Genomic DNA, 56,739 nt, shown 5'->3' with positions numbered 1-56,739 from the left:
CGACCAGCAGCGGGCAGGCCGCACCCGCCGCGCTCACGCGGGCACCCCCTCGAGGTGGGCGAGGGGGCCGGGTCCCAGGCGTTCGCGCAGCCGCCCGAACCCCGGGGCGCGCCGCAGGCCCCGGTCGGTGCGCACCAGGGCCGGCACGACGACGGCGCGCTCGCCCTCGGCGTCGACCACGGCGACCTGCGCGACCCCGCGGACCCCCGCGCTCCGCTCGACGTGCACGACGACGTCGACCCCGGCGCGCAGCTGGGCGTCCACGACGGCCGGGGCGACACCGGCCGTCGCCGCGAGGGCGTGCAGGCGCACGGGCACGTCGGCGGCGGTGTTGGCGTGCAGGGTGCCCGCTCCCCCGGCGTGGCCGGTGTTCAGGGCCGCGAGCAGGTCGCGCACCTCCGCGCCGCGGCACTCCCCGACCACGAGGCGGTCCGGGCGCATCCGCAGGGCCTGCCGGACGAGGTCGTCCAGGCCGACCGCGCCGCGCCCCTCGACGTTGCCGTGGCGCGCCTCCAGGCGCACGACGTGCGGGTGCTCGGGGCGCAGCTCCCCCGCGTCCTCGACCAGGACGATCCGCTCGTGGGCCGGGACGAGGCCCAGCAGGGCCTGCAGCACCGTCGTCTTGCCGCTGCCGGTGCCGCCGCTGACGAGCAGGGACAGCCGCTGGGCCACGACCGCCCGCAGCACCGGTCCCAGCCCCGCCGGGACCGCGCCGGAGCCTTCCAGCTCCGCGAACCCCAGGCGCCGCACGGCGGGCACGCGCAGGCTCAGGTGCGTGCCGTCGGGGGCCAGCGGCGGCAGGACCGCGTGCAGGCGCGTCCCGTCGGGCAGCCGGGCGTCGACGTAGGGGCTGGCCTCGTCCAGGCGGCGCCCGGCCCCCGCGGCCAGCCGCACGGCCAGGGGCCGCACCTCGTCCTCACCGGCCAGGGACACCTCGGCGCGCCGCAGCCCCGCCCCGTCGTCGACCCAGACCGCGCCGCCGCCGTTGACGAGCACGTCGGTGGTGCCGGGCACCTCCAGCAGCGGCTGCAACCGGCCCGCCCCCAGGAGCGCGGCGCCGACCCCGTCCAGCAGGGCCAGCAGGTCGGTGGCGCCGAGCACGACCCCCTCGGCGCGGGCGGCCGCCGCCACGGCGGGCGGGTCGGGGGCGGTGCCGGTGCGCGCCAGGCGCTCGCGCACGGCCTCGACGACGCCCGCGAACCCCTCCTCGTGCCGGCCCACCGGGAGAGCGCTCACCGCAGGGCCCCCGCGGCGGGCCCGGTGGCGCGCGCGGCCCGGTCCCGCGCCAGGGCGAGGGCGAGGACGCGCAGGCTGCTGCGCCGTCCCCCCGGCACGCCCTCCCCCAGCTCCAGGGCCGCGTCCAGGTCGCGGTCCGGTCGCACGACCCCGGCCAGCGGGGCGCCGGCGGCGTCGGCGACGTCCTCGGCGTCCAGGCCCGCGCCGACGTCGCGGACCACCAGCCGGGCCGTGCCCGTCCCGGCCGCCCGCAGCTCGTCGAGCACGACGCACGCGGCCGCCGCTCCCCGGGTGGTGCCGGGGGCCACGACGAGCAGGTCGTCGCACGCCCCCAGGACGGGCCCGAGCCCACCCAGGCCGCCGCGGGGCAGGTCCACGACCGTGGCCGCGAAGGTGCGGCGGGCCGCCTCCAGCACCGTCCAGACCGCGACCGGGTCCGGGCCGGGCCCGCCGCGACGGTCGGCGGGCAGGACGTGCAGGCCGGCCCCGAGGTGGACCGCGGAGCGGAGCACGTGCGGGCCGAGGCGTCCCGTGACGCCGGTGAGGTCGCCCCAGCGCAGGCCCGGCAGGGCGTCACCGCCGACGAGCAGGTCGAGCCCGCCCGAGCGCGGGTCGGCGTCCAGCAGGAAGCAGCCGCCGAGGGTGTCGGCGAGGGCGCGGGCCAGCCCGGCCGCCAGGACGCTGGCTCCGGCACCCCCGGTCCCGCCGACGACCCCGAGCACCGGCCCGGGCCGGCCGCGGCCGTCGGCCACGTCGGACAGCCGTTCCAGCAGCCAGTCCTGGGCCTCGGGCAGCACGACGGCGTGGTCGGCCTCCAGCCCGGCCGCGGCCTGCCACCACGACGGGTCCAGCGGACCGCGGCCGACGACCACGAGCGGCACCCCGGGCCGCCGCAGCGCGCGCAGCCGGCCGGGGTCGGCGTCGGCGCCGGCCAGGACCAGCGCGGCGTCCCCGGCGGCTCCGCCGACCGGGGCCCCGGGGTCGTCGCGGTGCAGGTCGGCGCCGGCGGCCACGGCCAGCCGCACGAGGGCGGCGGCCAGCTCCTCCTCACCGGTCACGAGCACGGCCGTGCCCGGCGGCGGGGCGGGCCGGGCCGGCGGGGTCCCGCGGCGGCCGCGCTCACCGCCCCCGTGCACCGGGCCGCGGGGTCGGTCGGGGCGCCGGGCGGGGTGGGGGACGGGCCGGCGGGTGGGGTCGTGGACGGGCACGGGTGGCTCCTCGCGTGGGTGGGGAGGACCACCGTGCGGGCCGCGGGCACCGGGGTCCGGCGGCGGGAGCCGGGCTGTGGACACCGGGGCCCCGGAGCGGGGCTGTGGAGACCGGGACGACACGGTCGCGCCTGACAGCGGACACCTGTGGAGCGGGCACCTGTGGCCGGACGGCGTGGACCGGACGTGAGACCGGTGACCCGAGGAGGGGGGTGATGGGGAGACGGCCCCCGCTGGGGGGGAGCGGGGGCCGTCCACGGTTCCGGCTCGGGGGGGATGAGCCGGACCGCCTGTAGCCCACAGGGCGTACCGCAACATCCTCACCCCTGGCGGGGGCCCTTGGCAATTCCTCCACGCCGACCGGTGGAGATTTCACGGCCGTCCGGCAGACCCCCGCTTCAGTCCCCCGTCTCAGTCCCCCGTCTCAGTCCCCCGCCTCAGTCCCCCGCCTCGTCGCCGGCCGCGGCGAGGCGGGAGAGGAAGTCGGCGGCGACCGGGGCCGCGACGGCACCCCCGGAGGTCCCCCCGGCGACGAAGACGGCGAAGGCCAGACCGCCCTGGTAGCCGATCGTCCAGGCGTGGGTGGCCGGCGGCACGGCGGTGCCGTGCTCGGCGGTCCCGGTCTTGGCGTGCACCGGCTCACCGGGCACCCCGGCCAGGGCCGTGGCGGTCCCGCCCGTGACGACGTCGCGCATCAGCTCCCCGATCGTGGCGAGCAGAGCCGGTTCGGCCGCGTCGGCGGGGTCCGAGGGCGCCTCGGGGGCGGGGTAGAGGACGACCTGGGGACGGCGCAGCTCACCGGCCGCCACCGAGGCCGCCGCGGTCGCCATCGCCAGCGGGGACACGAGCGTGCGCCCCTGCCCGAAGCTGGCCGCGGCCAGGTCGACGGCGGACTGCGCCGGCGGCACCGTGCCCGCGAACGCGTCGACCCCGGTGGCCCACGGCGCCCCGACCCCCAGCGCCGCGGCGGCGGCGGGCAGGTCGTCGTCACCCAGGCGCGGGCTCAGGCTCGCGAACGCGGTGTTGCACGAGCGCGCGAAGTCGGTGCGGAAGGGCACGTCGCCGAACGCCTCGTCCTCGAAGTTCGAGAACGAGCGGCCCTCGACGGTGTACGTCGGCGGGCACGGCACCTCCTCGGAGACGTCGAGCCCGTGCCGCAGCAGGGCCAGGGTCGTGACCACCTTGAAGGTCGACCCCGGGGGGAACCGTCCGGTCAGGGCGAGGTCCCCCCCGTCGGCGGGGGCGTTCGCGGCGGCGACGACGGCCCCGGTGGCGACGTCCACGGCGACGAGCGCGGCCTGGTCGGGACGGGCGGCGAGGGTGTCGTCGGCCGCGCGCTGCACCGCGGCGTCCAGGCCGGTGGTGACCGGCAGGCCGGGCGCGGGCGCGACGCGGAACAGTTCCGCCGACCCGGCGTCGGGCTCGCCCGTGGCCTGGACGGCGATCCCGACGCGGCCGGCGAGCCGGTCGTCGCAGGTCCGCTGCAGCCCGGACAACCCCGCGAGGTCCCCAGCCCGGTACCGGCCCCCGGAGTCCTGCACCACCTCCGCGGTCACCTGCCCGACCGTGCCGAGCAGCGCCCGGGCGAAACCCCGGGTCGGGGCCAGCGGCTGGGTGGACTCGGCGAAGACGGCGCCGGGGATCGGCTGCAGGACGTCGCGCTGGGCGTCGTAGTCGCTGCGGCGCAACGTGATGACGTCGACGAAGGCGTCGGGTGCGGCCTGCTGGACGCGGGCGGCCAGCGCCGCGGCGTCGACGCCGAGGGCGGCCCCGAGCGCGTTCGCCGTGGCGACGGGGTCGCCGGTGCGCGAGGGCTGCACCCCGACCCGCACCACGGGGGTGGCGGTGACCAGGGGCGAACCGTCGCGGCCGAGGACGTCGGCGCGCGCGGGCACCGTGCGGTCGACCTGGAACGCCGAACCCCCCGCGAGGGCGGGGTGGACGAGGGCCGGTTCCCACAGCGGTCGCCAGGTGTCCTGCTCCCGGGCGAACCGGGCGGTCGTCGCGTAGGCGAACCTCGCCCCGGCGGGGGCGCCGTGGGAGGCCGCGAGGTCGAAGACCACCTCCAGGGCGGCCGTGGCCGAGCGCGGGTCGTCCTCGGCGACGGCGACCGAGGTCACCGACACGGCGGGCGGGGGCTGGGCGAGGTCACCGGTGAGCCGGGCGTACTCGGCGCCGACGTCCGCGGGCGGCTGACCGCCGGCGGTGGCCCGGAACCGGACCCGGTCGAGGTCGCCGGCGGACCACGCCGCGGCCAGCGCGTCGGCCGCGGCCCCGAGCCCGTCCGCGGGGTCGTGGCGCCCGGAGACCAGCCACCAGGTGCCGGCGCCGGCCCCGGCGACGAGGGCCGCCGACCCGGCGACCACGACGGCCCGGCGCCGCAGGTGCGCGGGGGGCCGTCCCGGCCCGGTCGGCTGCGCGCGGGCGGGGGTCGGCTCGGGGTCGGACGCGTCGTCGGTCATCGCCGGTGATGCTGCCACGTCACGGGCTGCTAGCCTGCTGGGCGTTGGAGGCGTCGCATAGTGGCCTAGTGCGCCCGCCTGCTAAGCGGGTTGGGGGCTAACACCCCCTCGCGGGTTCAAATCCCGCCGCCTCCGCCAGGGTCGAGGGCCCCGGTCGCAGCACGCGACCGGGGCCCTCGCTCGTTCCCGGGCCGCCCCGGCACCGCCGGGTCCATCGCCGCAGGGCGACGTCATCCGTTGCGCGGCAGCCGATTGGTGAGCGCGGCCGAAGCCCGCTACAGTAGGTCCAGTCAGCACGCCACGGCGCGCTGGACGCGCCCGTAGCTCAACGGATAGAGCATCTGACTACGGATCAGAAGGTTAGGGGTTCGAATCCCTTCGGGCGCACAGGTCGAGACGAGAGGCCCCCGGGACGTCCCGGGGGCCTCTCGTCGTTCCGGGCGTGTCCCGTCCTCATCGGTCCGGGTGCCGCGGACCTCCCCCGCCACCGGCCACTCCCCTTCCCCGTCCCGCCCCGGGCCCGGTCGGGACAGCGCGCGGCCGGCGACGCGCCGGAACCCCGCCCCGGGAGAACCGGCCGTCCGTGACGGGCGCCCGGGAAGGCGGGTACCCGTGAAGGCAGGCACCGGGAAGGCGGGCACCCGAGAAGACGGGCGGCGAGGAAGACGGGCGGCGAGGAAGACGGGCAGCGGGGAATCGGCCGCGGCCGCATTCCCGGCGCGGCCCCCGCGGACGGCCGGCGGGAACCTGCCCCCACCCCCGGCGCGAACCCGGGAACACCCCCGCAGAACCCACCCGGAACCACCTCGCGGGGAACACCCGGCACGGTGGCGGTCGCACCGGGAGTGCGGTTCTGACCGGCCCGGACCGCCCCGGAGTTCGGCCGGACCCATTCCGGACAACTCCTGCGCGGACGTCCGCGGGAGGGGCCGGGCGGGTACTGCGAGAACCCCCACCGCGCCCCCGGGAACTGCGGTGACAATCACTCGTTCGATGCGCGAACTCCCGCGGAACTGTGGTTTCATTGCAGACGTCTCAAATCATCCAGCCACTTCCCCCGGGAGCCCAGCATGGCAAGTCACGACGTCGCACTGAAGGTGGCCACCGAACTGCCCGTCGGTGCCGTCGACCTCGAGATCCCCGTCAAGCGGAACGGTCGCAAGATCGGCACCTTCACGGTGAACGCGAACGGTGTCTCGTGGAACCCGGCGACCGCCAAGGCCGCCACCACCGTGGCGTGGGAGGACCTCCCCTCCGCGCTGGCCGGGTCCGCGTCCGCGGCGCCCGCCCCCGCCGCGGCGAAGAAGGCCGCCCCGGCCAAGAAGGCGACGGCGAAGAAGACGACCGCGAAGAAGGCCGCCCCGGCCCCCGCGCCGGTCGAGGAAACCCCGGTGCCCGTGGCCGAGACCCCGGCCGCCACCCCGGCCAAGAAGGCGGCGAGCAAGTCGGCCGCGAAGTCGGCGGCGAAGTCGGCCCCGGCGCCGGCCACCACGAAGAAGGCCGCCGCCAAGAAGTCGGCCCCGGCCTCGGCCGCCACGTCCGTCGACGCCCGCGCCGTGCGCGAGTGGGCCGCCGCGAACGGGATCGCCGTCGCGCCGCGCGGCCCGATCTCCTCCAGCATCATCGACCAGTACAAGGCTGCTCAGTGAGCTGAGTCCTGCTGGACGCGACAGGGGGCGGGATCCTTCGGGATCCCGCCCCCTGTCGCACGTCCGGCCCCGGGGCCGCCTCAGCGGAACCGGGACGGCACCACCCCACGGACCAGACGTCCCACCCGCGACCTCCGTCGCCGCGGGGCGTCCACCGCGCCCACCTGCCCGAACAACTGCTCGCAGATGCGCACGTACACCTGGTCGGGCATCGGCAACCGGTCCACGTCGCTCAGCGCCTGGTCCTGACCGGCCGATTCCATGACGAGTTCGCCGTAACCGAGGAAGCGCCCGAGCAGCGACCGGTTGTAACTCATGTCGGTCACCTTCGACAGCGGCATCATCGCCACCTGCCGCTTCACCACGCCGTACGCCAGCAGCAACCGCTTGTCGGTGGCGATGAACCAGTCCCCCCGCCACTGCAGCCACTTCCAGACGGCCCGGCCCAGCAGGGCCAGCCAGCCCACGAACGTCACGTTCGGCAGGTGGGGCACGTCCCCGGCGTGGACGACCAGCCAGAGCCAGCCCGCGAACCCCACGACGCAGGTCAGCACCGGTTCGGCGAGCACGACGAGGTGGCGGCGCAGGCAGACCAGGCGCTTCTCGGTGCCCAGGACGTAGCGCCGGACGCGCCGGGGAGGCCGTTCCCACAACGGGTCTCCGGCCCGGCCGACCCCGGGGGCCGCGCCGGGGCCCTCGTCGTCGGCGTCCGCACCGGCCTCGTCGGTGCCGTCGTCGGTGCCGTCGTCGAAGTCGTCGTCCTCGTCCAGGGCGTCCCCGGCCGGCAGGGGGTCGTCGTCGAGCCCGGGCAGGCGCCCCGCCGCGTCCTCGCGCCCGCCCACCACGCGCCACGCACCGCCGCCGCGGGACCTGCGCAACCGGGTGCCGGAGGACATGAGGAGTTCGCGGTCCGGCCCGTCGGGGTCCGGCCCGTCGCGGTGCCGGTCGGGTGTCAGCTCAGCAACCCGTCGAAGAAGTCGACGATGCTGGTGACGGCCGTGCCCAGCCATTCCCCGACGTTGCGGACGAAGTCCGCCGCCTGGTCGGGTGCGCGGTAGACCGCGTACAACGCGAAGACGACCAGGACCCACCACAGAACTCGGCGCCACTTCACGGGCCGGCTCCCTTCCGGCGTTCCCCAGAACGCCCTGCTGCTCACCGATCGAGGACACGACTGCGCTGATCGGGGGACATCCTGCCGGAAAGGGTGCCGCAGCACGAAGCCCCGCGCCGCAGGACTCGGCACGGGGCTCCACGGGGCTCAACGGGGCCCTGGAGGTCGGTCGCAGAACTCAGACGACGCCGTACAACCGGTCCCCCGCGTCCCCGAGGCCGGGGACGATGTAGCCGTTCTCGTCGAGGCGTTCGTCGACGGCGGCCGTGACGACCGTCACCTGGGCGTGCTCGTCGAACGCGGTGCGCACGACCTTCAGCCCCTCCGGGGCGGCCAGCAGGCACAGCGCCGTCACGTCCTGCGCGCCGCGGTCCAGCAGGTAGGTGATGGAGGCGACGAGGGTTCCCCCCGTCGCCAGCATCGGGTCCAGCACGAAGCAGTGCCGGCCCGTGAGGTCGTCGGGGAGCCGGTTCGCGTACGTGGTGGCCTGCAGCGTCTCCTCGTCCCGGATCATCCCCAGGAACCCGACCTCAGCCGTCGGCAGCAACCGCACCATCCCGTCGAGCATCCCCAGGCCCGCCCGCAGGATCGGCACCACGATGGGTTTCGGGGACCGGATGCGCACCCCCGTCGTCGGGCCCACCGGGGTGGTGATCGGGTGCGGTTCCACCGCGACGTCGCGGGTGGCCTCGTAGGCCAGCAGCGTCACCAGTTCGTCGGCGAGGCGGCGGAACGTGGGGGAATCGGTGCCGCGGTCCCGCAGAGCGGTCAGCTTGTGGGCGACGAGGGGGTGGTCGATGACGGACAGGCGCATGGGGCCCCAAAGTACGCGGCCCGGGCCCGGACCGACGAGCCGCAGGCGCCCGGCCGGGGCGGGCACCACCCGGGCGGTGGCCGCCGGCCACCTCCTCCTGCCACGATGGGGCCGTGGCCTACTTCACCGCGGTCCTCGCCCCCGACGGCCCGGCCGGAGACCCCGACTGGCGGTCGGTCGACATCGACCTCGAGGCGGGTTCCCCCGACGAGCTCGGCGACGCGCTGCGCGGCGCCGTCGACGACGACCGCCCCGTGCTGGCCGTCCTGGAACGCGAGGACGAGTGGTTCGCCCTCGTGCGCACCGACGGCGCCCTGGACGTGAAGGTGTTCGTCTCCGACGCGGTCGCGGCGGCCGAGAGCGCCTACGCCCCGCTGTTCGCCGAACTCCCCTCGGCGACGGGACGGCCGGCACCCGCGACGGACGGTCCCGAGGGCGGCACCGACTCCGACTCCGACTCCGACACCGCCGCCGACACCGAACCCGACCCCGACGGGACCGCCGACGGGACCGCCTCCCGGTCCGGGTCCGGGATCGCCGAGGACGTCTGGGCCGGTGACCCCGACCTGCTGTCCGATCTCGGCTGCCCCGCCGACACCCTCGTGCGGCTGGCCACCTCCAGCGCGGACCCGGCCGAGGCGACGGTGCGCATCGGCGAACTCCTCGGGTGCGCCGACGTGCTGGAGTCGTTGCGCTGAGCGGACCGGCCGTCCCGCCGCGGTGGACGTCCTGGGTCGGCACGGCCCTGCAGGAGGCGCGCGGCTGCCTGGACACCGGTGACGTCCCGGTGGGCGCGGTCGTCGTGGACGCCGACGGGCAGGTGCTCGGCCGGGGCCGCAACGAGCGCGAGGCGGCCGCCGACCCCACCGCCCACGCCGAGGTCCTCGCCCTGCGCGCCGCCGCCCGGGCCCGGGGCGAGTGGCGGCTGTCGGGCTGCACCCTCGTCGTCACGCTGGAGCCGTGCGTCATGTGCGCCGGCGCGACCGTGCTGTCGCGGGTGGACCGGCTCGTGTTCGGGGCCTGGGACCCCCGGTTCGGGGCGGCGGGGTCGCTGCGCGACGTCGTGCGCGACCCGCGGCTGAACCACGTCGTGGAGGTCGCCGGCGGGGTGCGCGAGGCCGAGTGCCGGGCGCTGCTCGACGACTTCTTCGCCCGGCGGCGGGCGTGACCGACCACCCGTCACGGCGTGTAGGGTGGTCCCGCGACGCGGTCGCCGGTGCCCGGCACCAGCGGCCCGCGGAGTGCACCAGGTGATGTGTCCGAGCGGCCTAAGGAGCACGCCTCGAAAGCGTGTGAGGGGGCAACTCCTCCGTGGGTTCAAATCCCACCGTCACCGCACCGGCCGGAGGGCCCCGGGACCACGAGTCCCGGGGCCCTTCGTCGTTCCCGTGCCGTTCCCATGTCGTTCCCGCCGGTCTCAGCAGGTGGGCGAGCCCGGCGGCAGCGGCGTGACGAGCGCGTCCTCGCCGAGCATCTGCTGGTAGCCGTCCCCCAGGCTGACGGCGACGGCGCGCACCGCGGGGTCCTCCACGAGCTGGACCTGCGGGAAGCGGGCCCCGAGGGTGGCGGCCTGCGGGAACGCCTCCGGGGGGTAGGTCACGACGGCGGTCGCGGGACCCACCGCCTCCGGCGCGTTGTCGACGGTGGTCACGACGAAGCCGCGGGTGCGCAGCTCCCCGGCCACCGCCGCGGCCAGGCCCCGGCGGTCGGTGCCGTTCAGGACGTCCACGCTGACCTGCCCGGGGGCGACCAGTTCCGGCGGCGCGACGGGCGTGCAGCTCGGGGTCGGCGCGGCGGACGGCCCGGCCGCGCCCCCGGGCTGCCACCGGCCGCTCCACACCAGGTAGGCGCCGCCGCCGACGGCGAGCACCAGGACGACGACGACGGCGAACACGATGCGCTGGCGCAGCAGCCGGGCGTGCCGGCGCCGGGTCAGCCGCGCGTGGGACTCCGCGTCGAGGTCGTCGTCCACCTCGGGCAGGACCGGGTCGCCCCGCCCCTGGTCCAGGTCCTCGTCCGGGCCCTGCTCGTCACGTCCGCGTGCCACTGCTCCCCCTCGTCCCCCCGGTCTGCGCGCCCCTCACGTGCACCCCGCGCGTCCTGCGCACCGGTCTCAGTCCGGCAGCGTCAGGACCCGGGCGTGCAGGACCTGGCGCTGGTGCAGCGCGGCCCGCACGGCGCGGTGCAGGCCGTCCTCGAGGTAGAGGCGGCCGCGCCAGGAGACGACGTGGGCGAACAGGTCGCCGAAGAAGGTGGAGTCCTCCGCGAGGAGCGCGTCGAGGTCCAGCGTCCGCTTCGTCGTGGTGAGCTCGTCCAGCCGCACCTGCCGCGGCGGCACGTCGGACCACTGCGTGACCGTCTCGTACCCGTGGTCGGGGTACGGGCGTCCTTCGCCGACGGCCTGGAAGATCACGGTGCAGGAGTCTAGGGGCCGGGGGTCCGAGGGCTGCGGCACCGCGCCGGGGAACCCCCCGCGAACCAGCGAGGCCCGCCCCCGGAACGTTCCGGGAGCGGGCCTCGTGCGGCGGAGGATGCGGGATTTGAACCCGCGAGGGCGTTAACCCAACACGCTTTCCAAGCGTGCGCCATAGGCCACTAGGCGAATCCTCCAGTGCCTCCAGCGTAGCGCGCCGTGACGGGTGCTCGTGACAGGGCCCGTCCCCGGGTCCGGTCCGGGCGGGCGGTTGGACCCGGGGCCGCACGCTGTCGTACGGTGGTCGCAGACCCCTCGTGCGGCGTCACCCCGTCAAACCCCCCCAGGGCCGGAAGGCAGCAAGGGTAGATGGGCTCTGGCGGGTGTGCGGGGGGTCCCTTCGTTCCCGCCGGCCCCCCGTCCACAGGCCGCCGCCGCGGCCCGCGGCCGTGTCACCGGGGCGGGTTAGCCTCGGACCCGTGACGACAGCGCTCTACCGCCGGTACCGGCCCGAGACCTTCTCCGAGGTCATCGGCCAGGAGCACGTCACGACCCCGCTGGAGCACGCCCTGTCCAAGGGCCGCGTGACCCACGCCTACCTCTTCTCCGGGCCCCGCGGGTGCGGCAAGACGACCAGCGCCCGCATCCTGGCCCGCTGCCTGAACTGCGCGCAGGGCCCGACGCCGACCCCGTGCGGCACGTGCGACTCCTGCCGGGACCTGGCCAACGGCGGCCCGGGCAGCATCGACGTCGTCGAGATCGACGCGGCCTCGCACAACGGCGTCGACGACGCCCGCGACCTGCGCGAGCGGGTGTCCTTCGCCCCGGCGCGCGACCGCTTCAAGGTCTACATCCTCGACGAGGCCCACATGGTCACGGCGGCGGGGTTCAACGCCCTGCTGAAGACGGTCGAGGAACCACCGCCGCACGTGAAGTTCATCTTCGCCACGACCGAGCCGGACAAGGTGCTGACGACCATCCGGTCCCGCACGCACCACTACCCGTTCCGGCTCGTCCCGCCCGCCCAGCTCACGACGTACCTCGGGGAGCTGGCCGGCAGGGAGGGCGTGGCGATCGGCAAGGGCGTGCTGCCCCTGGTCGTGCGGGCCGGCGGGGGGTCCGTGCGCGACACCCTCTCGGTCCTGGACCAGCTCATCGCCGGCGCGGGCGAGGACGGCGTCACCTACGACATCGCCGTCGCGCTCTTGGGCTACACGCACGCCTCGCTGCTGGACGACGTCGTCGAGGCGATCGCCGCCGGGGACGCCGCGACGGTGTTCCGGGCCGTCGAACGCGTCGTCGACACCGGCCAGGAACCGCGCCGGTTCGCCGACGACCTGCTCCAGCGCCTGCGCGACCTCGTCATCGTGGCCGCCGTCGGCGACGCCGCCGGGGACGCGCTGGCGGTCCCGGAGGACGCGCTGGAGCGGCTGCAGGCGCAGGCGGCGCACCTGGGCCGGGCCGAGCTGTCGCGCGCGGCCGACGTCGTGGCCGCCGGGCTGGAGCAGATGACGGGCGCGACGTCGCCGCGGTTGCAGCTGGAGCTGCTGTGCGCGCGCTTGCTGCTGCCCGGGGTGGACGCCGACGGCGGGCTGGGGACGCGGCTGGACCGGCTGGAGCGGCGCATCGGGGCCGCCGGCGGCGTGCCCGCGGCAGCACCCACCGCACCCGCACCCGCACCCGCGGCCAGGCCCGAACCGGCCCCCGCACCCACGCCCACCCCCACGCCCACGCCCACGGACCCCGCGCCGGACCCGGCCCCCACCACCGGGGGCGGCTGGCCCGCGGCCCGGACGCCGGGGTCCCCGGCCCCCGAGGCGCGACCGGCGCCCGAGCCCCCGGCCCCCTCCCCCGGTGGACCGCCCGCCCCACCGGCCCCCACCCCCGTGCCGGTGGACGCCCCGCCCCCGTCGGCCCCCGCGGCCGGGGGCGACGCCGAGACGGTCCGGCGGCTGTGGACCGAGGTGCTCGGCGCGCTGTTCACCATCAAGCGGCTCACCTGGTCCCTCGTGGCCGAGAACGCCACGGTGGCCGACTTCCGCGGCGGGGTGCTCAGCCTGCAGTTCCGCTCCCCGCAGCTCGCGGCCCGCTTCGCGCGCGGCAACGACGCCGGGTTCGTCGCCGAGGCGCTGTTCCAGGTGACCGGCATCGAGGCCAAGGTGCAGGCCGCCGGCGCGCAGGCCCCCGGCGGCGGGGGCGGCCAGGGCGGCTCCCCGCGACCGTCCCGCGGGGGCTGGTCGACCCCCTCGCGCCCGTCGTCCCCGCCGGCGGGACAGCCCCCGCGCGGACCGGCCCAGGCCCCGGCTCCGCAGGGGTCCCCGTCCCCGCCGGTGCGGCAGCCGCAGGAGGCCCGGCAGAGCGCACCGGCGCCGGCCCCCGCCGGCAACGACTACTACGCCGACGTCCCGCCGCCGGAGGAACCCATCGCCGACCCCGGCGAGGAGCAGCTGTCCCGGCCGCGCCGGTCCGAGCCCGCCACGGCGACCCCGCCCGCTCCGGTGGCTGCGGCCCCGGCCGCCCCGGCCACCGAGGAGGACACCCCCAGCCGGGACGACGAGGACGCCGAGGACGACGGGCTGGTCGGGATCGCGGTCGTGGAGCAGATCCTCGGCGGGCGGGTGCTCAGCGACGACGCGTGAGGGCCCACCGGTCCCCGGTCCGCCTCCGGTGGTCCGGCCGTGTCCGGAGCGCCACGTAGGCTCGGCGTGTGTACGAAGGTGTCGTCCAGGACCTGATCGACGAGCTCGGTCGGCTCCCCGGCGTGGGTCCCAAGAGCGCCCAGCGCATCGCGTTCCACCTGCTCGCGGCCGACGCGGCCGACGTGGCGCGCCTGGCCGGGGTGCTCACCGAGGTCAAGAGCCGCGTCCGCTTCTGCGCGGTGTGCGGGAACGTGGCGCAGGAGGAGCTGTGCCGGGTGTGCCGGGACCCGCGACGCGATCCGAGCGTCATCTGCGTGGTGGAGGAGTCCAAGGACGTCGTCGCCATCGAGAAGACGCGCGAGTTCCGCGGCCGCTACCACGTCCTGGGCGGCGCGATCAGCCCCATGGAGGGCATCGGCCCCGACGACCTGCGGATGCGCGAGCTGCTGTCCCGCTTGTCCGACGGCACGGTGACCGAGACCATCATCGCGACGGACCCGAACCTCGAGGGCGAGGCGACCGCGACGTACCTGGCGCGGCTGCTGAAGCCGATGGGGATCCGAGTGACCCGTCTGGCCTCCGGCCTCCCGGTCGGCGGTGACCTGGAGTACGCGGACGAGGTGACGCTCGGACGGGCGTTCGCCGGACGGAGGTCCCTCGATGGCTGACCCCACCCCTTCCCCGGAGCCGGTCGCCCCCGAACTGGCCGAGCTCGCCGACGCCACGGCCACCGAGGTCCGCGCCTACCTGGCGACCGTCACCGAGGTCGCGACGGGCCGGCTGGACTCCACCGCCCTGTCGGTCCTGCTGCTGGCGGTGAGCCAGACGCTCCTGGCCGGGGCGCGGCTGGGTGCCGTCGACGACGTCGTCCCCGCCCGCCGCTACGAACCCGACGCCGGCCCCGACCCCGACGTCGACCCCGTGCGCACCAGCCTGGCCAACGTCCTGGAGGGCCTGGACGACTACGCCGACGTCCTCGACCCGCTGACCAACGCCAAGCTCGTGCGCGGGGCGCTGTCCGACGACCTCGCCTCGGTCGCCGCCGACCTCGAGCACGGCCTGCGCCACCACGAGCGCGGCGACGTCACCGAGGCACTGTGGTGGTGGCAGTTCTCCTACCTGTCCTCCTGGGGCCTGCGCGCCACGGCCGCGCTGCGGGTGCTGCAGTCGCTGCTGGCCCACCTGCGCCTGGACGTCGACGCCGAGACGGTCGCCGACGCCGAGTTCGACGCCCTGCACCCCTGAGCCGCGTCGTGCGGGCGGAGGTCGCCGAGCAAGGCGTCGAGAGGAACAGCAGCGGCAGTCGGTGGGGTGTGCCGGCGTCCGCTCTGGAACGAGGCGCACCCCAGGGCGCTGGCTGACTCTCCCCTCGTCGCACCTGCGAACGCTGGCGTGCAGGCCCGTGGCCCGACGTCCTGGCCAGCGGGATGACCGTGACGTGGCGGCGTCAGTCCTCAGTGGTCTCCACCAGACGCTGAACGGCACGCCGGAGTTCCGGCAGGTCCTGGGTGACGGTGGCGGCGACGATGGAGTGGGTGGTATCGAAGTAGCGGTGGGCCAGGTGGTCGCGCATTCGGGCGATCTCCGACCACGGCAGGTCCGGTTCACCGGCCAGCACTTCCTCGGGAACGGCCTTGACGGCCTCGCCGATCTCGATCAGCCGGACGCGCACGGCGTCGAAGACGAGACCGTCGGACAGGTCGCCGCGGCGGGTGTGGGCCTCGATGGCGTCCAGGGCAGCCAGCACGTCCAGCAGGCGTTGTCGGGCGTGACGGCTCACAGGGGCACCAGGTCCGCTTCGACGTTCACGCGCACGTCGGGCTTGAGCCCATCCTCGGGAACCAGGTCGACGGGGGCGCCGAGGAGGTCTTCGAGGTCGCGGCGCAGGCGTCCCAGGGCGAACAGTCCCGTCCCGGCCGGGAGGTCGACGAGCAGGTCGACGTCGGAGTCGGGGCGCTCGGTGCCGCGGGCGGTGCTGCCGAAGACGCAGACGTGGTGCACGCCGTGGGCGGCGGCGACGGCCTTGACCCTGCGGCGGTGCCGGCGCAGGCGCTGACCCAGGGGCCCGGACAGGGGGGCGGTGGGCGGGGAGTCGGTGGCGACCAGGGAGGCGTCGAGCAGGTGGCCGCTGGCGCGCAGCAGGTGCAGCAACGTGGGCAGGGAAGGTTGGCGCTGTCCGGACTCGTAGGCGCTGATGACGCTCTGGGTGACCCCGGCGCGCTGACCCAGTTGGGCCTGGGTCAGTCCTGCGCGGTGACGTGCCTCCTTCAGCAGCACGGCGGCGGACTCGATGACGGGCACGCCGTCAACATAGCGGATCGTCGATGAGAAACCTGGGGGAGAAGGTTCCTACCTCGTCGAGACCGTGAGGGCGTTGAGCGCGCGGACAGCGGCGATGTGCAGGTGATCGTCGCGCTCAGCTTGACCTCGCCCATCGGCAAGACCGCGACGTCGCCAGCCACTGGCGACAGCGCACCACGCGGGATGACCGTGACGTCGAACTAGGGATGAGAACGGCGGTGGGAACGGCCTGGTGGCCGTCAGAGCGACGTTCTCGCCGTTCCCACCGCCGTTCCGACGTCGGACCGGCCGTGGGACCGTCCACGACGAACGCGAGGTCGTGGAGCGAGACGTGGGTGCCCGCAGGACGTCGCCGGGGCGACCGCGACGGGACACCCACGCCTCCCCCCACGTGGTGACACCGATGGGTGCGCCGCCGGTGTCGTGCCGCGGGACCGTCACCGGCGCCTGACGACACGCCCCCCGTGAGCCCGCTGAGCACATTGACCAGCAGGTCAGGGCGGGGTTGAGCACGGCCCGGAGCACCGTGAGCGGTTCCGTAGACTCCCTGCTCGTGGCTCTCGTGGTGCAGAAGTTCGGCGGTTCCTCGGTCGCTGACGCCGACGGCGTCAAGCGCGTCGCGAAGCGCATCGCCGCGACCAAGCGCGCCGGCCACGAGGTCGTCGTCGTGGTCTCGGCGATGGGTGACACCACGGACGAGCTCATCGACCTGGCCGAGCAGGTCAGCCCGATGCCGCCGGCGCGCGAGCTGGACATGCTGCTGACCTCCGGTGAGCGGATCTCGATGGCGGTCCTGGCCATGGCGATCTCGAACCTGGGCCTGGAGGCCCGGTCGTTCACCGGGTCGCAGGCCGGCGTCATCACCGACTCCTCCCACGGCCGGGCCCGCATCATCGACGTCACGCCGGGCCGCATCCGGTCCGCGCTGGACGAGGGCGCCATCGCGATCGTCGCCGGGTTCCAGGGCGTCAGCCAGGACACGAAGGACATCACGACGCTCGGCCGGGGCGGGTCGGACACGACGGCCGTCGCGCTGGCCGCGGCGCTGAAGGCCGACGTCTGCGAGATCTACACCGACGTCGACGGCGTGTTCACCGCCGACCCGCGCATCGTGCCGACGGCCCGCAAGATCAGCCGCATCGCCAGCGAGGAGATGCTGGAGATGGCGGCGTGCGGGGCCAAGATCCTCATGCTGCGCTGCGTGGAGTACGCCCGGAACTACGACCTGCCGATCCACGTCCGCAGCTCGTTCAGCCCGCACGAGGGGACCTGGGTGACCGACTCCCCCGTTCCCGAAGCCTTCAAGACCCACCAGACCGGGGAGGAACCCGTGGAGCAGCCGATCATCTCCGGTGTCGCGCACGACCGCAGCGAGGCCAAGATCACCGTCGTGGGGGTGCCGGACAACCCCGGCACCGCGGCCGCGATCTTCACGGCGGTCGCCGAGGCCGAGATCAACATCGACATGATCGTGCAGAACGTCGCCGCCGGGGCCTCGGGCCGCACCGACGTCTCCTTCACGCTGCCCAAGTCCGAGGGCGCCACCGCCACGGCCGCCCTGGAGAAGGTCAAGCCGGCCATCGGGTTCGAGCGGCTGGAGTACGACGACCAGATCGGCAAGGTGTCCCTCATCGGCGTCGGGATGCGCTCGCACCCGGGGGTCTCGGCGACGTTCTTCGACGCGCTGGGCACGAAGGGGATCAACCTGGAGATGATCTCCACCTCGGAGATCCGCATCTCCGTCGTGACGCGCGCCGACCAGCTCGACGACGCCGTCCGCGCTGTGCACACCGCCTTCGGCCTGGACGCCGAGGGTGAAGCCGTGGTCTACGGAGGTACCGGACGATGAGCACCCGCAAGCCCACCCTCGCGGTCGTCGGCGCCACCGGCGCCGTCGGCACCGTGATGCTCGGCATCCTGTCGCAGCGCCCCGACGTGTGGGGCGAGATCCGCCTCGTCGCCTCGGCCCGCTCGGCCGGCAAGGTGCTGCAGGTCCGCGGCGAGGACGTCGTCGTGCGCGAGCTGACGCCGGAGGTCTTCGACGGCGTCGACGTCGCCATGTTCGACGTGCCCGACGAGGTCTCCGCGCAGTGGGCGCCGATCGCCGCCGGGCGCGGCGCGGTGGCCGTCGACAACTCCGGTGCGTTCCGCATGGACGACGAGGTCCCCCTCGTCGTGCCCGAGGTCAACGGCGCCGCCGCGCGCAACCGCCCCAAGGGCATCATCGCGAACCCGAACTGCACGACGCTGACGATGATGGACGCCCTCGGCACGCTGCACGAGCAGTGGCAGCTCACCGAGCTCGTCGTCGCCAGCTACCAGGCCGCCTCCGGCGCGGGGCAGCCCGGCGTGGACCGCCTCCACGACGAGATCGAGGTCATCGCCGGTCAGCGCACCCTCGGCTCGGTCGCCGGTGACACCGCGCAGGTCGTCTCGGAGAAGCTGGGCGACGACTCCCCGTTCCAGACCCACCTGGCGCTCAACGTCATCCCGGTCGCGGGGTCGCTGAAGGACGACGGCTGGACGAGCGAGGAGCTGAAGGTCCGCAACGAGTCCCGCAAGATCCTGGGCATCCCGGACCTGAAGGTGTCCGCGACCTGCGTGCGCGTCCCGGTGCAGACGACGCACTCCCTGGCCGTGCACGCGACGTTCGCCCGGCCGGTCACGGTGGCCGAGGCGACCGCGGCGCTGGAGGCCGCGCCCAGCGTCGAGGTGCAGGACGACCTCGCCAACGGCGTGTTCCCCACCCCGGCGCGCACCGTCGGCGGGGACCCGACGGTCGTGGGCCGCCTGCGGCAGGCGCTGGACTTCCCGAACACGCTCGACCTGTTCGTCTGCGGGGACAACCTGCGCAAGGGCGCCGCGCTGAACACCGCGCAGATCGCCGAGCTGGTGGCGGCCGAGCTCACCGCCTGAGCCGTTCCGCCGCGGGGGCCCCGTCCGGACGTCCGGGCGGGGCCCCCGTCGTCGGCGCTCAGAACCCCCGGATCCCCAGGGCCGCGTTGTGGGCTCTGCAACGGGCGTACCCCGTCGCCGCGGAGACGGCGAACGCCGCGATCCACACCGGCACGGTGAGGACCAGGGAGAACCCGGCCGTGAGGGCCGCGAGGAACGCGGCGATCGGCGCGCACACGACCTGGGCGACGATGAACGTCACACCCAGCCCCACCTGGCCCGCGTAGCAGTTCCCCGCCCCCAGCCACAGGAACGAGAGCAGCACCGCCAGCCCCGGGGTCTTCGCCGGGACGGGCACCACCGGCCGGGGCGCCTGCCCGTACGGCTGCAGCGGTCCCGGGGGTGGCGGCTGCGGCTGCCACGCCCGCCGCTCCCGCTCCGGGTCCCGGTCCTGCCACGCCCGGCCGTCCTGCGGCCCCTGCCCGTACCCGTTCACGTCGCACCCCCGTCCGTCGGACCCCCATCGTGGCAGCCGCCGGGCCCGTCGCGTCCGCCGCGCCCGGGGTGATCACCGGCGCGACGGCGGCCCCGTCGTGCCCCAGACTGCGGGGGTGCCCCAGACCGTCTCCCGTCTGCGCCTGCCGGTGCGGCGCCCGACACCGCCGGTCCTGGCCATCCTGCGCCGGATCGCGCTCGCGCTGGGGCTGGTGGCGTTGTGCTGGGCCGTCGTCTACGCCGAGCGCGACGGGTACAGCGACAACCTCGATGGCGAGCTGTCCGCGCTCGACGTCCTCTACTACACGACCGTCACCCTGACCACGACGGGCTACGGCGACATCGTCCCGGTCACCGACCAGGCGCGGCTGGTCAACGCCGTGTTCATCACCCCGGTGCGGATCGTCTTCGTCGTCCTGCTCGTCGGCACCACCCTGTCGGCGCTCACCGAGCGCTCCCGCACCGAGATCCGCCTCGCGCGGTGGAGGGCCCGCATGCGCGACCACGTCATCGTCCTCGGCTACGGCACCAAGGGCCGCAACGCGGTGCGGGAGCTGCGGTCCTCCGGCACCCCCGCCGACCGCGTCCTCGTCGTCGACCGCAGCCCCGTGGCCACGGCGGACGCGGCCCGGGACGGCTACCTGTGCGTGACGGGGGACGTGACCCGGCCGGAGACGTTCGCGACGGCGCTGGCCGACCGCGCCCGCACCGTCCTCATCGCCGTGGACAAGGACGACACCGCGATCCTGGCGACGCTCGCGCTGCGGCGCCTCAACGAGCGCGCCACCGTCGTCGTGACGGCCCGGGAGGCCGAGCACGTGGGGCTCATGCGGCAGTCCGGCGCCGACTCGGTGGTGGTGACGTCCGAGACGACCGGCCGCCTGCTCGGGCTGGCCGCGGGCAGCCCGGCGGCGGTGTCCGTGGTCGAGGACCTGGCGTCCTTCGGGACGGGCCTGGACCTCGTCGAGCAGCCCGTGCGACCCGAGGACGTGGGGCGGCGCCCGGGCGACCTGGACGTCCCCGTCCTGGCCGTGCTGCGCGGGGGCCGGACCCTGCTCTACCACCAGGTGCAGACGTTGCAGGCCGGTGACCGGCTGCTGCAGGTCACCGGCGGCTGAGGCGGGTCAGTCCGTACCGGCCGTCCCCCGGGCCCGGCCCACGGCGCGCATGAGGTGGTACAGGCCGATGGCGGCGACGGTGCCGAGGGCGATGCCCTCGAAGGTCAGGCCGCCGGAGGTGGTGAGCGTGTAGTTCGCGATGGCGACGACGAGGGCGACGGCCGCGGTCGTGAGGTTCACCGGGTCGGAGAAGTCGACCTTGTTCTGCACCCAGATCCGCGCCCCGAGGACGCCGATCATCCCGTACAGCAGGGTCGCGGCCCCGCCGAGGACGCCGGGCGGGATGGACCCGATGAGCGCGCCGAACTTCGGGGAGAACGACAGGACGAGGGCGGCGGCCGCCGCGACCCAGTAGGCCGCCGTCGAGTACACCTTCGAGGCGGCCATGACGCCGATGTTCTCGGCGTAGGTGGTCGTCCCCGACCCCCCGCCCAGCCCGGCCAGGCTCGTGGCCAGGCCGTCGGCCAGCAGCGCCCGGCCCGCGAGGGGGTCCAGGTCGCGCCCGGTCATGGCGGCCACCGACTTCACGTGCCCGACGTTCTCGGCGACGAGGACGAACACGACGGGCAGGAACAGCGCCAGGTCCGCCACGTCGAGCTGCGGGGCCCGGAACTGCGGCAGGCCGAGCCAGGCGGCCTGCTCGACGGCGGTGAAGTCCACCAGGCCGCGGGCGGCCGCGACGAGGTAGCCGACGGCGACGCCGAGCAGGATGGCCAGGCGGCCCAGCAGACCGCGGAACAGGACGGTGGCCAGCGCGACGGCCAGCAGGGTGACGATCCCGCCGACGGGGTCGGCGCGGAACCCGGAGTCCTCCGTCGTGCCCCACGCCGCCGGTGCCAGGTTCAGCCCGATGAGCGCCACGATCGTGCCGGTGACGACCGGCGGCATGACGACGTCGATCCAGCGCGAGCCCACGAGGTGGACGACGAGGCCGACGACGGCCAGCAGCAGACCGGTGACGAGGATGCCCCCGCCGGCCGTGCCGGCCGAGCTGGCCAGGATCGGGGCGATGAAGGCGAAGGAGGACCCCAGGTAGCTGGGCAGCCGGTTGCGGGTCAGCAGCAGGAACAGCGCGGTGCCGACGGCGGAGAAGAACAGCGTCGTGGCGACGGGGAAGCCGGTGATGGCCGGGACCAGGACGGTCGAGCCGAACATGGCGACGACGTGCTGCAGCCCGATGCCGACGGTCCGTCCCCACGCCAGCCGCTCGTCGGGGGCGACGACCTCGCCCGGGGAGACCGACCGCCCGTCACCGTGCAGTCGCCAGCCTGTCCTCGCCACGTGGGTCCCTCCTCGCCGGCCGGCCGGGTGCCGGGCCCCCGGAAGGTTAACGGCCGCCCGGACCGTCACCGCGCGCTCGCCCGCACCCGTCGCGCCCCGCCGACGGGCACAGGTGGACCACAGCTACCCTCACCGGACGACGTCCGAGAATGAGGTGCCCGTGCTCGTCACATCCCCCGGCCTGGCGGCAGGCCTGGCCACCGCCACCACGACGGCCGGGGCCCCCCGGTCGACCACGTTCCTGCTCCTGACGGCGGTCGTGGCGATCGCGGTGCTGCTGGTCCTCATCATCAAGGTCAAGCTGCACGCGTTCTACTCCCTCGTCATCGTCAGCCTGCTGACGGCGATCGTCGCCGGCATCCCCCGGACCGAACTCGTGAGCACGCTGACGAGCGGGTTCGGGAACACCCTGTCCACGGTCGCCCTGCTCGTCGGCTTCGGCGCCGTCCTGGGCCGCATCGTGGAGGTCTCCGGCGGCGCGCGGGTCCTGGCGGACACGCTGCTCGCCCGGTTCGGGGAGTCGCGCGCGCCGCTGGCGCTGTCGGTGGCGTCCCTGTTCTACGGGTTCCCGATCTTCCTGGACGCCGGGTTCGTCGTCATGCTGCCGATCATCTACACCGTCGCCCGCCGGCTCGGTGGTTCGCTGATGCTCTACGCGCTGCCCGCCGCGGGGGCGTTCCTCGTCATGCACGCCCTGGTCCCGCCGCACCCCGGCCCGGTGGCGGCCTCCAGCCTGCTGGGCGCCGACGTCGGGCTGGTCCTGCTCGTGGGTCTCCTGGTGGCCGTGCCGACCTGGTACGCCATGGGCTACCGGCTGGCCTACGCGCTGGCCAAGCGCGCCGACTTCCTGCCCGTCCCGGACCTGCTGGGCCGTCCCGACGACGGCGGCGACCAGCCCCGTCCCCGCTTCGGGGTCATCCTCCTCGTGCTGCTGCTGCCGCTGGTGCTGATCTTCGGGGGCACCGGGTCGAACACCGCCGTGTCCAACTACGGCGTCGCCGAGGACAACCCCGTCGTCGTGGTGCTGCAGATCGTGGGCGCGACGCCGGTGGCGCTGCTCATCACGAGCCTGCTGGCGATGTTCCTGCTCGTGGTCCGGCCCAACCGCGGGAAGGTCGGCGGGCGCCTGGAGGAGGTCGTCGACTCCGCGCTGGCCCCGGTCTGCTCGATCATCCTCATCACCGGCGCCGGCGGGATGTTCGGCCGCGTCCTGACCGAGACCGGCATCGGGGGCGCGCTGGCCGGTGAGCTGGACGCGGCCGGTCTGCCGCTCATCGTCGCCGGGTTCCTCATCGCGGTGGCGCTGCGCGTCGCGCAGGGCTCGGCCACCGTGGCCGGCACCACCGCCGCCGGGCTGCTGGCCCCCGCCGTCGCGGCCGACCCCTCGTTGTCGGCGCTGCAGCTGGCCTGCCTGACCGTGGCCACCGCCGCCGGGGCGATCAGCTTCTCCCACGTCAACGACTCGGGGTTCTGGCTGGTGGGCCGCTTCCTGGGCCTGGACACCGCCACGACCCTGAAGACGTGGAGCGTCGTCTCGACCGGCATCGGCCTCATGGGCTTCGGCCTGGTCTGGATCCTGTGGACCGTGATCTCCTGACCGTCCGTCCCCCCGGCCGGCCCCGCGGGCCGGCCGGGCGGGTCGGGCCGGTCAGTCGCCCGAGCCGTCCCGGAACTCGTCGCGCAGCCGGCGCGGGTCGGCGTCGCGCAGGGACCCCCCGGAGGACTTGAGCCGGCGTGCGGCGATGACGACGACGACCGCCAGCACGATGAGGATCAGCAACCACTTCACCACCCGAGCCTAAGCGCCCCGCTCACCGCCCGCGCGGGTGCTGCAGCGTGAACCGCGCGCAGTGGGTCACGTAGGGAACCCGGATCGGGGCCCCCGGCGCGAACTCCTCGTCGAGGACACGACCCACCTCGGCCAGCACCGCCGCCCGCTCCTCCTGCGGCAGCACGATGACGTAGCTGCGGGAGGCGACGAGGTCGAGGATCCCGGCCCGGTCGCTCACGTGCTCGAACCGCGTCCGGTAGGTCCGCAGGGCCCCGAACGGCGCGCCGACGGTCTCCACCGAGGCCCGCATCTCGTGCTCGTCGCCGCGCTGGGCGATCTCCCAGACGCGCGAGACCCACGGGACCGACTCGTCCCGCACGTTCCACACCAGCCCCAGCGTCCCGCCCGGGCGCAGCACCCGCGCCACCTCCGGGACGGCGAGCGCCGGGTCCACCCAGTGCCAGGCCTGCGCGACGACGACGGCGTCGACCGAGGCGTCCGGCAGCCCCGTGGCCTCCGCGCTGCCCTCGTGGGCCTCCACGGGCAGGTCCGCGCGCAACTGCGCCAGCATCCGCGTCGACGGTTCGACGGCGACCACGTCGAGACCGCGCGCGACGAGGGCAGACGTGAACTTGCCCGTCCCGGCCCCCAGGTCCAGGACGCGGCGGGCCGGTCCGACGAGGAAGTCCACGGCGTCGTCGGGGTAGCCGGGCCGGGCCCGGGCGTAGGCGTCCGCGGCGGCGCCGAAGGAGCGGGCGTGGGAGGCGGTGTCGTCGTCCACGCGCGTCAACCTGCCGCCCCCTTCCCCGCCGCGCAATCGGTGCGTCACCGGAGGATTCGTGGACGACGGACCGTGCGGCCCCTCGACGCCGAGGCGCTCACGTGCCACCCGCCCTGTCCGGCCGGGGTTCACCGGTGGTCCTCCGGAGGGGACGGCCGGGTGAGGGTGAGGAGCCGGCCGTAGAGGACGTTCACCGCGGCCAGCGCGTCGTCGTACCGGGCGACGTCGAGGTCGAGCCGGCCGGTCAGGGCGGCGTAGTCCGCGCGCCAGGCGGCCGGGGGTTCAGGGAGGGCGAGAGGTGGGGGGCCGCCGTCCCTGGCCCTGAACACGGCGGACAGGCGACGCGCGGCGTGGGCCTCGTCGATCGGTGCGGTCGTCAGCAGCAGTTCCACGTCGAGGAGGTCCTTGACGCGGGTCGAGGGGCGGGGGTGGGCGTCCACCGCGCTCAACGCGTGCAGCTTCTCGGCCAGGTGCTGTCCGAGGTCGACCGCGGGCACCACGACCGGTTCCCAGTCGGCCACCTCGACGACGGGCACCAGCTCGACGTCCTCCGTGCCTCCGGCCACTTCACCCGGCCGGGCGACGACGTCCAGGCGGACGGAGGCGAACGGGCGGCCCGCCAGGTCCGCGGCGACGGACAGGTGTGCCCCCGCACCGAATTGCTCCCCCGCGAGGTGCGCCCGGGCCGCGGTGACGCGGAAGACGAAACCGTCTCCGTCCACGTCCTCGGCGAGGGCGTCGGCCACGGCGTCGCGCAGCTCGGACCCGTCCAGTTCGACGGCGCTCGTGAGGTCCATGTCACGGGTCGCCCGGGCTCGCGCACCGAGGCGGGCCTCCAGCAGGTAACCGCCCTTGAGCACCCACCCACCGTCGGCGACCAGGCGGCGCAGCATCCGCTGGAACGTCAGGTGGCGTCGGAGGCGGTTGACGTCGACCGCACGCTGCTGGGCGGTGGCGAGCAGCTTCGCGTCCAAACTGGCCCGCAACGCCGGTGCCGGGCGACCCGTCACCGGGCCACGGCTCCCAGGGCTCGCTCGACGCGCAGGGCAGCCCGTTCGCCCGCCTCGTCGATCCTGCGGCGCAGCCGGCCGGCGGTGACGACTCCGCGGTCCAGGGCGTCGGCCACGACATCGGTGACGGCCTCCTGGGTGGTGTCGGCAGCCGCGGCGACGTCCAGCAGGGTCCGCAGGGGGGTGGTCACGCGGTAGGCCTCCCGCTGCTCGACGTCGGTCGCCGGGAGGACCGCGGCGGTGGTCACCACGACGGGGTGCTGGGCCCGGAAACCAGGGGGCACGGTGAGGTGGACGTGTCCCGGGTCGAGGACCCCGAGGTCGTGCACGGCCAGGGCGGTGGCGTGGGAGAGGACTCCGCGCCCACCGCTCCAGAGGCTCCACAGGACGTAGGCGTCCTCGACGGTCGAGGGCCAGTCCCGCAGGCGGTAGATGCCCCGGGCGACGCGCACCCAGTTGCCGTGGTCGGCGTGGTACTTCTGCGCCTGGTACGTCAGACCGAGCTCGAGCGCCTGCCGGGCGGTGATGTACCCCGCCTGGCGGTAGGCCGTGGCGCGCACCTGGCGCTGGGTGTCTCGGGCCGTGGGCACACCCCACCGTATCGACATCTCCTCCTACTCAGCTGTAGTTCTGCGTGGAGCCTCCGCAGATTCCTACAGTGACGCGGCGTCCTCTCACCACCGCTGCCGCAGCAGCCCCCACCGGCGCGCCCTGCTCCCGGCGAGAATGGGCGGCATGAGCGCCACCCTCGTCGCCAAGGACCTCAGCGCCGCCCACGGGACGCGGGCGCTGTTCTCCGGCCTGGACCTCGTCGTCGCCCCCGGCGACGTCGTCGGCCTCGTCGGGGCGAACGGGGCGGGCAAGTCGACCCTGCTCAAGCTGCTGGCCGGCCTCGACCGCCCCGAGACGGGGACGGTCTCGCTGTCCCCGCCCGCCGCGACGGTGGGCTACCTGCCGCAGGAACCCGAGCGCCGTCCCGGGGAGACCGTCGGGCAGTTCCTGGGCCGGCGCACCGGAGTGGCCGCCGCGACGACCGAGATGGACGCCGCCGCCACGGCCCTCGGCGAGGGGGCCGCCGGGGCCGAGGACCGGTACGCCGACGCCCTCGACCGCTGGCTCGCCCTGGGCGGGGCCGACCTCGACGAGCGCACCGGCGAGGTCCTGGCCGACCTGGGCCTGACGGTGTCCGCCGAGGCGCTGATGACGTCCCTGTCCGGGGGGCAGGCCGCGCGCGCCGGCCTGGCCGCGCTGCTGCTGTCGCGCTACGACGTGTTCCTGCTCGACGAGCCCACGAACGACCTCGACCTCGACGGCCTGGCCCGCCTGGAGCGGTTCGTCACCGAGCTGCGCTCCCCCGCCGTCCTCGTCAGCCACGACCGGGAGTTCCTGTCCCGCACCGTGGACCGCGTGGTCGAGCTCGACCTGGCCCAGCAGCTCGTGCGCGTCGTCGGCGGCGGGTACGAGGCGTTCCTCGCCGAGCGCGACGTGCAGCGCCGGCACGCCCGCGAGGCCTACGAGGAGTACGCCGAGACCAGGTCCGGGCTGGAGGCGCGGGCCCGGATGCAGCGCGGCTGGATGGCCCAGGGCGTCCGCAACGCCGTCCGCAAGGGCGACCCGGACAAGAACATCCGCGCCACGATGCGCGAGGGCAGCGAGAAGCAGGCCGCCAAGGCCAAGCAGACCGACCGGATGATCGAACGCCTGGAGGTCGTGGAGGAACCCCGCAAGGAGTGGTCGCTGCAGATGTCGATCGCGGCGGCCCCGCGGTCGGGGTCGGTCGTGGCGACGCTGCGCGGGGCCGTCGTGCGGCGCGGGGACTTCACCCTCGGCCCCGTCGACCTCGCCGTCGACGCCGGCGACCGGATCGCCGTCACCGGCCCGAACGGGGCGGGGAAGTCGACGCTGCTGAACCTGCTGCTGGGGCGCGTGACCCCCGACACCGGGTCCGCCGTCGCGGGGTCGGGCGTGCGGGTCGGGGAGATCGACCAGGCCCGCGGCGCCTTCCTCGACGAGCGCACCCTGGCCCGCGCCTTCGGCGAGGAGGTGCCCGACCAGCCCGACGCCGAGGTGCGGACGCTGCTGGCCAAGTTCGGCCTCGGCGCCCACCACGTCGGGCGGACCGCCGCGAGCCTGTCCCCCGGTGAGCGCACCCGCGCCGCCCTGGCCCTGCTGCAGGCGCGCGGGGTGAACCTGCTGGTCCTGGACGAGCCCACCAACCACCTCGACCTGCCCGCCATCGAGCAGCTCGAGCAGGCGCTCGCGGGCTACGCCGGGACGCTGCTGCTCGTCAGCCACGACCGGCGGCTGCTGGAGGCCGTCCACGTCACGCGCCGGCTGGAGGTGGCCGACGGGGTCGTGACGGAGCGGTGAACGTTGCGCTTGTGTGACATCTGCGGCCCAGATCGTGGGAAGCACTTGCCTGCCAGGCGCAGAAGCGCTACCACCGGGGGATGCTCAGTCACGCCACAGCCGCGTTGCCGGCCGCGACGGTCGAGGCCGAGGGTGGAACCCTCGCCGGGATCGAGAACGCCATCGACGGGGTCGTGTCCCCGGTCACCAGGGCCGTCTCGGACGTCGTCTTCTTCACGGTCGACATCGGGGGCGCCTCGTTCCCCCTCATCGTCGGCTGGCTCGTGCTCGCCGGGATCGTCTTCACCGTCTACTTCGGCTTCATCCAGCTCCGCGGGTTCGGGGTCGCGCTGCAGGTCGTGCGCGGCCGGTTCAGCCGTGACGACGACCCCGGGGAGGTCACCCACTTCCAGGCCCTGACCAGCGCCCTGTCGGGCACCGTCGGCCTGGGCAACATCGCCGGGGTCGCCGTGGCCGTGAGCATCGGCGGACCGGGCGCCACGTTCTGGATGATCTGCTGCGGTCTGCTGGGGATGGCGACGAAGTTCACCGAGTGCACCCTGGGGGTGAAGTACCGCGAGATCCACGAGGACGGGACCGTCACCGGCGGCCCGTTCCGCTACCTGAAGGTGGCCTTCGGCCGGATCCGCGCGACGTGGGTCGGGGTCGTGCTCACCGCCGTGTTCGCGGTGGCGATCTTCTTCTTCGGCGTGGCCGGCGGGAACATGTTCCAGGCCAACCAGACCTACGCCCAGTTCCGCAACATCACCGGTGGGGACGACAGCCCGCTGGCCTCCTCCGGGGCCGCGTTCGTGTTCGGCCTCGTGCTCGCCGTCCTCGTCGGCGCGGTGATCCTGGGCGGCATCACCTCCATCGGCAAGGTCACCTCCAGGCTGGTCCCGGCGATGGCGATCGTCTACGTCGCCGCCTGCCTCATCGTCATCGTCGGCAACGCGAACCTGGTGCCCGCCGCCGTCGGGTCGATCGTCACCGGCGCCTTCGCCCCCGAGGGGGTGGCCGGCGGCGTTATCGGCGCCCTCATCGTCGGGTTCCAGCGCGCCGCGTTCTCCAACGAGGCCGGGATCGGGTCGGCGGCCACGGCGCACTCGGCGGTCAAGACGAAGCACCCCGTCTCCGAGGGGTTCGTCGCCCTGCTCGAGCCGTTCTGCGACACCGTGGTCATCTGCACGATGACCGCGCTGACCATCATCATCGCCCAGCCGCAGAGCTGGCTGGACGCCCGCGCCGAGGTGGCCGCCACGGGCGAGACCGGCGCCGACGGCGTCGTCCTGACCTCCGACGCCTTCGCCAGCGTCATCCCCTGGTTCCCGTACGTCCTGGCCTTCGCCGTGGCGATGTTCGCGTTCTCCACGCTCATCACGTGGGCGTACTACAGCCAGAAGGCCTGGTGCCACTTCTTCGGCCGCAGCCGCGTCAGCGAGCTGGTCTTCAAGGTCGTCTACTGCATGTTCACCGTCGTCGGCACCGTGCTGACGTTCTCCTCGGTGCTCGACCTGGCCGACGCGATGCTGTTCCTCTGCGCCCTGGTGAACATCCTGGGCCTGTACCTGCTGGCCCCCGTCGTCAAGGCCGAGGTGCGCGACTACCTCGCCAAGCGCGCCGACGGGACCCTGGCCCGGGAGGCGCAGGTCCCCGTCCCCTGACCCGCACCGCGGGTGGGCCCCGTGGCGTCGTGGACGGGCACGACGCCACGGGGGCCGGCGCCACGGGGGCCGGCGCCACGGGGGCCGGCGGTGCGGGCGTCCGCGACGGCCCCGGCCCGCCACGCCCGGGACGGCCTGCCGGGCAACCGGTTCCGGGGCCGGGTGCCGGCCGGGGGGAACAGCGGCGGCCCGGGGCGCGATGATCTGAGGGGGCCGGACCGACGTCCGGACCCCCCTGCGCCCCCTGCGACCCCCGAGGAAGACCCCCCGTGCCTCTCGCCATCCTGGCCCTCGCCGTCGGTGCCTTCGGCATCGGGACGACCGAGTTCGTCGCCATGGGGCTGCTGCCCCAGATGGCCGCCAGCTTCGACGTCTCCATCGCCGCCGCCGGCTGGCTGATCTCGGCGTACGCCCTCGGCGTCGTCGTCGGCGCCCCGACGCTGACCGCCCTGACGCACTCGTGGCCGCGCAAGCGCGTGCTCACCGGGCTCATGGGCCTGTTCGTCCTCGGCCACGCCGCGACGACGCTCGCGCCGAGCTTCGAGGCCCTCGTCGGTGCCCGCTTCCTCTCGGGCCTGGGGCACGGGGCGTTCTTCGGCGCCTCGGCCGTGGTGGCCCGCAAGATCGCCCCGCCCGGGCGCCAGGGCCAGGCCCTCGCGCTGGTGTTCACGGGCCTGACCGTCGCCAACGTCGTCGGCGTCCCGGCCGGCACCTACGTCGGCCAGCAGCTCGGCTGGCGGCTCACGTTCGCCCTCGTCGGCGTCATCGGGCTGGTGACGATCGCCGCGATCGCCGCGATCGTGCCGGAGGTGGAGACCCGCACGGGGTCGCTGCGCTCGGAGTTCGCCGCGTTCGGCCGCCGCCAGGTGTGGTGGACACTGCTCATCACCACCGTCGGGTTCGCCAGCCTGTTCACCGTCCTGAGCTACGTGGCGCCCCTGCTGACCGAGGTCGCCGGGTTCTCCGAGGGCTCGGTGAGCTGGGTGCTCGTGCTGTTCGGCCTCGGCGCGACGTTCGGCAACGTCCTGGGCGGCCGGCTGGCCGACTGGCGCCCCTACCGGACGCTGGCCGTCGGGTTCGCCGCCCAGGTCGTCGTGTTCGGGCTGCTGTACCTGTTCGCCGACCACGCCTGGGTCGCGGCCGCCGGGGTGTTCGCCTTCGCCTTCGTCGGGTTCGTCATGTCGGCCCCGATCCAGACCCGCGGCATCCTCGCCGCCGGCGGCGGCGCGTCGATGGCCTCCGCGGCGATGCAGGCCGCGTTCAACATCGGCAACGCGATGGGCGCCTTCCTCGGCGGTCTGGCCATCGACGCCGGGTTCGGCTACGCCTCCCCCGCGCTCGTCGCGCTGGTGCTGGCCCTGCTCGGGCTGGCGATCCTCCTGGAGGCCACGCGCGCGGACAAGGACGGCCGGGCCCCCATCGACCCGCAGGTCGCGGCGGTCCCCGCCCAGCGCCGGCGCCGGGTGCGGACGGGCGTGCAGCGGTGAGCCACCCCGTCCAGGTCGAGGAGCGCAAGGCCGGTGACCCCGGGCTCGACGCGCTCGTCAGCGCGGCGGTGGCCGAGCTGAACCGCCGCTACCGCGACCCCGGTGACCCGTGGGAGGACTACCCGCTCCACGGCGACGTCGTCTTCCACGTCGCCACGGTCGGCGGCGAGCCGGCCGGGTGCATCGCGCGCGTGGACGTCGACGAGCCCGGCTGGGCGCGCACGGTGGAGATGAAGCGGGTCTTCGTGCAGGAGCGGTTCCGCGGCCGGGGTCTGGCACGGGCCCTCGTCGCCGCGTTCGAGACCGCGGCGCGCGAGGCCGGCGCGCACCGGGTGCGGCTGGAGACGGGCACGCGCCAGCCGGAGGCGATGGCGCTGTACGAGGCGCTGGGCTACGCGCGGACGGCGAACTTCGGGCCGTGGGCGGACAGCCCGCTGTCCGTCTGCTACGCCAAGGAGCTGTGAGGCCCCGAACAGCAGAGTTCGGGGCACCGAACTCTCTGGCATGATCGGGCCATGAGGACGGACGAACGCACCCCCGCGCCCACCCGCACCGGCCGCGGCGGGCTGCTGCGCCTGCTCGGCCCCGCGTTCGTCGCGGCCATCGCCTACGTCGACCCCGGCAACGTCGCCGCCAACCTCACCGCCGGCGCCGGGTACGGCTACCTGCTGCTGTGGGTGCTCGTCGCGGCCAACGGGATGGCCGTCCTCGTGCAGTACCTGTCGGCCAAGCTCGCCGTCGTCAGCGGCAGCACGCTGCCCGAGGCGCTGCGCGACCGGCTGGGCCGCAAGGCGCGGCTGGCGTACTGGGCGCAGGCCGAGCTCGTCGCCATCGCCACCGACCTCGCCGAGGTCATCGGCGGCGCCGTCGCCCTGCACCTCCTCTTCGGCACCGACCTGCTCCTCGGCGGCGTCATCACCGGCGTGGTCTCCCTGCTGGTGCTGGCCCTGCACAACCGCACGGGAATCCGCCGGTTCGAGGCCGTCATCATGGGGTTCCTGCTCATCATCGTCGTCGGGTTCGTCTCCGGCGTCGTCCTGGCCCCACCGGACCCGGCCGAGGCCGCCGCCGGCCTGGTCCCCCGCTTCGCCGGTACCGAGACCGTCCTGCTGGCCGCGAGCATGCTCGGGGCGACCGTCATGCCGCACGCGGTGTACCTGCACTCGGCGATGGCCCGCGACCACCACGGCACCGTCGCCGCCCGCGACACCCGCCGCGTCCTCGGCGCCACCCGCGTCGACGTCGTCGCGGCCCTCGTCGTGGCCGGGCTCGTCAACATCTCCATGCTGCTGCTCGCCGCCTCCGCCCTGCGCGGGGTCGAGGGCACCGACACCCTCGAAGGCGCCCACGCCGCCGTCGCCACCCACCTCGGCACCGGCGCCGCGCTGCTGTTCGCGATCGGCCTGCTCGCCTCCGGCCTGGCCTCCACCTCCGTCGGCGCCTACGCCGGCGCCGTCATCATGCAGGGGCTGCTGCGCATCGAGGTGCCGCTGCTGCTGCGCCGCGCCGTCACCCTGGTCCCGGCCCTGGTGTGCCTGGGCGTCGGCGTCGACCCCACCCGCGCCCTCGTCGTGTCCCAGGTCGTCCTGAGCTTCGGCATCCCCTTCGCCCTCGTCCCGCTGCTGCGGCTCACCAGCTCGCGCGCGCTCATGGGCGAGCACGTGAACCAGCCGGTGACGCGGGCGCTCGCCACCGTCGCGGTGGCGCTCGTCGTGGCGCTCAACGTGGCGCTGCTGTACCTGACGTTCGCGGGCTGACGCGGCCGCCCGGGGTGGCCCCGTTGCCTCCCCGAGGCCACCGGGCGACCCCGTTGCCTCCCCGAGGCCGATGATCGACCCCGGGGAGGCAACGAGGCCGACCCCGCGCGGCCCGGACGCGCTCAGCCCGGCAGGTGCCGCCGCACGAAGTCCAGCTCGACGCGCATCTGCCGCACCCGCTCGTCGTCGAGCAGCGACCCGTGCCCGGCGTCGTAGCGGTACACCTCGTGGGTCGCGCCGCGGGCGGTGAGCCGGTCGAGGTAGGTGTCGATCTGCCGGATCGGGCAGCGCGGGTCGTTGCGGCCGGCGAGCACGAGCACGGGGGCGCGCACGGCGTCGACGTACGTGATGGGCGAGGAGTCGGCGTACTTCTCCGGCACCTCGGTCGGGGACCCGCCGAACAGCGACCGGTCGAACGCCTTGAGCCCCTCCATCTCGTCCTCGTACGCGGCGACGTAGTCGGCGACGGGGACGCCCGCGAGCCCCACGGCCCAGCGGTCCGGCTGCGTCCCCAGGCCGAGCAGCGTGAGGAACCCGCCCCACGAGGCACCGGCCAGCACGAGCCGCGAGGGGTCGGCGACACCGGTGGCGACGAGGTGGTCGGCGACCGCGGCGACGTCCTCCAGCTCGACGTGCCCGACGCGCGCCTCCAGCGCGTCGCGCCAGGCCGACCCGTACCCCGTCGAGCCGCGGTAGTTCACCTGCACGACGGCGAACCCCTCGTCGACCCACGTCGCGCAGTAGGCGCGGAAGGCGTCGGTGTCGTGGGCGGTGGGCCCGCCGTGCACCTCCACGACCGTCGGCAGCGGACCGCTCGCCCCGGCCGGGACCCGCAGCAGGGCGTGGACGCGGCCACCGGGCCCGTCGACCCACACGTCGGAGACGTCCACGGACGGCGGCGCCGGTTCCCCGGGCGCGCGCAGCAGGACGGACCCGTCGAGGCGGCGCACCGTGGAGGGTTGCGCCGCCGAGGACCAGGTGAGCCACACGTCGCCGTCGGGGCGGGCGGTCGCGGCGCCGACGCTGCCCGTCGTGGGGCCGATCGGCGTGACGACGCCGGTCCCGAGGTCGAGGCGGTAGGCCAGGGTGCGGGCCTCGTGGTCGAGCAGGACGACGAGCCCGGTCGCGTCGCGCGTCCACTCCGCCCCGGCGACCTCGCCGGGGACGCCGAGCGCGATCTGCACCTCGCGGCCGGTCACCAGGTCCAGGACGAGGAGTTCGGCGCGGCCGGCGCGTTCGTGCTCCACGAGCAGCCGGGCGTCCCCGCGCACGGGGGAGAACCCGATCGGGGACACGCCCTTGCCGGGGCCGTCGGACAGTTCCGCGACGGTGGAGCCGTCGGCCAGGGACAGCACGCGCAGGTCGGGGTGGCGGGAGTCGCCGTGCTCGGAGTGGGCGATCGCGACCCACTGCTCGTCCGGGGAGAGGTCCCCGGCCCAGGCGTCCTCGCGGTGCTCGTAGAGCCGCCGGGTCCCCTCGGCGGTGACGACGTCGATGCGGGTGCCGTACCCGTCGTCCTGGGAGCCGACGACGACGGTGCCGCTGCGCCCGATCGCCAACCCGGCCGGGTAGGCGGCGGGCAGGCCCAGCGGGTCCTGCACCCCCTCACCGGGGGCGGCGCCGAACGGCTGCCGCCGCCAGACGCCGTACTCGTCGCCGGCGGTGTCGTCGAACCACCAGACGAACTCCCCGGCGTCGTCGATGGTGGCACCGGAGGTGCCCTCGGGCCGGTCGGTCAGCCGGGTCAGGGCGCCGGTGCCGGCGTCGAAGGAGTGCACCTCGAGCACTCCCGCGACGCTGGCGACGACGACGCACCGCTCGGGCGCGTCCTGCGCCCACTCCGGCAGGCCGACGCGACCGGCCCGGAACCGCTTCTCCCAGACGGGGACCTCAGGTTCGCTCACCCGCCCGATCGTGCCACCCGCCCGGTGGTCCCGGACGGGCGGTGCTCAGGTGGTGGCCCCCGTGGGGAACAACCGGCGCAGGACGTCGGACAGGGTCACGACCCCCTCGACCCGCCCCTCGTCGGTCACGACCGCGAGGTGGTTGCTCGTCTCGCGCATCCGCGTCAGCGCGACGTGCAGCGTCGTGCCGCCGTCGAGCGTGAACACGGGCCGCACGAACTCCTCGGTCGGTGCCTCGTCCGGTTCGGTGAGGGTGTCCCGGACGTGGACGAGCCCGCGCAGGTCGTCGGGCGTGCCGACGAGGATCCGCAGGTGACCGGTGCTGCGGGACAGCTCCCGCACCTGCGCGACGTTCGCCCCGACGGGCACGCTGGTGAGGGTGGCGTCGGGGCGCAGCAGGTCGCGCACCGCCAGGCGCTGCAGGTCCAGCGCCCCCGACAACTGCGCGGAGAACCGGGCGTCGAGCGCGCCCACGTTCGTGGAGTGCTCCAGCAGGTGCCGCAGCGAGTCCGGGCTGTGCCCCACGACGACCTCCTCGGTGGGGGTGGCGCCGACCTTGCGCACGAGGACGTTGGCGGCCTCGTTGAGCAGTTTCAGGACGGGCCGGAACACCCACATGAAGCCGCGCATCGGGACGGCCAGCAGCAGGGCCGAGCGCTCGGGGTGGGCGATGGCCCACGACTTCGGCGCCATCTCCCCCACGACGAGGTGGATGAACGTGACGACGAACAGCGCGAGGACGAACCCGAGGACGTCGGCCGCGACCAGGGGCAGCCCCGCGGCCGCGAACGCCGGGGTCAGCCAGTGGTGGACGGCCGGTTTGCTGATGGCGCCCAGCAGCAGGACGCAGGCGGTGATCCCGAGCTGGGACCCGGCCAGCAGCACCGTCAGCTCGTGGGAGCTGCGCAGCGCCGCCCGCCCGGCGGCGGTGCCGGCGGCGTCCTCCAGCCGGTGCCGCTTGGCCCCGAGGAGGGCGAACTCGACGGCGACGAAGAACGCGCTCGCCGCGACGATGACGATGGTCGCGACGATGACCACGACCGGGTCGTCAGTCACGGGCCACCTCCTCCGTGGTGTCGCCGGTTCCCGCGCTCCCCGCGGGAGCCGCGGCACCGGTCACTTCCAGCCGCACCCGGCCGGGCACGTGCCGTTCGACGGACAGGACCCGGATGTGCAGGGTCTGGGGTTCGGGGTCGAGCTCACCGAGGTCCGGCGGCAGTTCGACGTCCAGTTCGGTGCCCTTCTCGGGCAGCCCGCCGTGGGCCGCGATCACGAGGCCGGCGATCGTCTCGTAGTCCCCGCGGGGCAGGTCCACCCCGAGGGAGCGTTCGACCTCGTCGACGTGCACCTCCCCGGACATCTCCCACACGCCGTCCCCCTCGACGGGCACGTACGTGGGGTTCTCCTCGTCGTGCTCGTCGGTGATCTCGCCGACGAGTTCCTCGGCGAGGTCCTCGACGGTGACGACGCCGGAGAACCCGCCGTACTCGTCGACGACGCAGGCGAGCTCGTTCTTGGACTCACCCAGCTGCCGCAGCACGTCCGGCAGCAGCGTGAGGGTGGAGACGACGAGCGCCGGCCGCATGATCCGGGTCACCGGGGCGCTGCCGTCCTCGGTGGTGGCGAGGAGGTCGGCGAGGTGGACGACGCCGAGGACGTCACCGGACCCCACGGCCAGCACCGGGTAGCGGGAGTGGCCGACGGCCATGAGCGCGCGGACGAGGCCGAGGTCGGCGGACTCGTCGACGGTGTCGACCCGCGAGCGCGGGATCATCGCGTGCTCGACGTCGCGCTGGGGGAAGTCGAGGATGCGGTCCAGCAGGACGGCCAGGTCGTCGGGCAGGTCCCCGCTCTCGCGGGACTCCTCGACGATCGCCTCGAGGTCCTTCGGCGTCGCGGCGTGCTCGACGTCGTGGACGGGCTCGATCTTCAGCGCGCGCAGCAGGGCGTTGGAGGACTGGTCGAAGAACCAGATCAGCCAGCCGAACACCGTGAGGTAGGCGAGCGTGGACCGGCTCAGCCAGGTGGCCACCGGTTCGGGTTTGGCGATGGCGAGGTTCTTGGGGAACAGCTCCCCGAACAGCATCTGGACGATCGTGGAGAACACCAGGGCCACGACGCCGCCGACGGCCACACCGACCCCGGAGGGGATGCCGACACCGCCGAGCAGCGCACCGAGGGACCGCCCGATGAGGGGTTCGGCGACGTACCCGACGAGCAGGCCGGTGACGGTGATGCCGAGCTGGGCTCCGGAGAGCATGAACGAGGTGCGGCGCGTGACCTGGAGCGCGCGGTGCGCCCCGGGATCACCGGACTCGGCGCGGGCTCCCAGGCCCGAGCGGTCCACCGACATGTAGGCGAACTCCTGGGCCACGAACCAGGCCGTGCCGGCGGTGATGGCGAGGACCACCACCACGCCCAGGAGCAGGGCGAGCACGTCGGTCACGAGATCACCTCATCGTGGCCGGGCGTGCCCGCGCAGGGACTTGAAGGGTCGTCGGCGTGATCGTCGTCGCGCATCGGCGGCGGCGGTCCTCTCCTGGTCTCGGGGACGGGTCTGCGAAGGGGTGAACGGAGCATGGCACGGCCCGGTTCCCGCAGCACCTCCTCAGATCGGGGTCGGCAGGACGAACCGGGTGCTCACGCGGCGGGCGAAGGCGACGTGGTCCGGTGGCCCGCTCACCGGCAGGCCCGCGGCGGCGACCAGACCGTCGTCGAGCTCCAGCAGTTGCGCCGAGCGCAGCGGCCACCGCTCGTGCTCGTTGGCGATCCACCAGGTCCGTCCGAGGTGGGCGGCGTGCAGGCCGAACCGGGAGGTGAGGAAGACCCCGAGGTCGTCCACCGCGGGCTCCCCCTCGCGGACGGCGACACGACTGCTCAGGCCCGAGCGGGTCCGGCACGTCCACAGCAGCTCCCGCGCCCCCTCCCGCACGCGGACCGCGTGGCGCATGAGCGACCAGCGGTAGGGCAGCCCGAACGCCGCCTGCGCACCGAGGACGACCGCGAGGCGGCTGGCGTCCAGGCTCGCGAAGACCACGCCCCGGCGGCCCTCGTCGTCGACGGAGTAGAAGCGCACGTTCGTCTCCAGGAACGTGCCCGCGTACGGCACGCTCACCCGCCGCCCCGGCCCGGCGTCGCGCAGCGTGAACGGGATGAGGCCGACGTAGGTGGCCCCGTCGAGGACGTCCGGGCGCACCCCGCGCGGCAGGAACGGCGCGACGCGGGCGGGGTCGACGGCCCAGTGCAGGAACGCCAGGTCGTCCCAGTGCTGGTGCATCATCACCGGCCCGGACAGGGCCATGGCGTCCGGCGAGGGCAGGCGGTCGACCACGAGCCCAGCGTGGCGCGTGCAGCGGAACTCAGCACCCCAGGTGACTACGGATGTTCGGTCGTTTTTCTGCGCCACGAACGAACAACACCTCTTCAGCAGCCTTACTTGTTCGGTACATTACTTTCCCGCCGAGCGAACACAGGAGGTGCCGTGCCCCGAGGTCGACCGTCCAGAGCCACCGTCTACGCACGCCTGGACGAGGCAATCCGAGACCTGAACGACCGCCTCGGCGGGCTGCCCTCCCCGACGGAGGCCGAGGACATCTGGGACGACCTGTGGCACCAGGAAGCCCACCACTCGACGGCTCTGGCGGGGAACACGCTCATCCTGTCCCAGGTGCGGCAACTGCTCGACGAGGGACGGGCCGTCGGTTCTCGCGAACTGCGCGAGTACATGGAGGTCAAGGGGTACGCCGACGCCGCCAAGTGGGTCTACGGGCAAGCGCTGGAGCCGAGCGACTGGACGACCGGGGACCTCGTCACGCTGCAGGAGGTGCGGACGGTGCACCACCAGGCGATGACTCCCGTGTGGGACGTCGCGCCCCACCCCCACGCGACCCCCGACGAGCGCCCCGGCAACTGGCGCCGCCACGACATCCAGCCCTTCCCCGAGGGGATGACGCCACCCCCCCTCCCCGGACCTCGACCATCTGATGCGCGACTGGATTACCTCGATCGGTCGACTGAAGGCACCCGGGGAGGAGCCTTTCCCGGAGCGTCTCGCACGGCTGCACAACGACTTCGAACGCCTCCACCCCTTCATCGACGGCAACGGGCGGACGGGCCGTCTGCTGCTCAACCTGGTGCTTGTGCGACTGGGCCACCCCCCGGCGATCGTGTTCAAGAACGATCGGACGAGGTACCTGGCGGCGATGCGTCGCGCCGACCAGGCCGACTACGGACCCATGGGTGAGCTCCTGGCCCGGTCCATCACCAACAACCTCTACCGCTTCGTGGTCCCGGCGGTGGCGGGCCCGTCACGCCTCGTCCCGCTGGCGAGCCTCATGTCGACGACGGACGACCTGAGCGCGGATGCGCTGCGGGTCGCCGCCATCCGAGGTCGGCTACGAGCGCAGAAGAGCCCCCAGGGCGTGTGGCTCAGCTCGCGCACGTGGGTCGACGAGTACCGGGACAGCCGCCACCGGCGAGGGAGCCGGTCGTCACGAGACAGCTGAGACGACCGGCGCGCGCGAGAGGTCGGCAGCACGCCCTCAGCTGCTCTACAGTGGACGCACCATCCAGAGCGGCCGAGAGACCTGGCTCGACGACGCCGCAGCAACCGCCTCCTCGTGAGGTGTGGTGCTCATGCCGGGACCGATGGAGGAGATCGTGACGACCGCACCCACCGTTCCCGCGTCCGCGCTGCCCGGCACCGGCGTTGACGCCGCCGGGGTCGTCCTGCGCGGCGTGAGCCGCACGTTCGGGGACCACCGCGTTCTGGCCCCCCTCGACCTCGACCTCGCGGCGGGCAGCACGGTCGCCCTCGTCGGGGCCTCCGGCAGCGGCAAGTCCACGCTGCTGCGGCTCGTCGCCGGGCTCGACGCCCCCTCGACCGGGGCGGTGCAGATCGCCGGGGAACCCGTCCGCGGGGTCCACCCCCGCACGGCCGTCGTCTTCCAGGAACCGCGCCTGCTGCCCTGGCGCGACCTGGCCGGCAACGTCGCCTTCGGCCTGCCCCGCGGCACGAACCGCGCCGAGGGCCGGGCCGAGGTGCTGCGCTGGCTGGAGGTCGTGGGCCTGGAGGAGTTCGCCGGGCACCGCCCGCGCCGGGTGTCCGGGGGCATGGCCCAGCGCACCGCCCTGGCCCGCGCCCTCGTCCGCCGCCCCGGCGTCCTGCTCCTCGACGAACCGTTCGCCGCCCTCGACGCCCTGACCCGGCTGAAGATGCAGGACCTGCTCGACGAGGTCCAGCGCAGCACCGGCGCGACCGTCGTCTTCGTCACCCACGACGTCGACGAGGCCCTGCACCTGGCCGACCGCGTCCTCGTGCTCGGCAAGGACGGGCCGGACGAGGACGGTGCGCGCATCGTCCGCGACCTCGCCGTCGAGGCCCCCCGCCCCCGCGACCGCGCCGACGCCGCCACGGCCCGGCTGCGCGTCGAGCTGCTCGACCTGCTCGGCGTCCCGCGCTCGGCCTGACCCGCGCACCCCGACCACCCCCTCGCACACCCACCCACCTCCCCGGGAGAACTGTGTCCACGCTGCCCTCCGCCACCGCCCGCACCACCCGTCGCACCCTCCTGGGCCTCGGCCTGGGGGCCTTCACCCTCACCGCCGCCGGCTGCGTGCAGGGTGAGTCCTCCTCCGGCAGCGTCGCCCCGGCCGCCGGCGCCTCCTCGTCCGGCGGGTCCTCCGGCGGTGACCGCGTCCGCCTCGACTACGCCCTCTACAACCCGCTCAGCCTGGTGATCCGGGAGCAGAAGATCCTGGAGAACGCGGGCCTGACCGTGCAGTGGGAGCAGTCCCAGGGCAGCAACAAGGCGAACGAGTTCCTGCGCAACGACAACCTCGACCTCGCCTCCACCGCGGGGTCGGCCGTCCTGCAGGCGCGCACCAACGGCTCCCCCGTGCAGACGGTCGAGGTGTACTCCCAGCCGGAGTGGACCGCCCTGGTCGTGGGTGCGGACTCCACGGTGACCGACGTGGCCGGGTTGCGCGGCAAGAAGATCGCGGCCACCACGGGCACCGACCCGTACTTCTTCCTGCAGCAGGCGCTCGCGCAGGCGGGGTTGTCGGGCTCGGACGTGGAGATCCTCAACATCCAGCACGCCGACGGCCGCGCCGCCCTCGAACGCGGCGACGTCGACGCGTGGGCGGGCCTGGACCCGAACATGGCGGCCACCGAGATCCAGTCCGGCTCGAAGCTGCTCTACCGCAACGTGGACTTCAACACCTACGGCGTCCTCAACGCGCGCGAGGACTTCATCCAGAACTCCCCCGACCTCGTGCAGCAGGTCGTCGACGCCTACGCGACGGCCCGCGCGTGGGCGCTGGCGAACCCCGCCGACCTCGCGACCCTCTACGGGACGGCGGCGCAGCTCTCGCCCGAGGTCGCCGCCCGCGTGCTGGAACGCACCACCCTCGACTTCGACGGGGTCCCCGGCGACGCGCAGCGCACGGTGCTGTCCGGGATCATCCCGCTCATGGCCGCCACCGGTGACGTCCCGTCGGAGGACGCGGCGAACGAGGCGCTCGACACGCTGCTGGTGCCCGAGTTCGCGCAGAAGGCGAGCGCGTCGTGAGCGTCGTGGACGCGGGCGCCGCACCGGCGACGGCGGACAGCCCGCGGTTCCCGCTGCGCGCCTCGCGCGGGTGGGTGGGCGCCGTCGTCCCCGTCGCGCTGTTCGCCGCGTGGTGGGCCACCACGGCCGCCGGGGTGTTCGACCGCAGCCAGTTGCCACCGCCGGTCGACGTGTGGAACGCGGCGACCCAGTTGTGGTCGACGGGTGCGCTGCAGACGAACATCGCCATCAGCGTGCAGCGCGTCCTCGTCGGGTTCGCGTTCGGTGCGGTCGCCGGGCTCGTCCTCGGCGGGCTGACGGGATCCTCCCGGCTGGTGCACGACCTGCTCGCCCCCACGCTGGGGGCGTTGCGCGCGGTGCCGTCGCTGGCCTGGGTCCCCCTGCTGGGGTTGTGGATCGGCCTGGGGGAACCCCCGAAGATCACCCTGGTGGCGATCGGGGCGTTCTTCCCCGTCTACACGACCGTCCTGTCCTCGTTGACCCACCTCGACCCCGGCCTCGTCGAGGTCGGCCGCGCCTACGGCCGGCGCGGGGTCGGGCTGTTCACCTCGATCCTGCTGCCCGCCACCGCTCCCGCCCTGCTGTCGGGGTTGCGGCTGGCGCTGGCGCAGAGCTGGTTGTTCCTCGTCGCCGCCGAGCTGATCTCCTCCTCGATCGGCCTGGGGTTCCAGATGACGAACGGGCAGAACACCTCCCGCACCGACCAGGTGCTGCTGGCGATCGTCCTGCTGGCGTTGCTGGGCAAGGCGAGCGACATGGTGCTGGGCCTGGTGGAGAACCGGGTCAAGGCCGCCCGGGAGTGAGTCGGACGCGGTGCGCGCGCCGCGCCTCGACGAACCCGGCGAGCACGGCGTGCGCGTCCAGGGCGAGCACCAGGGCCCTGGACCGCCGCCGGGGCCCGACGACGGCGAACTCCGTGGAGGTGCGGACCTCGTCGGTCCAGCGGAGCTTGGCCTGGTTCGGTCCCGTCGACAGGTTCAGCAGCCGGTGCCCGGCGTCCTGGGCGTCCTTGACGGCCAGGGACAGCAGGTAGGTGACGGCCGAGTACGGCCACGCCCGCTCCGAGACCCCCGACGTCGAGGAGTAGCTGGCGCTGCGGGTGTGCAGGACGAGCTGGGCGGCCTCGACGGTGTCGCCGACGAGGAGTTCGTAGACGCTGGCCCCGCCGTGCATCCCGGAGCGGGTCACGACGTCGCGCAGGTAGTCCCGCACGCGCGGGTCGGCGTAGACGTCGGCGTGCACGGGCCGGCCGTCGCGCAACTGCGAGCGTTCGGAGTGCAGGGCGGCGAGCCGGTCGAACGCGGCGGGCAGGTCGGCGGGGTCGGTGACGCGGCGGACGGACCACCCGTCGGCGCCGACGTCGCGGGTGAGGCGGTTGCGGGCCCGGCGCAGGGACTCCTTGAGGTTCCGGCGGCCGGTGTAGACGTTCTCGACACCGGCCAGCCGCAGCACCGCCGAGGGTCGGGTGCGGCGTTGCAGGAGGGTGAACGACCAGTCCGGCAGCCACTCCGGTTCGAACCACGGCACGTTCTCCCCGAGCGCGAACTGCGCGACGTCCCAGCGGGCCGGGTCGGCGCACAGGTGCGCGACGACGGCGCGGGCCACGTCCCGCGCGCACGTCGGGTCGGTGAGCAGGGCGGGTTGCTCGTAGGGCCCGATCCACAGGCTGCCGGTGCCGACGGGTTGCACGACGGTGGCCAGGCCCCGCAGCACCGAGCGGCGGTAGAGGGGGGCGACGCCGACGAGGCGGTCCCCGTCGCGGACCTCCAGGACGAGGGGTTCGTGCCGCGGGTCCCCGGCGAAGTGCTCCAGCCACGTCAGGGCCCAGTCCGGGCCGGTGAAGGGGTTCGCCTCCCCGGCGGCGTCGTGCAGCTCCTGCCAGTCGTGGGCGAGCTTCTGCACCCCCGTCAGGTGGCGGTGTTCGGTGATCTGCAGGTCCATGCGCCGCGCGTCCCCCTCGGTCTGCGGTGGTTCCCCTCGATGCTCGGTGACCGCCTGCGACCCGGTCCACGACCGGAGGTGTCCCCGGAGGTCCGATCGGGCGACGAACCACCGGTTCGGCGCAGGGGGTTCCCGACGAACGGGTGACGGTGGTTCCCGTGCGCGACGACCGGGTCCGAGGCTGGTCGGCATGAGGATCGCTGTCGTGGGCGCCGGGCCCTCCGGGCTGGTCACCGCCGCCGTGCTGAGCCGGTTCGGTCACGAGGTCACGGTGCTGGAGAAGGCCCCCGACCTCGGCGGGGTGTGGAGCGCGACCCGCCGCTACCCCGACGTGTCCACCCAGGACGACCGGGTGTCGTACGCGTTCTCCGACGTGCCGATGCCGGCGGACTTCCCCCTCCACCCCACCGGCGCGCACGTCCGCGCCTACCTGGAGCACTACGCCGACGTGAAGGGGATCCGTGACCGGGTCCGGCTCGGCACGGCGGTGACCCACGCCGTCCCGGCCGGGAACGGCTGGTCCGTGGAGATCGAGCACGCCGGTGGGGTTTCCGTCCTGGACGTGGACTGGCTGGTGCTCGCCAACGGCGTGTTCTCCACCCCGCACGTCCCGGACTGGCCGGGCCGCGACGTGTTCGACGCCACCGGGGGTCAGGTCGTCGAACCCACCCAGCTCGGGGACGGGGCCGTGCTCGCCGGTCGCGACGTCGTCGTCGTGGGCTGGGGCAAGACGGCGTGCGACGTGGCGGTCGCGGCGTCCCGGACGGCGCGCTCGACGAGCGTGGTCGCGCGGGCCGTGCGGTGGAAGGTGCCGAAGCGGATCGCCGGGCCGTTGACGTTCCGCCACCTGCTGCTGACGCGCCTCGGGGAACACCTCATGGCTCCCGAACGGTCCACGCCGGCGCAACGTTTCCTCGCCGCCGCCGCTGCCCCGCTGCGGCGGGCGGCGCTGTGGTCGCTCGCCCAGCACGTCGCCCGCCGCACCGGTCTGCGCGGCGTCGGGCTGCTGCCCGGCACCCCCCTGCCGTACTCCGACAGCCTCGTCACCGACGGGTTCTTCGAGGCCGTCCGCGCCGGCCGCATCACCGTGCGGCGGGAACGCTCCATCAGCGCTCTCGGCGCCGGTGACGTGCAGTTGTCCGACGGTTCCCGCCTGCCCGCCGACGTCGTCGTCGCCGCGACGGGTTTCGAACAGGACCTGTCCCCGCTCGACGTCTCCGTGCGCGAGCGGTTGCTCAACGCCGACGGGGTCCTCGCGCTGCACCGGCGGATCCTGCCCGCCGCCGTCCCCCGGCTCGCGTTCGCCGGGTGGGGGAACACCTACCGCAGCCCGTTGTCCGCGGAGGTGGGGGCGGTGTGGCTGGCCGGTCACCTCGCCGGGGTCGTCCCCGCCCCCTCCCCCGACGACGTGCGGCGCGAGGGGCACCGGTTCCACCTGACCCACCGGCAGGCCGCCGCGCACCGGCAGCAGCAGGTGCCGAGCGGGTCGTTCGCGGTGCTCGACCAGCAGCTCGACGACCTGGGGCTGCCGCTGCCGGCGGCGGTGCGGCGCGGTCAGTGGACGAAACCCCTGACCCCGGCCAGTTACGCCTACCTGGTGCCGGCGCTGCTGGCGAGGGTCGGGGGTGTGCGGGAACGGTCGGCGGTGCCCACGGCCTGACCGGCTCGTCGCGGTTGCGGTGGACGGCGCCGGTGGGTGGGTCGGAGGCGCCCTCCGCGTCACGGCACCAGACGTTCCCCCAGCAGTTCCAGCGCCTCCTCCGCCCCCGGCGCGCTGAGAACCGCGGACCGGTCCCCACGCACGGCTGCCGTCATGGCCCGCAACCGTCGCCGGTCGGCCTTCGTCCACACCTCCTCGCGCAGGTCCCGGCCGGCGAGCATCGAGACGGGGGTCGCGAAGTCCAGCCGGTGTCGCGCCCCGGCTGCTCCCGGTTGCCTCTCGTGGGCGGCGGCCTTCACGACGAGCGCCCCGACGAGGTTCGGTCGTCGCACCCGACCGGCCCGGTCGCCGACCTGGACCTCGACGTCTTCGCTGCGGTGCGGGGCTTGCGACCCACCGGGGGTCTCCAGGGTGGCCGCGCCGCCAACACCCACCCGGGCTGCTGCACGTTCTCCGACGCCGTCGGGGACCATGACGTCCACCTGAGCCACCAGCGGAAGACCGCGCCCGTCCGTCCCGACCGTCCGGGTCCAGCGGTGCTGCAACCCGTCGCCGCTGGTCTGGGGCGCGTACCGAGGTCCCGCAGGGTTCCCGTGAACAGCGCCAGCATCCCCGGAACCGCCCGGACGTCCAGCACGGCGTCCGCGTCGTCCGTCGGGCGTGGGCGCGGAGAACCCTCGTTCCGCGCACCACAGGTGCACCATCTGACCACCGACGAGGGTCCAGCCGTGGTCGACCTGCTCGAACACGTCGAGCAGCGCCGACCACGACGCCTCCAGCGCGGCGCCCATCACCGGCAGCACGATCACACCGGATCACCCCACGGCCCTGCGACGTTCCGGTCGGCCGCCGCGCGCAGCAGCTCCACCGCTCGCGCGTCCTCCCGTGCGCCCCGCCACTGAGCGAGATCCGCCGCCAGCAGCAGCTCGGTGGAGACGGGGACAGTCCCCGGCAGCTCGTCGGTGACCACGTGCAACACCACGTTCCCGCGCATCGCGCGCGACCCGGTAGCTGGGAACCCCTCCTCGCGCAGCAGGTGGTCCCGACGCAGGGCCGCCACGTCGGATTCGGGCGCGTACCCCTCCACCACGAGGCCCGCCGACATCCCCACCAGCGCCGACGACACCCCGGACGGTGTGATGCGCGGATCCGCCCGCAGGTCCGGGAGGTCGTCGACGATCGCGGACAACACCACCCGCCGGGCCCTGTTCCCCAACGACGACCGGAGCCACGAGGCAGTGTTCTCGGCGACACCCGTCGCACCGGGCTGACCTCGCGACGGGACCACCGCCGCCCACCGCCGCCGCGCCCGCGCCTTCTCCGTGCCGTCCAGCCCGTCCCACCACGTCCACCAGGAGTTCCCGGGCTGCCCCGGCCCACCCGTCCGCCCGGCGCGTTCCACGGACGCGAGGACCAGAGCCCATGAGGACCGCCACGACAGCGGTCGCCCCGCCCGCCGCTCCCGCGCTGCCTCGGCTTCGCGCTCCTCGACGAGCCACCTGCCGCTCACCAGCGTCGCCGGGAGCGAGCCGGCGTCGATCAACTGCCGCACCCGCCGGGGACTGATCCCCCACGACTTCGCGATGTCGGGAACCCCCAGCCATATCACGACACAAGGATACCGCGAGTGGAATGTTTGTGTCCGATCCTGTGGCCCCTCGTCCGGTGCCGGCCCACGCGGTGCCCCGACGCAGCCGACGACCTGGGGCTGCCGCTGCCGGCGGCGGTGCGGCACGGGCAGTGGACGAAACCCCTGACCCCGGCCAGTTACGCCTACCTGGTGCCGGCGCTGCTGGCCCGGGTGGGGGCGCCCGCGGCGCGGGAGACCGTCACCTCGTGGTGAGGTCGCCCCCGCGCCGCGGGGACCCGGTCAGCGGTCGGCGACGAGCATGTCGGCGCACTTCTCGCCGATCGCCATGGTCGTGATGTTCGGGTTGACCGCGGGCAGGAACGGCATGATCGACCCGTCCGCGATGCGCAGGCCCTGCACCCCGCGGACCCGCAGGCGCGGGTCGCAGACCGCCATCCGGTCGTCGTCGGCGCCCATCTTGGCCGTGGACGACGGGTGGTAGACGGTGTTGTGCGTCTTGGTGACGTAGTCGGCGATCTCGTCGTCGGTGACGACGTCCTTGCCGGGGGCCAGTTCCGCGCCCGCCCACGGCGCCATCGGGCTCTGCTCCACGATGCGGCGGGCCAGGCGGATGCCCTCGGTCATGACCCGCAGGTCGTGGCCCTCGGGGTCGGTGAAGTACCGCGGGTCGACCCGGGCCCGGTCGCGGTGGTCGCGCGAGCGCAGGCGCACGGTGCCGCGGGAACGGCCCTGGGTGACGTTCGGGGTGAGGCAGAACCCGTTGTCGGTCGTGGGGTAGCCCCAGCGCACGGTGTTCATGTCGAACGGCACCGACCCGTAGTGCATCATCAGGTCCGGCACCGTCGTCCCGGCCGCCTCACCCGCGGCGGTCGTGCTGAACAGGCCGATCTCCCACCACTGGCTGGACCGCTGCACCATCGGCTGCAGCGCCTCCCAGAACACGAGGCCCTCGACGTGGTCGTCCAGGTTCTCCCCGACCCCGGGGGCGTCCACGACGACGTCGATGCCGAACTCGCGCAGGTGTTCCGCGGGACCGATGCCGGACAGCATGAGCAGCTTCGGGGTGTCGATGGACCCGGCGCTCAGCACCACCTCGCGCCGGGCGTGGACAGTGGTGTGGTGGTGCCCGTCCGGTTCGGTGTACGTCACACCGGTGGCGCGGGGCGCCCCGTCCGCGCCGGTCCCCAGGACGACCTTCTCGACGTGCCGGCCGGTGCGGACCTCCAGGTTCGGGCGGTTGTCCATGACCGGGTGCAGGTAGGCGTGGGAGGTCGACATGCGGGTGCCGTCCTCGGAGGCGTTGATCTGGAACCACCCGGCGCCCCGCGTCACGGTGGAGCCGCTGTTGAACTCCACGGTCGGCAGGCCCGCGGCGGCGGCGGCCTCCAGCAGGGCCACCCCGCACGGGTCGCGGGGCGGGATGTTCCGCAACGTCACCGGGCCGCTGCGGCCGTGGTGGTCACCGGTGCCGGAGTTGTTCTCCAGGCGCCGCACCAGGGGCAGGACGTCGGCGGCCCCCCACCCGGTGCACCCCAGCGCCTCCCAGGCGTCCAGCCCCTCGGCGGGCGGGTGGAACGCGATGCAGGAGTTGTGCGAGGAGCAGCCGCCGAGGACCTTGGCCCGGGCGTGGCGCAGGAAGCTGTTGCCGTTCTCCTGCGGTTCGACCGGGTAGTCCCAGTCGTAGCCGGAGTCGAGCAGGCCCATCCACCGCTCCAGCTCCAGGACGTCCCGGTCGCCGACGTCGCTGGGACCGGCCTCCAGGAGGCAGACGGTGACGTCGGGGTCCTCCGAGAGCCGGGCGGCCACGACGCACCCCGCCGTCCCACCGCCGGCGATGACGTAGTCGAACTCCTGCTGCGTGCTGCTCACCTGGTGCTCCTCCTCGTGGTCGGGTGCGCTCACCCTCGGAACCACCCGGCGGCGGCCGGGCGGGTGTTGCGCCAGACGTGCTGGGTCTCGCGGTACTCGGCCAGACCGGCGGGGCCGAGCTCGCGGCCGTTGCCGGACATCCGCTGCCCGCCCCACTCGGCCTGCGGGACGTAGGGGCCGAAGTCGTTGATCCAGACGGTCCCGTGGCGCAGGGCGCGGGCGACGCGGTCCCCGCGCTCGGGGTCGTCGGTCTGGACACCGCCGGCCAGGCCGTACGCGGTGTCGTTGCCGAGGGCGATCGCCTCGGCCTCGGTGCGGAACCGCTCGACGGTCAGGACGGGACCGAAGGTCTCCTCCTGCACCAGCCGCATGGACCGGTCGCAGCGGTCGAACACGGTCGCCTCGAGGAAGAACCCCCGCGCCAGTTCGGGGTCCTGCGGCCGGGAACCGCCCGTCAGGAGCTGCGCGCCCTCGGACCGGCCCAGCGCGACGTACCCCTCCACCTTCTCCCGGTGGGCGGCCGAGACGAGGGGTCCGCTCTCGACGCCCTCGTCCAGGCCGTTGCCGAAGCGGATGCGGCGGGCGCGGTCGACGACGCCGGCGACGAGGTCGTCAGCGACGGACTCCTCCACGATGAGCCGGGTCCCGGCCGAGCAGACCTGCCCAGAGTGCAGGAACGCACCGGTGAGGACCGCGTCGACGGCGCGGTCCAGGTCGACGTCGGCGAACACGACGTGCGGGTTCTTCCCGCCCAGTTCCACGGTGGTCCGCTTCACCGTCTCGGCCGTGGCGCGCAGAATGGACCGGCCGGTCTGCAGGCCCCCGGTGAAGGAGACCAGGTCGACGGCCGGGTGCTCGGTGAGCACCTGACCGACGGCGGCGCCGGAACCGAGGACGAGGTTGACGACGCCGTCGGGGACCCCGGCCTCGGCGAGCAGCCGCACGAGGTGGACAGTGCTGAGCGGGGTGACCTCGCTCGGCTTGAGGACGAGGGTGTTCCCGGCGGCCAGGGCCGGGGCGACCTTCCAGCACATCTGCAGCAGCGGGTAGTTCCACGGTGCGATGAGGGTGCAGACCCCGACGGGGTGGTGCTCGACGCGGCTCAGGACGTCGTCGCGACCGGTGTCGACCGTGCGGTCGACCTCGACGAGGACCTGCTCGGCGTAGTACTCGAACACGGCGGTGACGTCATCGACGTCGACGCGGCTCTCCACCAGTGTCTTGCCGGTGTCCAGCGTCTCGGTCCGGGCGATGTCCTCCTTGTCCCGCTGCAGCAGGGCGGCCACCCGCCGCAGCAGGTCGGCCCGCTCGGCGGCGTCCAGGCGCGGCCAGCCGGTCGTGTCGAAGGCCGCGCGGGCGGCGAGGACGGCGGCCTCGGCGTCGGCGGGTCCGGCCTCGTCGACGGTCTGGAACACCTGGGCGTCGAAGGGGTTCACGATGTCGCGCCGCTCTCCCGCGGCGGCCGCTCTCCACGTTCCGGCGATGTACAGGTCGGGCACGGGGTCTCCTCTGGTCGTCGGTGGGGTCGGTCGGCGCTCAGCCCTGGACGTCCGCCTGCAGGCGGAGGAACTCCAGGTGCCGCTCGTACTGGTCGAGGACGTCGTCGATGACCTGCGCGTGGGTCCAGCCCATGACGTCGTAGCCCTGCCCGCCCTCGGCCAGGTGCACCTCGAGGCGGGAGTAGTCAGAAGGGGCCGAGCCGGAGCCGCGCACGGGACGGCCGTCGCGGGCGAAGACGGGCATCGGGACCTGGCAGCGGTGGACACGGTAGCGGAACGGCTGGACCTCGCCGAGGTCGGCGGCCAGCTCGACGTAGCGCTCCCCCAGCTCGTCACCGGTGTAGACGACCTGCGCGGCGACCCCGCGGTCGCAGACCTCCTGGGCCACCTCGCGCAGCGCCGGTTCCACGACCTCGTCGAGGTGACGCTGCACGGCCTGCGCGTCGGGGAAACCCATGGCCCGGCGCAGGCGCCAGCGCCAGCTCTCCCCGCCGCGCGCCTGTTCACCGCGGCCGGAGAACCGGCCCGGGAGGGTGCTGGTACGGCTCTCCTCGCGCAGCGCGTCCAGGCGCAGCGCCCGCCACAACCCGATCATCACCAGGAGCATGACCACCGTGAACGGCAGCCCCATCACGACCGTCGCGTTCTGCAGGGCGGTGACGCCCCCGACGAGCAGCATCCCGATGGTGAGGAGCCCCGTGGCGAGCGCCCAGAAGATGCGCAGCCCCTTGCCGGCGTCGGTGTTGGCGGTCGGCAGCACCGAGGACAGGTTGGCCATGACGAGGGCGCCGGAGTCGGCCGACGTCACGTAGAACAGCAGGCCGGTGAGGGTGGCGAGACCGGCCACGAAGGTGAACCCGGGGTACTGCATGAGCAGCGTGTAGAAACCCCGTTCGGGGTTGGCCACGGTCAGCTCACCGAAGGCGTCCCCGCCCTGGCGGATCGCGTCGATGGCGCTGTTCCCGAAGATCGAGATCCACAGGACGATGTAGACGAACGGGATGGTGAGGGTGCCGACGACGAACTGCCGGATGGTGCGGCCGCGGGAGATGCGGGCCAGGAACATCCCGACGAACGCGGCCCACGCCGCCCACCACGCCCAGAAGAACAGGGTCCAGCCGTTCATCCACGCCTGGGCGTCGCTCCAGGCGAACGTCTCCATCGTCATGCCGGCGAACCCGCTGACGAAGTCGCCGACGTTCATCACCAACCCGTTGAGCAGCAGCGCGGTGTTGCCCGCGATGAGCACGAACACGACGAGTGCGATGGCGAGCAGCACGTTCAGCTGGGACAGCACCTTGATGCCCTTGTCGACGCCGGTGACGGCCGACACGGTGGCCATCCCCACCCCGAGCACGATGAGCGCCACCTGCGCCGCGGGTCCCTCGGGGATCCCGAACAGGGCGTTCAGACCGAAGTTGAGCTGCACCACCGCGATGCCCAGCGACGTCGCGACACCCACGATCGTCCCCAGCAGGGCGGCGATGTCCACGCCGTGACCGATGGGCCCCTCGACGCGGCGGCCGATGAGGGGGTGCAGCGCGGAGCGGATCGCCAGCGGTAGCCCCATCCGGTAGCTGAAGTACCCCAGGGCCATCCCCATGAGCGCGTACATGCCCCACCCGGAGATCCCGTAGTGGAACAGGGTCCAGGCCGTGGCCTCCCGCGCGGCCTCGACGGTGCCGCCCTCCCCCACCGGCGGCTGGAGGTAGTGGCTGACGGGTTCGGCGACGGCGAAGAACATGAGGTCGGTGCCGATGCCCGCGGCGAACAGCATGCTCACCCAGGCGAAGGTGCTGAACTCCGGCTGGGAGTGCTGGGGGCCGAGCTTGGTCCGGCCGTGGCGGGACGCCGCCACGACGACGACGAAGACCAGCACGACCGTGGCGAACAGGACGTAGTACCACCCGAACCACGTGCCGACCCACCCGACGGCCGCCCCGATCACGTCCGACGCCTGCTCGGGGGCGGTGAGGATCCAGGACGCCAGCGCCAGCACGACGGCCGCGGCCCCGATGAACACGGGCCGGCGCAGCACCGGCTCGGAGGACGGTTCGGCGGGCGGGGCGGGCGAGGTCTGTCGTTCTGACGCGGTGGCCACGGGGTCCTCCTGTCGGCGACGGCGTGCGTCGCGGTGCCGGACGTCTCGGGTGGTGCACGGGCGGTGTGCGGACGGAGACGGCCGAGGTCACAGCAGGGTCAGGGTCAGCTCCGGGGTCCACCCGAACGGGCCCCAAGGGTTGTGCCCGGCCGGAGGGCTGTCAAATGGGACGAAGCGGAACGAGTACCGGAACAGCCGGTGGTCGGTGGTTCGGCGGCACCTGGTACGGATGCCGCCGGCAGGGGTGGGCGAGGCGGTGGGACGACCCGTGGTCACCGCCCGCCGACGGCCGTCCCCCGGAGGTCGCGCAGCGGGGTCGCCGGGCGGCCGAGGAGTTCGGGCAGGGCGGGGTCGACGACGGCGAACTCCCCCGCGCGAGAAGCGCGGACCATGCCGAGCGTGAACAGCGCCGCCCCCTCCGGAACCCCGGCCGCGACCTGGTCGGCGACCCACTGCTCGCCCTCGACGACCGCGCGCTCCACCGGGTGTCTCGTCAGGTCCGCGAGCAGCCGGGCGACGTCGGCGAGGTCGAGCGCGTCGGGGCCGGTCCAGGACACCGGGCCGTCGGCGGGTGCGGCGAGGACGCCCGTGGCGAGGGCGTCCCCGAGCAGGTGCGGCACGGTCGTGGCGTAGAACCCGTTGCGCAGCGCGGTGGACGGGCCGCCACCGGCGAGGTGGGTGAGGCCGTCTGGTGGCTGGTGCAGAGCACGCACTCCACCCCCGCCGCGTGGGCCGCGTCGACGGCCGCGCGGTGCGCCCGGGTGACCAGCTCCGGGTCGCGGATGGCGGCCGAGACGACGAGGACGCGGTCGGCGCCCTCGAACGCGTGGGTGAGGGAGTCGGGGTCGGTGAAGTCCGCTGCGCGGACCCGGACTCCCCGCGCCGCGAGGTCGGCGGCCGCCGAGGCGTCGCGGACGCTGACCCCCACCTGCTCCGCGGGGACCCCGAGCAGGGAGCGGACGATGCGCGCACCGAGCTGTCCGGTGGCACCGGTAACGACGATCATGGCGCTCCTCGTCTCCAGCGACACTCCCCCGTTGGTATCGGTGGATGCGCACTAACCACGGAAACACTCGAGCGCTACCATCGTTCCGTGCCGATCACGACCGAGGACACCGAGCGCGACGGCGTCCGCCGGCGCCTCGTCCGCGTCGCCTCCGACCTCCTGTCCGAGGGCGGCACCACCGCCGTCACGACGCGCGCCGTCGCCCAGGCCGCGGGGATGCAGGCCCCGGCGATCTACCGGCTCTTCGGGGACAAGGACGGCCTGCTCGAAGCCGTCGCCGAGCACGTCATGGCCGCGTACGTGACCGGGAAGTCCGCGCACGTCGAAGCGACGGAGGCCGACCCCGTCGAGGACCTGCACGCCGGCTGGCGCTCGCACGTCGAGTTCGGCCTCGCCCACCCCGGCCTCTTCCGCTTCCTCACCGACCCCGAACGTGGCGCCTCCCCCGCCGTCGAGGCCGGCCTCGACGTCCTGCGGACCCGCGTCCACCGCGCCGCCGCCGCCGGCCGGTTGCGGGTGAGCGAGGCGCGGGCCGTCGCGGTGCTGCACGCCGCGGGGACAGGGGCCGTGTCGACGCTGCTCGCCGTACCCGCCGCCGAGCGGGACCCCGGGCTGGCGGAGGCGTTGTGGGACGCGGTGTCCCGCGCGGTGCTCACCGATGCCGCGCCGATCGAGGAGGGGATGGCGAAGACCGTCGCGTTCCGCGCGACGACGGGAGGGCTGCCCGGCCTGACCGAGGCCGAGCGCACCCTCATGGCGGAGTGGCTGGACCGCGCGATCGGTGCCGCGCAGGAGTGAGCCGGGACGCACGAAGGACCCGGATCGTCTGTGCGAGCCGGGCCCTCCGTGAATCTGCTGGTCGGGTAACAGGATTCGAACCTACGGCCTCTTCGTCCCGAAGCTTCGCAAGTAGAAGAGGTCCACCCCGTGTCGCCTACTGCCGCCTCCAGATCGCTGCATGAGCGTCCCCGGTCGTCCAAGCCCGTTGTCACGCAGATAGACCCTCACTAGGTGCGCCGTGACAGCGACGCGAAGGCTGTCCGGGGCGGGTCACCGTCATCGCCGCACCAAGACGCCGCTACTTCGACGCGAAGCTTTCCATGAAGTCGATCGCGAGTTCTTTGTCCTGAAATGAGGCGTCGATGCGGTCTTCATTTGTGAACCGCATCGAGACCTCCCAACGGGTCACCTCTGGAACAGCAGCGGGCGGTTCGTAGGTCCGGATGGCGTTCACCGCCTCAGCGATGGAGGCGTAGTTCCCACTAACGCCGTGCATGGCGATCAGCAGGACTCGGTCAAGTTTGCGAATGATGGCTCGCTCCAAAGCCATTCGGAACTTTTTGAACTCTTCGGGTGCGCATTTACGAAGTTCTTCGCCAAGCTTGAACTTCTGGCTAGCCGACAAGGCGTCGTACTTGTCAACCTCCTTCTGCAACTCGGAGTCATGGGTGGCTTCGCTCGTCGCCACCTCCATGCCGACTTGCCGAAAGGCATGAACGATTTCGCTGTACTCAATATGACAGACACCAAACCCGAGACTTGTCAGCTGAGTGAGCGACGGCTTGCTCCACATGCCGCCGACAATTGCACCGCCAAATGGTTTAACCGATGAGTGTTTCCGGATAAGCGGTTCGACGGCCCCCTGAATCTCCTGGGCCTTGTTCTTCGAGTGCTTGGTGTACCGACGCCATGCTGACTCTATGAACGCAACCGGGACGCCGACCTTCGTGTCAGACCCACCTCGCTCGAGGACGAAGTCCAGGTCGTGCTTGTTGTTCTTGTCGTCATACCACGTGACTTTGGGACCCTCGCGAGTGGAGCGCTTACCATATTTATCCAGGTATAGGTCATTCGCTTTGGCGAAGTCACTCAGAACCGGCTCCAGCGCCAACTCAAGTGCTTCCCCGATGATCTGGCCAAGCCGGTGACCGGGTGCCTCCGCCATCTAACCCTCCACGTAGAGACGCCCTTCATGCAAGGGCACGTCGTGTTTGCGGTTCTTCCACTTCACGTTGCGATCCCGGACCTTCTCGAAGGACCAGGACTTGAACCCCTCGGCGATAGCAAGCTCGCCCAGCCAGCGCTCAACCGGGACGTAGACCCCGTACGGGGCCGAGTCGCCGATCACATAGCAAACCTTCACCCCATCGGCGCTGGCCTTGCGCAGCGTGCGCCAGACATAAGCCAAATCGTGGAAGTAGGCCAAGATCATGGTGTCGTAGGCCTTGTTGCCTGGGTGACTTGCTTTGGCCTCGCGTAAGCCAGCGAACACACTGTTCAGTTCGCCGATGATCGGCTCCAAGATGGGGTCTTCGAGCGCCTCGGCCGGCCTGTACTTCGCCATTGCCTGCGAACAGGAACGAACCAGGCTGGAGCGCAGGTTCTTGAGGTCCGACCATCCGGAGACCTCCCCCATCACTGTCTGCTCAAGCCTCGTAGCGTCTGCGTAATCGTAGTTGTTGGCGTACGGCGGTGAGCACACGACGTGTGTCGCCCAGCCGTCAGGGAAGGCGTCCGTGGTGCGTGCGTCGGCCTCGATGAAGTGCGCTGCCACGGGGTCCTGTCCCTGCTCCTCCTCTTGACGTGTGCGCATGTCCGCTGCCATGAGGGCAACCTGCAGCTCGAAGGCGTTGCGCACGCCAAGGACGGACCGCTTGCTCTTGTTAGGCAGGACGTACTGCCACTGAGCCGTACCGACGTGCGACGTCTTCCGGATGATCGAGACCAGGGCGAGCCACAGGAGCTGCGAGGCGGGGGACCCGTCCTGACGGGCCAGGACCACGTCTCGCAAGCCGATCAAATCTTCGAGAGTCGCGGGTGTGTAGCACTTTTCCAGCAGCGATGGTGGCGATGCCCAAGTGACTGGCTTGTGATCGGACCAGGTGTCTTGCGCCAGCTTGGTGAAGTCATCGACGTTCGATGACCAATGGAGCTTGGCTGCAGCCACCCGAGCCACGAAGTGCTGTCCGTCTAGGCCGTAGGACTCGTGACCAAGGCGTTGGGCTGCCAGCAATGTGGTGCCCGAGCCAGCGAAGGGGTCAAGGACACGTGCCTCCGTGGTCTCGTTGAGCATCGACTCGACCCAACCGGCCGAGAAGCCGGCCGAGTAGCGGAACCAGCGGTGAACCGGCAGTGCCATGTTGTCCACGAAGGTCGTGGTGTTGCGCGCTGCAGGTGCCTCAAGATCGGGTATGTCGAGCTCGAGCGTGTCCTGGACCGTCATGCGAGGGAGGCTACCTGCGGCCCCCGCCTTCTCCTGCTTCCCCGCTCCGAGGACTAGCTGTGTCCCCTGAGCACATGCGTCATGGCCTGGTCTGTCGCCTGAGCGTGCGGTGCCGCCCGCCCACAGCCCTCCAGGCTCTGAAGGCAGTCCTACCAGCAGCCTTCAGCGTGCTCGCTGTTGACGACCAGCTCCTCGGTGTCGCAGTGCCATAACGGGGTGAGTCCCCTGGAGTGGTGTAACTCGGCCCGACCAGCCTGAGGTCGTCCGGCGTGTCCGAGACGCAGGCGAGGGCCACCGCGTGAAGCTCTGCGAGTAACCGCCAAGCAACTCGTAGAAGAAGGATCACCGCGATGGCCCTCGAGGACCAGTCTGCCCTGTCCACCCTGTTCGACGCACTCAACGCCCCCGACGACGGCCAGCTCATGCGCCGCATCCTGCAAGGAGCCCTGCAAGCCCTCATCGAGGCCGAGGCGACCGCCCACATCGGCGCCGGCCCGCACGAACGCTCCACCGCGCGCACCACCTTGCGCAACGGGGCCCGCGACCGGCTGGTGGCCACCACCGCCGGCGACGTGCACGTGAAGATCCCCAAGACCCGCACCGGATCGTTCTTCCCCTCGCTGCTGGCCCCGCGCCGGCGCATCGACCGGGCCCTGCACGCGGTCGTCATGGAGGCCTACGTCCACGGGGTATCCACCCGCAAGGTCGACGACCTCGTCGAGGCGTTGGGCGTGGAGTCCGGCATCTCCAAGTCCGAGGTGTCCCGGATCTGCGCGGACTTGGACGCCGAGGTCGCCGCGTTCCGCGCCCGTCCGCTGGACGCCCAGGCCACGCCGTACGTGTTCTTGGACGCGACGTACTGCAAGGCCCGCATCGGTGGGCGCGTGGTGTCCCAGGCGGTGGTCATCGCCACCGGCGTCACCGCTGAT

The 56,739-nt window shown here is 73.7% G+C and carries 53 protein-coding genes, 4 tRNA genes, 1 other RNA gene, 1 pseudogene and 1 riboswitch (2 of these 60 cut by a window edge); of the genes and pseudogenes, 27 read left to right on the top strand and 32 right to left on the bottom strand.

Translation table 11 applies throughout. The features are described from left to right. From AB2L27_RS12170 to AB2L27_RS12155, 4 genes are all read right to left on the bottom strand, one after another. A protein-coding gene (locus AB2L27_RS12170) for a type II secretion protein F (protein ID WP_370441734.1) crosses the window boundary here: on the bottom strand, positions 1-37 show its beginning. The gene continues 626 nt to the left of window position 1, outside the view; the window shows 37 of its 663 coding nt (coding positions 1-37); its start codon is at positions 35-37; the stop codon falls past the left edge of the window. Further along, a complete protein-coding gene (locus tag AB2L27_RS12165; RefSeq protein WP_370441733.1) occupies positions 34-1,236 on the bottom strand; it encodes a TadA family conjugal transfer-associated ATPase in 1,203 nt (400 codons plus the stop codon). Before AB2L27_RS12165 ends, AB2L27_RS12170 begins: the two co-directional genes overlap by 4 nt. Further along, positions 1,233-2,444, bottom strand: a complete 1,212-nt coding sequence (gene ssd / locus AB2L27_RS12160) for a septum site-determining protein Ssd (RefSeq protein ID WP_370441732.1) — start codon at positions 2,442-2,444, stop codon at positions 1,233-1,235. Before ssd ends, AB2L27_RS12165 begins: the two co-directional genes overlap by 4 nt. A 437-nt stretch (positions 2,445-2,881) precedes the next feature. After that, entirely contained in the window at positions 2,882-4,906 is a 2,025-nt protein-coding gene (locus AB2L27_RS12155; RefSeq protein ID WP_370441731.1) for a penicillin-binding transpeptidase domain-containing protein, read from the bottom strand. Between the two features lie 46 nt (positions 4,907-4,952). On the opposite strand from AB2L27_RS12155, the gene AB2L27_RS12150 reads away from it, so the two are divergent. The 3 genes from AB2L27_RS12150 (at position 4,953) to AB2L27_RS12140 (ending at position 6,555) form a co-directional block, all read left to right on the top strand. Next, a tRNA-Ser gene (locus tag AB2L27_RS12150) sits at positions 4,953-5,044 on the top strand. Between the two features lie 176 nt (positions 5,045-5,220). After that, positions 5,221-5,293: transfer RNA gene (locus tag AB2L27_RS12145), tRNA-Arg, on the top strand. Positions 5,294-5,976: 683 nt separating this feature from the next. Then, the gene (locus AB2L27_RS12140; RefSeq protein WP_370441730.1) at positions 5,977-6,555 is read left to right on the top strand and encodes an Lsr2 family DNA-binding protein; all 579 of its coding nucleotides are present in this window, start codon (positions 5,977-5,979) and stop codon (positions 6,553-6,555) included. 80 nt (positions 6,556-6,635) lie between these two features. Here the strand turns inward: AB2L27_RS12140 and AB2L27_RS12135 are convergent, their stop codons facing one another. From AB2L27_RS12135 to upp, 3 genes are all read right to left on the bottom strand, one after another. Beyond that, positions 6,636-7,451 carry a PH domain-containing protein gene (locus AB2L27_RS12135; RefSeq protein ID WP_370441729.1) on the bottom strand — a complete coding sequence of 272 codons (816 nt, stop codon included), beginning with the start codon at positions 7,449-7,451 and terminating at the stop codon, positions 6,636-6,638. Positions 7,452-7,507: 56 nt separating this feature from the next. After that, positions 7,508-7,669: a hypothetical protein gene (locus AB2L27_RS12130; RefSeq protein WP_370441728.1), complete on the bottom strand. Its 162-nt coding sequence runs from the start codon at positions 7,667-7,669 to the stop codon at positions 7,508-7,510. Between the two features lie 178 nt (positions 7,670-7,847). Further along, positions 7,848-8,483 (bottom strand): uracil phosphoribosyltransferase, encoded by a 636-nt coding sequence (gene upp, locus AB2L27_RS12125; RefSeq protein WP_370441727.1) that lies wholly within the window; start codon positions 8,481-8,483, stop codon positions 7,848-7,850. 113 nt (positions 8,484-8,596) lie between these two features. Here upp and AB2L27_RS12120 point away from each other — a divergent pair, with 113 nt between their 5' ends. The 3 genes from AB2L27_RS12120 to AB2L27_RS12110 all read left to right on the top strand — a co-directional run bounded on the left by AB2L27_RS12120 (position 8,597) and on the right by AB2L27_RS12110 (position 9,819). Next, entirely contained in the window at positions 8,597-9,181 is a 585-nt protein-coding gene (locus AB2L27_RS12120; RefSeq protein ID WP_370441726.1) for a tRNA adenosine deaminase-associated protein, read from the top strand. Beyond that, entirely contained in the window at positions 9,178-9,651 is a 474-nt protein-coding gene (gene tadA, locus AB2L27_RS12115; protein WP_370441764.1) for a tRNA adenosine(34) deaminase TadA, read from the top strand. Before AB2L27_RS12120 ends, tadA begins: the two co-directional genes overlap by 4 nt. An 81-nt stretch (positions 9,652-9,732) precedes the next feature. After that, positions 9,733-9,819 (top strand) — tRNA-Ser (locus AB2L27_RS12110). Between the two features lie 81 nt (positions 9,820-9,900). Here AB2L27_RS12110 and AB2L27_RS12105 read toward each other — a convergent pair. The 3 genes from AB2L27_RS12105 to AB2L27_RS12095 form a co-directional block, all read right to left on the bottom strand. After that, positions 9,901-10,530 (bottom strand): LytR C-terminal domain-containing protein, encoded by a 630-nt coding sequence (locus AB2L27_RS12105; protein ID WP_370441725.1) that lies wholly within the window; start codon positions 10,528-10,530, stop codon positions 9,901-9,903. A 66-nt stretch (positions 10,531-10,596) separates the two neighbouring features. Then, positions 10,597-10,896, bottom strand: a complete 300-nt coding sequence (locus AB2L27_RS12100) for a type II toxin-antitoxin system VapB family antitoxin (protein ID WP_370441724.1) — start codon at positions 10,894-10,896, stop codon at positions 10,597-10,599. A 112-nt stretch (positions 10,897-11,008) separates the two neighbouring features. Further along, positions 11,009-11,093 (bottom strand) — tRNA-Ser (locus tag AB2L27_RS12095). Between the two features lie 109 nt (positions 11,094-11,202). On the opposite strand from AB2L27_RS12095, the gene ffs reads away from it, so the two are divergent. From ffs to AB2L27_RS12075, 4 genes are all read left to right on the top strand, one after another. Next, an RNA gene (gene ffs, locus AB2L27_RS12090) (signal recognition particle sRNA small type) lies at positions 11,203-11,299 on the top strand. A 76-nt stretch (positions 11,300-11,375) separates the two neighbouring features. Beyond that, a complete protein-coding gene (locus tag AB2L27_RS12085) occupies positions 11,376-13,535 on the top strand; it encodes a DNA polymerase III subunit gamma and tau (protein ID WP_370441723.1) in 2,160 nt (719 codons plus the stop codon). A gap of 68 nt (positions 13,536-13,603) precedes the next feature. Then, on the top strand, positions 13,604-14,203 hold the full coding sequence (recR, locus tag AB2L27_RS12080) for a recombination mediator RecR (protein WP_370441722.1): 600 nt from the start codon (positions 13,604-13,606) through the stop codon (positions 14,201-14,203). Then, positions 14,196-14,780 carry a DUF5063 domain-containing protein gene (locus AB2L27_RS12075; RefSeq protein ID WP_370441721.1) on the top strand — a complete coding sequence of 195 codons (585 nt, stop codon included), beginning with the start codon at positions 14,196-14,198 and terminating at the stop codon, positions 14,778-14,780. The genes recR and AB2L27_RS12075 overlap by 8 nt, the downstream gene beginning before the upstream one ends. 202 nt (positions 14,781-14,982) lie before the next feature. Here the strand turns inward: AB2L27_RS12075 and AB2L27_RS12070 are convergent, their stop codons facing one another. Both AB2L27_RS12070 and AB2L27_RS12065 read right to left on the bottom strand, forming a co-directional pair. Beyond that, positions 14,983-15,315: a HepT-like ribonuclease domain-containing protein gene (locus AB2L27_RS12070; RefSeq protein ID WP_370441720.1), complete on the bottom strand. Its 333-nt coding sequence runs from the start codon at positions 15,313-15,315 to the stop codon at positions 14,983-14,985. Next, on the bottom strand, positions 15,312-15,836 hold the full coding sequence (locus AB2L27_RS12065; protein ID WP_370441719.1) for a nucleotidyltransferase domain-containing protein: 525 nt from the start codon (positions 15,834-15,836) through the stop codon (positions 15,312-15,314). Before AB2L27_RS12065 ends, AB2L27_RS12070 begins: the two co-directional genes overlap by 4 nt. Positions 15,837-16,389: 553 nt before the next feature. Between AB2L27_RS12065 and AB2L27_RS12060 the strand changes: the two genes are divergently transcribed. Both AB2L27_RS12060 and AB2L27_RS12055 read left to right on the top strand, forming a co-directional pair. Then, positions 16,390-17,685 (top strand): aspartate kinase, encoded by a 1,296-nt coding sequence (locus tag AB2L27_RS12060; protein WP_370441718.1) that lies wholly within the window; start codon positions 16,390-16,392, stop codon positions 17,683-17,685. After that, a complete protein-coding gene (locus AB2L27_RS12055; protein ID WP_370441717.1) occupies positions 17,682-18,752 on the top strand; it encodes an aspartate-semialdehyde dehydrogenase in 1,071 nt (356 codons plus the stop codon). Before AB2L27_RS12060 ends, AB2L27_RS12055 begins: the two co-directional genes overlap by 4 nt. Before the next feature lie 58 nt (positions 18,753-18,810). Here AB2L27_RS12055 and AB2L27_RS12050 read toward each other — a convergent pair whose 3' ends face one another. After that, positions 18,811-19,227, bottom strand: coding sequence for a hypothetical protein (locus AB2L27_RS12050; RefSeq protein WP_370441716.1), 417 nt, complete (start codon positions 19,225-19,227; stop codon positions 18,811-18,813). A gap of 115 nt (positions 19,228-19,342) precedes the next feature. Here AB2L27_RS12050 and AB2L27_RS12045 point away from each other — a divergent pair, with 115 nt between their 5' ends. Further along, the gene (locus tag AB2L27_RS12045; protein WP_370441715.1) at positions 19,343-20,344 is read left to right on the top strand and encodes a potassium channel family protein; all 1,002 of its coding nucleotides are present in this window, start codon (positions 19,343-19,345) and stop codon (positions 20,342-20,344) included. 6 nt (positions 20,345-20,350) lie between these two features. Here AB2L27_RS12045 and AB2L27_RS12040 read toward each other — a convergent pair whose 3' ends face one another. Then, entirely contained in the window at positions 20,351-21,625 is a 1,275-nt protein-coding gene (locus AB2L27_RS12040) for a uracil-xanthine permease family protein (protein ID WP_370441714.1), read from the bottom strand. Between the two features lie 160 nt (positions 21,626-21,785). On the opposite strand from AB2L27_RS12040, the gene AB2L27_RS12035 reads away from it, so the two are divergent. After that, positions 21,786-23,222 carry a GntP family permease gene (locus tag AB2L27_RS12035; RefSeq protein ID WP_370441713.1) on the top strand — a complete coding sequence of 479 codons (1,437 nt, stop codon included), beginning with the start codon at positions 21,786-21,788 and terminating at the stop codon, positions 23,220-23,222. 51 nt (positions 23,223-23,273) lie between these two features. Here AB2L27_RS12035 and AB2L27_RS12030 read toward each other — a convergent pair whose 3' ends face one another. The 4 genes from AB2L27_RS12030 to AB2L27_RS12015 form a co-directional block, all read right to left on the bottom strand. Further along, positions 23,274-23,414: a hypothetical protein gene (locus AB2L27_RS12030; protein WP_370441712.1), complete on the bottom strand. Its 141-nt coding sequence runs from the start codon at positions 23,412-23,414 to the stop codon at positions 23,274-23,276. A gap of 22 nt (positions 23,415-23,436) precedes the next feature. Further along, entirely contained in the window at positions 23,437-24,177 is a 741-nt protein-coding gene (locus AB2L27_RS12025) for a class I SAM-dependent methyltransferase (RefSeq protein WP_370441711.1), read from the bottom strand. 128 nt (positions 24,178-24,305) lie between these two features. Then, positions 24,306-25,187, bottom strand: coding sequence for a nucleotidyl transferase AbiEii/AbiGii toxin family protein (locus AB2L27_RS12020; RefSeq protein ID WP_370441710.1), 882 nt, complete (start codon positions 25,185-25,187; stop codon positions 24,306-24,308). Next, a complete protein-coding gene (locus tag AB2L27_RS12015; RefSeq protein WP_370441709.1) occupies positions 25,184-25,777 on the bottom strand; it encodes a type IV toxin-antitoxin system AbiEi family antitoxin domain-containing protein in 594 nt (197 codons plus the stop codon). The genes AB2L27_RS12020 and AB2L27_RS12015 overlap by 4 nt, the downstream gene beginning before the upstream one ends. Before the next feature lie 145 nt (positions 25,778-25,922). Between AB2L27_RS12015 and AB2L27_RS12010 the strand changes: the two genes are divergently transcribed. The 5 genes from AB2L27_RS12010 to AB2L27_RS11990 all read left to right on the top strand — a co-directional run bounded on the left by AB2L27_RS12010 (position 25,923) and on the right by AB2L27_RS11990 (position 32,444). Then, positions 25,923-27,557 carry an ABC-F family ATP-binding cassette domain-containing protein gene (locus AB2L27_RS12010; RefSeq protein ID WP_370441708.1) on the top strand — a complete coding sequence of 545 codons (1,635 nt, stop codon included), beginning with the start codon at positions 25,923-25,925 and terminating at the stop codon, positions 27,555-27,557. Between the two features lie 80 nt (positions 27,558-27,637). Further along, positions 27,638-29,200 (top strand): alanine/glycine:cation symporter family protein, encoded by a 1,563-nt coding sequence (locus AB2L27_RS12005; RefSeq protein WP_370441707.1) that lies wholly within the window; start codon positions 27,638-27,640, stop codon positions 29,198-29,200. Between the two features lie 269 nt (positions 29,201-29,469). Continuing rightward, positions 29,470-30,687 (top strand): MFS transporter, encoded by a 1,218-nt coding sequence (locus AB2L27_RS12000; protein WP_370441706.1) that lies wholly within the window; start codon positions 29,470-29,472, stop codon positions 30,685-30,687. After that, positions 30,684-31,151: a GNAT family N-acetyltransferase gene (locus AB2L27_RS11995; protein ID WP_370441705.1), complete on the top strand. Its 468-nt coding sequence runs from the start codon at positions 30,684-30,686 to the stop codon at positions 31,149-31,151. Before AB2L27_RS12000 ends, AB2L27_RS11995 begins: the two co-directional genes overlap by 4 nt. 51 nt (positions 31,152-31,202) lie before the next feature. Then, positions 31,203-32,444, top strand: a complete 1,242-nt coding sequence (locus tag AB2L27_RS11990; RefSeq protein WP_370441704.1) for an Nramp family divalent metal transporter — start codon at positions 31,203-31,205, stop codon at positions 32,442-32,444. Between the two features lie 122 nt (positions 32,445-32,566). Here AB2L27_RS11990 and AB2L27_RS11985 read toward each other — a convergent pair whose 3' ends face one another. The 4 genes from AB2L27_RS11985 to AB2L27_RS11970 form a co-directional block, all read right to left on the bottom strand. Next, positions 32,567-34,348, bottom strand: coding sequence for a S9 family peptidase (locus AB2L27_RS11985; RefSeq protein WP_370441703.1), 1,782 nt, complete (start codon positions 34,346-34,348; stop codon positions 32,567-32,569). Positions 34,349-34,393: 45 nt separating this feature from the next. Beyond that, positions 34,394-35,404 carry a hemolysin family protein gene (locus AB2L27_RS11980; protein WP_370441702.1) on the bottom strand — a complete coding sequence of 337 codons (1,011 nt, stop codon included), beginning with the start codon at positions 35,402-35,404 and terminating at the stop codon, positions 34,394-34,396. Beyond that, the gene (locus AB2L27_RS11975) at positions 35,397-36,794 is read right to left on the bottom strand and encodes a hemolysin family protein (protein WP_370441701.1); all 1,398 of its coding nucleotides are present in this window, start codon (positions 36,792-36,794) and stop codon (positions 35,397-35,399) included. The genes AB2L27_RS11980 and AB2L27_RS11975 overlap by 8 nt, the downstream gene beginning before the upstream one ends. A 162-nt stretch (positions 36,795-36,956) precedes the next feature. Next, entirely contained in the window at positions 36,957-37,679 is a 723-nt protein-coding gene (locus AB2L27_RS11970) for a YqjF family protein (protein WP_370441700.1), read from the bottom strand. Between the two features lie 652 nt (positions 37,680-38,331). On the opposite strand from AB2L27_RS11970, the gene AB2L27_RS11965 reads away from it, so the two are divergent. The 4 genes from AB2L27_RS11965 to AB2L27_RS11950 all read left to right on the top strand — a co-directional run bounded on the left by AB2L27_RS11965 (position 38,332) and on the right by AB2L27_RS11950 (position 41,723). Then, a complete protein-coding gene (locus tag AB2L27_RS11965; RefSeq protein ID WP_370441699.1) occupies positions 38,332-38,853 on the top strand; it encodes a Fic family protein in 522 nt (173 codons plus the stop codon). A gap of 56 nt (positions 38,854-38,909) precedes the next feature. After that, positions 38,910-39,002, top strand: a riboswitch (SAM riboswitch). Further along, complete coding sequence (locus tag AB2L27_RS11960) at positions 38,996-39,817, top strand: ABC transporter ATP-binding protein (RefSeq protein ID WP_370441763.1); 822 nt, start codon at positions 38,996-38,998, stop codon at positions 39,815-39,817. (Overlaps the previous riboswitch by 7 nt.) Positions 39,818-39,963: 146 nt before the next feature. Then, positions 39,964-40,920 carry an aliphatic sulfonate ABC transporter substrate-binding protein gene (locus tag AB2L27_RS11955; RefSeq protein WP_370441762.1) on the top strand — a complete coding sequence of 319 codons (957 nt, stop codon included), beginning with the start codon at positions 39,964-39,966 and terminating at the stop codon, positions 40,918-40,920. Continuing rightward, positions 40,917-41,723: an ABC transporter permease gene (locus AB2L27_RS11950; protein ID WP_370441698.1), complete on the top strand. Its 807-nt coding sequence runs from the start codon at positions 40,917-40,919 to the stop codon at positions 41,721-41,723. Before AB2L27_RS11955 ends, AB2L27_RS11950 begins: the two co-directional genes overlap by 4 nt. Here AB2L27_RS11950 and AB2L27_RS11945 read toward each other — a convergent pair. Beyond that, positions 41,704-42,861 carry a GNAT family N-acetyltransferase gene (locus tag AB2L27_RS11945; RefSeq protein ID WP_370441697.1) on the bottom strand — a complete coding sequence of 386 codons (1,158 nt, stop codon included), beginning with the start codon at positions 42,859-42,861 and terminating at the stop codon, positions 41,704-41,706. The two genes, AB2L27_RS11950 and AB2L27_RS11945, sit on opposite strands and share 20 nt — an antisense overlap. 190 nt (positions 42,862-43,051) lie before the next feature. Here AB2L27_RS11945 and AB2L27_RS11940 point away from each other — a divergent pair, with 190 nt between their 5' ends. Then, the gene (locus AB2L27_RS11940) at positions 43,052-44,521 is read left to right on the top strand and encodes a flavin-containing monooxygenase (protein WP_370441696.1); all 1,470 of its coding nucleotides are present in this window, start codon (positions 43,052-43,054) and stop codon (positions 44,519-44,521) included. Between the two features lie 59 nt (positions 44,522-44,580). On the opposite strand, the gene AB2L27_RS11935 is transcribed toward AB2L27_RS11940, so the two are convergent. Both AB2L27_RS11935 and AB2L27_RS11930 read right to left on the bottom strand, forming a co-directional pair. After that, on the bottom strand, positions 44,581-44,853 hold the full coding sequence (locus tag AB2L27_RS11935) for a hypothetical protein (RefSeq protein WP_370441695.1): 273 nt from the start codon (positions 44,851-44,853) through the stop codon (positions 44,581-44,583). A gap of 473 nt (positions 44,854-45,326) precedes the next feature. Continuing rightward, positions 45,327-45,647, bottom strand: a complete 321-nt coding sequence (locus AB2L27_RS11930) for a hypothetical protein (RefSeq protein WP_370441694.1) — start codon at positions 45,645-45,647, stop codon at positions 45,327-45,329. Positions 45,648-46,148: 501 nt separating this feature from the next. On the opposite strand from AB2L27_RS11930, the gene AB2L27_RS11925 reads away from it, so the two are divergent. Beyond that, entirely contained in the window at positions 46,149-46,364 is a 216-nt protein-coding gene (locus AB2L27_RS11925; RefSeq protein WP_370441693.1) for a hypothetical protein, read from the top strand. A gap of 27 nt (positions 46,365-46,391) precedes the next feature. On the opposite strand, the gene AB2L27_RS11920 is transcribed toward AB2L27_RS11925, so the two are convergent. The 5 genes and pseudogenes from AB2L27_RS11920 to AB2L27_RS11900 form a co-directional block, all read right to left on the bottom strand. Next, positions 46,392-47,981, bottom strand: a complete 1,590-nt coding sequence (locus tag AB2L27_RS11920; RefSeq protein WP_370441692.1) for a GMC family oxidoreductase — start codon at positions 47,979-47,981, stop codon at positions 46,392-46,394. 29 nt (positions 47,982-48,010) lie between these two features. After that, entirely contained in the window at positions 48,011-49,480 is a 1,470-nt protein-coding gene (locus AB2L27_RS11915; protein ID WP_370441691.1) for an aldehyde dehydrogenase family protein, read from the bottom strand. Positions 49,481-49,517: 37 nt separating this feature from the next. Beyond that, a complete protein-coding gene (betT, locus tag AB2L27_RS11910) occupies positions 49,518-51,581 on the bottom strand; it encodes a choline BCCT transporter BetT (protein ID WP_370441690.1) in 2,064 nt (687 codons plus the stop codon). Between the two features lie 272 nt (positions 51,582-51,853). Next, positions 51,854-52,294 (bottom strand): Rossmann-fold NAD(P)-binding domain-containing protein, encoded by a 441-nt coding sequence (locus AB2L27_RS11905; RefSeq protein WP_370441766.1) that lies wholly within the window; start codon positions 52,292-52,294, stop codon positions 51,854-51,856. A 26-nt stretch (positions 52,295-52,320) separates the two neighbouring features. After that, positions 52,321-52,587: pseudogene (locus AB2L27_RS11900) on the bottom strand (NAD(P)H-binding protein); the annotation flags it as partial. A gap of 87 nt (positions 52,588-52,674) precedes the next feature. Between AB2L27_RS11900 and AB2L27_RS11895 the strand changes: the two are divergent. Then, positions 52,675-53,385 (top strand): TetR/AcrR family transcriptional regulator, encoded by a 711-nt coding sequence (locus AB2L27_RS11895; protein ID WP_370441689.1) that lies wholly within the window; start codon positions 52,675-52,677, stop codon positions 53,383-53,385. Between the two features lie 280 nt (positions 53,386-53,665). Here the strand turns inward: AB2L27_RS11895 and AB2L27_RS11890 are convergent, their stop codons facing one another. After that, entirely contained in the window at positions 53,666-54,532 is an 867-nt protein-coding gene (locus AB2L27_RS11890; protein ID WP_370441688.1) for a DNA methylase, read from the bottom strand. Beyond that, positions 54,533-55,810, bottom strand: coding sequence for a DNA methyltransferase (locus AB2L27_RS11885; RefSeq protein WP_370441687.1), 1,278 nt, complete (start codon positions 55,808-55,810; stop codon positions 54,533-54,535). Positions 55,811-56,160: 350 nt separating this feature from the next. Between AB2L27_RS11885 and AB2L27_RS11880 the strand changes: the two genes are divergently transcribed. Continuing rightward, positions 56,161-56,739 carry the 5' end (the start) of an IS256 family transposase gene (locus tag AB2L27_RS11880; RefSeq protein ID WP_370441686.1) on the top strand. 753 nt of this gene lie beyond the right edge of the window, so only the first 579 of its 1,332 coding nucleotides appear in the window; the start codon lies at positions 56,161-56,163; the stop codon falls past the right edge of the window.

The sequence above is a fragment of the Kineococcus halophytocola genome, from assembly GCF_041276425.1.
GTDB classification, from domain to species: Bacteria; Actinomycetota; Actinomycetes; order Actinomycetales; family Kineococcaceae; genus Kineococcus; species Kineococcus halophytocola.
Note: the sequence above shows the minus strand (reverse complement) of the source record. Positions and strands in the feature narration are given on the sequence as shown.

What these genes read in the sequence shown, in the direction of transcription:
- AB2L27_RS12155 (WP_370441731.1), bottom strand. Translation starts at nt 4,906, where the DNA reads ATGACCGACGACGCGTCCGACCCCGAGCCGACCCCCGCCCGCGCGCAG.
- AB2L27_RS12140 (WP_370441730.1), top strand. Translation starts at nt 5,977, where the DNA reads ATGGCAAGTCACGACGTCGCACTGAAGGTGGCCACCGAACTGCCCGTC.
- AB2L27_RS12010 (WP_370441708.1), top strand. Translation starts at nt 25,923, where the DNA reads ATGAGCGCCACCCTCGTCGCCAAGGACCTCAGCGCCGCCCACGGGACG.
- AB2L27_RS11940 (WP_370441696.1), top strand. Translation starts at nt 43,052, where the DNA reads ATGAGGATCGCTGTCGTGGGCGCCGGGCCCTCCGGGCTGGTCACCGCC.
- AB2L27_RS11960 (WP_370441763.1), top strand. Translation starts at nt 38,996, where the DNA reads ATGGAGGAGATCGTGACGACCGCACCCACCGTTCCCGCGTCCGCGCTG.
- AB2L27_RS11885 (WP_370441687.1), bottom strand. Translation starts at nt 55,810, where the DNA reads ATGACGGTCCAGGACACGCTCGAGCTCGACATACCCGATCTTGAGGCA.
- AB2L27_RS12005 (WP_370441707.1), top strand. Translation starts at nt 27,638, where the DNA reads ATGCTCAGTCACGCCACAGCCGCGTTGCCGGCCGCGACGGTCGAGGCC.
- AB2L27_RS11965 (WP_370441699.1), top strand. Translation starts at nt 38,332, where the DNA reads ATGCGCGACTGGATTACCTCGATCGGTCGACTGAAGGCACCCGGGGAG.
- AB2L27_RS12055 (WP_370441717.1), top strand. Translation starts at nt 17,682, where the DNA reads ATGAGCACCCGCAAGCCCACCCTCGCGGTCGTCGGCGCCACCGGCGCC.
- AB2L27_RS12135 (WP_370441729.1), bottom strand. Translation starts at nt 7,451, where the DNA reads ATGTCCTCCGGCACCCGGTTGCGCAGGTCCCGCGGCGGCGGTGCGTGG.
- AB2L27_RS11990 (WP_370441704.1), top strand. Translation starts at nt 31,203, where the DNA reads ATGAGGACGGACGAACGCACCCCCGCGCCCACCCGCACCGGCCGCGGC.
- AB2L27_RS11890 (WP_370441688.1), bottom strand. Translation starts at nt 54,532, where the DNA reads ATGGCGGAGGCACCCGGTCACCGGCTTGGCCAGATCATCGGGGAAGCA.
- AB2L27_RS11945 (WP_370441697.1), bottom strand. Translation starts at nt 42,861, where the DNA reads ATGGACCTGCAGATCACCGAACACCGCCACCTGACGGGGGTGCAGAAG.
- upp (WP_370441727.1), bottom strand. Translation starts at nt 8,483, where the DNA reads ATGCGCCTGTCCGTCATCGACCACCCCCTCGTCGCCCACAAGCTGACC.
- AB2L27_RS12075 (WP_370441721.1), top strand. Translation starts at nt 14,196, where the DNA reads ATGGCTGACCCCACCCCTTCCCCGGAGCCGGTCGCCCCCGAACTGGCC.